Below are 49,431 nucleotides of genomic sequence, written 5' to 3'. Positions count from 1 at the left end.
CACACAACGCCAGTCCAACCACACAACGCCACTGGCGGGGATCAATCCACGATCCCCGCCAGTCGGCACGTCTACCGTTGACTCACCGGCCCACCCGGACGCGAGGACTTCATGACGCAAGGCAACGACCCACGACCGGCCAGACAGACTTCGGCCGGCAAGCCGGCCAGACAGACTTCGGCCGGCGACCCGGCCAAACAAACCAGAGTCATCGTCGAACTGATCGACCACACCAGCAGGATCGCCACTGCCAACGACCGAGGAGATCTGGTCGAGCGGCTGGCCAAGGCCAAGGACCGCATCACCGACGCGCAGATCCGGGTGGTGATCGCCGGTCAGCTCAAACAGGGCAAGAGCCAATTGTTGAACTCGCTTCTCAACGTTCCTGTCTCGCGGGTCGGTGACGACGAGAGCACGGTGCTGCCGACCGTGGTGACCTACGGCGAGACCGCCGCCGCCAAGCTCATCGTGGCGCGCGGCGAGGGCGAGGAACCCGAGGCCGTCGAGATCCCGATGGCCGACATCAAGAACGACCTGCGTCGCGCGCCGCAGGCCCATGGTCGTGAGGTGATCCGGGTGGAGGTGACCGCGGCCAGCCCGCTACTCAAGAACGGGCTCGCCTTCGTCGACACCCCGGGCGTCGGCGGGCACGGCCAACCTCACCTCTCCGCGACGCTGGGTCTGTTGCCCGACGCCGATGCGCTGTTGATGTGCAGCGACACCAGCCAGGAGTTCACCGAGCCCGAGATGACGTTCATGCGGCAGGCCTTCGAGATCTGCCCTGTCGCAACGATAATCGCGACCAAGACCGACCTGTATCCGCATTGGCGCCAGATCGTCGATGCCAACAAGGCGCATCTGCAGCGTGCGGGTGTCAACGTGCCGATGATCCCGGCCTCCTCACTGCTACGCAGCCACGCGATCGCGCTCAACGACAAGGAACTCAACGAAGAGTCGAACTTCCCGGCCATCGTAAAGTTCCTCAGCGAGCAGGTGCTGGCGCTGCAGAACGGCCGGATCCGCGACCACGTCGTCAACGAGATCTATTCGGCGGCCGAACATTTGACGCTCAAGGTCAAGGCCGAGCTGTCCGCACTCAACGACCCCGAGACGCGTGACCGGCTGAAGGAGGACCTCGAGCGGCGCAAGCAGGAGGCTCAGGATGCCTTGCAGCAGACCGCGCTGTGGCAGCAGGTGCTCAACGACGGGATCGCCGATCTGACCGCCGATGTCGACCACGATCTGCGCGGGCGGTTCCGCATCATCGGCCAGCACATCGAAAAGGTCATCGACACCTGCGACCCGACACATCACTGGGCCGAGATCGGCGCCGAACTCGAGAACGCGGTCGCCACGGCCGTGGGCGACAACTTCGTCTGGGCCTATCAACGCGCCGAGGCGCTGGCCGCCGAGGTCGCGCGCACGTTCATCGAGGCGGGTCTCGACGCCGTCAGCATGCCCCAGCTCGACCCCAGCCGGATGGGTGCCAGCCTCGGCGAGATGAAATCGCTGGGCAAGCTGGAGGCCAAGCCGGTCCGCGCGGGACGCAAGCTGACCATGGGCATGCAGGGCTCCTACGGTGGCGTCCTGATGTTCGGCATGATGACGTCGTTCGCGGGCCTGGGCATGTTCAACCCGATCTCGCTGGGGGCGGGTCTACTGATGGGGCGGACGGCGTACCGCGAGAACATGGAGAACCGGATGCTGCGGGTGCGCAACGAGGCCAAGACCAACACCCGCCGATTCCTCGACGACACCCAGTTCGCGGTGGGCAAGGAATCGCGCGACCGGCTCAAGGCCATCCAGCGGCAGCTGCGCGACCACTACCGCGGCATCGCCAACCAGACCTCCAGATCACTCAACGAGTCGTTGCAGGCGACCATCGCCGCCGCGCAGGTCCAGGAGGCCGAACGCAGTGGCCGGATCAAGGAACTCGAGCGCCAACTGAACATCCTCGACCAGGTCACCGAGCACGCCACCAAACTGATGCGCACCGAATCGGCGCCCGAACCCGTCGGGACCACGTAGCGGCGTCGGTGCATAAGCTGGACTCTTGGCCATCGCCGAACGCCGGAGGGCAGCCAGGAGCATTGGTGGGCAGCGCGAAATGAGCACGAGCGACCAGGTGCGCGCGATCCTGGGTGGAACCATCCAGGCGTACCAGGCCGATCCCGCGTATGGTCATCGCCCCGATGTGCACAACGAGCTGGAGCGCATCGGTGGTCGGCTCAACCAGCCGATCCGGATCGCCCTGGCCGGCACGCTCAAGGCGGGCAAGTCGACGTTGGTGAACGCGCTTGTGGGCGAGGACATTGCGCCGACGGACGCCACCGAGGCCACCCGGATCGTCACGTGGTTCCGGCACGGTCCCACACCGAAGGTGACCGCGAACCACCGCGGCGGCAGGCGGTCCAACGTGCCGATCGGGCGCGATCCCAACGAGGGCGGGCTGACGTTCGACTTCGCCACGCTCGACCCAGGAGACATCGTCGACCTGGACGTGGAGTGGCCGGCCGCCGAGCTGATCGACACCACGATCATCGACACCCCGGGTACGTCGTCGCTGTCGCGCGACGTCTCCGAGCGCACCCTGCGCCTGCTGGTCCCCGAGGACGGGGTGCCAAGGGTCGATGCGGTGGTCTTCCTGTTGCGGACGCTGAACGCCGCCGATATCGCGCTGCTCAAGCAGATCGGTGAGTTGGTCGGTGGTTCCGCGGGCGCGTTGGGCGTGATCGGGGTGGCTTCTCGCGCCGACGAGATCGGGGCGGGGCGCATCGATGCGATGCTGTCGGCCAAGGACGTCGCGACGCGGTTCACCGCCGAGATGGAGCGGACCGGGACGTGTCAGGCGGTGGTGCCGGTGTCCGGCCTGTTGGCGTTGACGGCACGGACGCTGCGGCAGAGCGAGTTCGTCGCGCTGGAGAAGTTGGCCGGGGTGGACGCCGCCGAGCTGACCAAGGCGATGCTGTCGGTGGACCGCTTCGTCCGCGACGACAGCCAGTTGCCGGTGGACGCCGCAACGCGGGCGGCGTTGCTGGACCGGTTCGGCATGTTCGGGATCCGGATCTCGATCGCGGTGCTGCGCGCCGGGGTCAGCGATTCGGTGGCGCTGGCCGATGAGTTGTTGGAACGCAGCGGATTGGTGGCGCTGCGGGAGGTGATCGATCAGCAGTTCGCGCAGCGGTCGGATCTGCTCAAGGCGCACACCGCGCTGCTGTCGCTGCGGCAGTTCGTGCAGGCCAACCCGATCTACGCGACGCCCTACATACTGGCCGACATCGACCCGCTGCTCGCCGACACGCACGCGTTCGAGGAGCTGCGGCTGTTGAGTCAGTTACGTTCGCGGCCGACAACATTGAACGACGACGAGATGGCCTCGCTGCGCCGGATCATTGGTGGTTCGGGCACCGACGCGGCCAGCAGGCTCGGGCTGCAGCCGGACAATCCGTACGACGGGCCGCGTGCGGCGTTCGCGGCCGCACAGCGCTGGCGTCGGCGCGCCGAGCATCCGTTGAACGACCCGTTCACCACCAGGGCATGCCGGGCGGCGGTCCGCAGCGCCGAGGCGTTGGTGGCCGCGTACGCCGCGCAGCACCGGGCCTAAGGGGTCGGCGGCGCCGTCACGGTCTCGGTCACCGTTTCGGTGCTGGTCTCGGTGCTGATGCTCGTGGTCGGCGGAGGGGTGGTCGTCGTGGTCGTCGTGGTGGTTGTGGTGGTCGGCTCCGTGGTGGTCGGCGCGGCCGGTGGTGCGGTGATGGTCTCGGTCACCGTCTGGGGTGACGGTGTTGTGGTGACCGGTGCGGCGGTCCGCGTCGTCGTCAACGGCGTCAACGACGTCGGTTCGGTGGTGGAGTCATTGCCGCTGATCAGGCTGGCCAGCCCCCACACGATGAGGGCGACGAGCAGGGCGCCGATGGCGCCGAACGCGACCAGCGCCGCGGGTTTGCGGTACCAGGGAATCGGCTCCTCGGGAGGCAACCCGGGCCCGCCGTCGCCGTAATTGAGGTACGCCGTCGGCTCGTTGTCGGGATGGTTCGGGTCGTCGGGGGGTCCGTATCGCGCCACGGCCACCGATAGTAGGCGCTCAGGGGTACGGATAGAGCGTGCGCGTCACATTCGTCCGGGGTCGGCGCGTCGTGCGGGTCGTGGTCGGATCCTCGTCCTCGTCGGCCTCGCTGGTGGGCGTCGTGTCGCTGCTGGTCGTCGCCTCGCTGGTGGTCGTCGTCTCGCTGCCCGACGTCGTCTCGGTGCCCGACGTCGTTCCCGAGGGCGTCGGGTCGTTGATCTCGGTCGTCTCCGGTGGACTGGTGGTGGTGATCGTGGGGGTCGCGGTGGTGGATGTCCGGGTCTCGGTTGCGGTGAATGTCGGCTCGTAGTTCAGCGGTGCCTGCGGCGGCTCGCTCGATCGGCCGGTGACGAACGAGACCGCCAGCACCAGGATTCCGATCGCGAGCAGGCCCAGCAGGCTCGCGCCGACGACTTCCGGCGTGCGGTTGTACCAGGGCTGCGGCGGCGGGTTCCCACCGCGGTCGTCGTCGCTGTCACCGCCGGGCACGGCCACTGATCGTAGGGCCGCACGCCCGCGCGCGCCTGCTCAGCGAAGCTGCGGCAGCACCTCGCGAGCGACGAACTCCAGGTGATCGAGGTCTGACATATCGAGAACCTGCAGGTATATGCGCTGCACTCCGGCCTGGAGGAATGGTCTGAGTTTGTCGGCGATCTCGGCGGGCGTGCCGACCGTCGGAGAGTTGCTCCGCAACTCGTCGACCTCGCGGTTGATCGCGGCCGCCCTGCGGGCGATTTCGCCGTCGTCGCGGCCGGCGCACAGCACGAACGCCGCGGAGTACGTCATCGAATCGGGGGATCGCCCGGCATCGGACACCGCCGCGGCGACGCGCTCGAACTGGGTCTTGACCGTGTCGAGCGGCACGAACGGGACGTTGAACTCGGTGGCGTACTTCGCGGCCAGTGCCGGCGTGCGCTTGGCGCCCTGGCCGCCGATGATCACCGGCGGATGCGGTGACTGCGCGGGTTTGGGCAGGCCGGGAGAGTCGGCGACCGTGTAGTGCCGGCCGGTGTAGTCGAACGTCTCGCCCCGTGGCGTCGTCCACAGACCGGTGATGATCTCGAGCTGTTCGGAGAGCCGGTCGAATCGTTCGCCGAGCGACGGGAACGGGATCGCGTACGCCTGGTGTTCGGCCTCGAACCAGCCCGCGCCGAGGCCGAATTCCACCCGGCCCCCACTCATCTCGTCGACCTGGGCGACCGATATCGCCAGTGGGCCCGGAAATCGGAAGGTCGCGGAGGTCACCATCGTCCCCAGGCGGATCGTCGACGTCTCGCGCGCGATACCCGCCAGCGTGACCCACGAGTCGGTCGGGCCCGGCAGGCCGTCGCCGCTCATCGCGAGGTAGTGATCGGACCGGAAGAAGGCGGAGAAGCCCAGATCTTCGGCGGCTCGCGCGACGGCGAGCTGGTCGGCGTACGACGCGCCCTGCTGCGGTTCGACGAAAACCCGGAAATCCACCGATGAGCTCACGGACGCCAGCTTAGGCACGATCGACGGGTCACAGCCCGCGGCGGTTTGCGCGCACCGCCTCGACGGTCGCCGGGTCGCCGTCGAAGTCCAGGCGCACTTCGTCGCGACCGGAGATGAACAGCAGCAGTTCCTGCGCTTCGCCGACGACGGTCAGCGGTTGCCCCTTTCCGACCGTGGCAAGCACCTTGCCCTGCGGTGTCTTCAGCGTCATCCGCGCGGGCGCCTTGGCCAACGTCATCTTCGCCATCAGCGGTAGCGAACGTGTCAGAGCGCTGACCGTGCTGTCATCCAGAGGCCTTGGCTCCCAACCGGATTGCGCGCGCCGGACGTCCTCGTGGTGAATGTACATCTCGCCCATGTTGGCCACCGGGTCGAGCAGTTTGAACGGCGAGTACAGCGGCGGGCCGGAGGCGACCTTGTCGAGCAGTTCCTGCCAGTCGGTCTGCGCGGTCTGCCGTTGCACCTTGTCGGTGTATCCGGCCAGTGCGGGGATCATGATCCCCGGGGTGGCGTCGAGCCTGCGCTCGCGTACCACCAGATGCGCGGCGAGGTCCCGGGTGGTCCAGTCCCCACACAAGGTGGGGGCGTCCGGTCCGACCTCGCGCATGGTCTCGACGAGTGCGGCGCGTTCCCGTTGTGCGGCGGTCATTTCTCCACCTTAGGGACGGGCGAGCGTCACACGCCCCACCTGACCATCTGCCGGCCGGGATGGGCTTCGTGCCACGCGGCGATCGCCGCATCCCAGTCTTCGCCGTCCAATTCGGTGATCGACGCGGGGAAGATGCCGTCCTCCTCCTTTCGGGTGTGCTCCCAGAGGTCCTCGACGGCGTCGCGGATGGCGCGCTGATCGGCCTCGCGGGTCGGGTCCACGGCGGCGAGGAGCGCGGCGAGTTCACGGTGCTCGCGGATGAGGGGCTCGATGTGCTCGGCGAACAGCTCGTCGCGCAGAAGCACCTTGAACAGGCCGTTCTCCTCCCCGCGCCAGTGGGTCTCCAGCTCCTGCGCCATCTCGGCCAACAGCCGTCGCGCGGTGTCGAGGTCGCCGCGGTCGATGCGCCGGACGGCTTCGCCGCCCAGGTTGAGGACATGGGCGTGCTCCGCGATGTAGTCGCGGATCAGCGGCAGGTCACGGCACCCGCAGTACTGACACATCGCGTCCGACGCTACGCCGCGGGAACAAATCCGCGAGGAGGCCCGTTGACCGATTCGACAGTTGAGTGAAACAGACTCAAGTTTGAGTTGACAGGGTAGGGTTCGTCGGCGCAGGCTTGAGTGCGGTGCACTCAGACCCCAACAAGCAGGACTATTCCAGGAGGAACCAACATGGCTCGTGCGGTCGGAATCGACCTCGGGACCACCAACTCCGTCGTCGCGGTACTGGAGGGTGGCGATCCCGTTGTCGTCGCGAACTCCGAGGGCTCCCGCACCACGCCGTCCGTCGTCGCGTTCGCGCGTAACGGAGAGGTGCTGGTCGGCCAGCCCGCCAAGAACCAGGCGGTGACCAACGTCGACCGGACCATCCGTTCGGTCAAGCGGCACATGGGCACCGATTGGTCCGTGGAGATCGACGACAAGAAGTACACGGCGCAGGAGATCAGCGCCCGAACGCTGCAGAAATTGAAGCGCGACGCGGAGAGCTACCTCGGTGAGGACATCACCGACGCCGTCATCACCGTGCCCGCCTACTTCAACGACGCCCAGCGGCAGGCCACCAAGGAAGCCGGGCAGATCGCCGGGCTCAACGTGCTGCGCATCGTCAACGAGCCCACTGCGGCGGCGCTGGCGTACGGCCTGGACAAGGGCGAGAAGGAACAGACGATCCTGGTCTTCGACCTCGGCGGCGGCACGTTCGACGTCTCGTTGCTCGAGATCGGTGAGGGCGTGGTCGAGGTGCGCGCCACCAGTGGCGACAACCACCTGGGCGGCGACGACTGGGACGACCGGATCGTGGAGTGGCTGGTCGACAAGTTCAAGGGCACCTCCGGCATCGACCTGACCAAGGACAAGATGGCGATGCAGCGGCTGCGTGAGGCCGCCGAGAAGGCCAAGATCGAGCTGAGCTCGAGCCAGAGCACCTCGATCAACCTGCCCTACATCACCGTCGACGCGGACAAGAACCCGCTGTTCCTCGACGAACAGCTGACCCGCGCGGAGTTCCAGCGCATCACTCAGGATCTGCTCGACCGCACCCGCCAGCCGTTCCAGCAGGTGGTCAAGGACGCCGGCATCTCGGTGTCCGACATCGACCACGTGGTGCTGGTCGGCGGCTCGACCCGCATGCCCGCGGTGTCGGATCTGGTCAAGGAGATGACCGGCGGCAAGGAGCCCAACAAGGGTGTCAACCCCGACGAGGTCGTCGCGGTCGGCGCCGCCCTGCAGGCCGGTGTGCTCAAGGGTGAGGTGAAGGACGTTCTGCTGCTTGACGTCACGCCGCTGTCCCTCGGTATCGAGACCAAGGGTGGCGTCATGACCAAGCTGATCGAGCGCAACACCACGATCCCGACCAAGCGGAGCGAGACCTTCACCACCGCCGACGACAACCAGCCGTCGGTGCAGATCCAGGTTTATCAGGGTGAGCGTGAGATCGCCGCGCACAACAAGCTGCTCGGCAGCTTCGAGCTGACCGGTATCCCGCCGGCTCCGCGCGGTGTGCCCCAGATCGAGGTCACCTTCGACATCGACGCCAACGGCATCGTGCACGTGACCGCGAAGGACAAGGGCACCGGCAAGGAGAACACGATCCGCATCCAGGAAGGCTCCGGCCTGTCCAAGGACGAGATCGACCGGATGATCAAGGACGCCGAGGCGCACGCCGAGGAGGACCGCAAGCGTCGCGAGGAGGCCGACGTCCGCAACCAGGCGGAGTCGCTGGTCTACCAGACCGAGAAGTTCGTCTCCGAACAGCGGAGCGGTGAAGGCGGCTCCAAGGTCCCCGAGGACACGCTGGCCAAGGTGGACGCCGCGATCGCCGATGCCAAGAAGGCGCTGGAAGGCACCGACATCGGTGAGATCAAGTCCGCCATGGAGAAGCTCGGCGTCGAGTCGCAGGCCCTCGGTCAGGCCATCTATGAGGCCACCCAGGCCGAGCAGGCGGCGAGCGGCGGTGCGGACGCCGGTGCGGCGGACGACAACGTCGTGGATGCCGAGGTCGTCGACGATGATTCGGACAAGGAGAACAAGTGACAGGAAACGATCCGCACGAGCCGGTGACCGTCACCGACAAACGGCGCATCGATCCGGTCACCGGTGAAGTGAGAGAAGCAGGTTCGGGTCCGGCGCCGGATTCGGCGCCGGACGAGCCCACAGCGACGGCGGCAGGGGAGGAGGCCGACAAGGCCTCCGAACTGCTCGCCGATCTGCAGCGGGTGCAGGCCGATTTCACGAACTACCGCAAGCGGGCGTTGCGCGATCAGCAGGTGGCGGCGGACCGAGCGAAGGCTTCGGTCATCGCAGAGCTGTTGCCGATCCTCGATGATCTCGACCGCGCGCGAAGTCACGGTGACCTCGAGAGCGGACCGCTCAAGGCGATGGCTGACAAGTTGGTCAACACCCTTGAGGGGCTGGGTCTTTCGGGATTCGGTGCCGAGGGCGACGACTTCGACCCCGAACTTCACGAGGCCGTGCAGCACGAGGGCGAGGGCACTCACCCCGTCATCGGCAACGTGATGCGACGCGGCTACAAGGTGGGCGACCAAGTCGTACGCCATGCCCTGGTCGGGGTGGTGGACACGGTTCCCGAGGACGGCGGCAACACCGCCTCGGGCGACGGTGCGCCGGAAGCCGAAGCCGAGTGATGAGGAGGTGGCGCGGAATCGCCGAGAGCGACGAATCCTGCGCCACCTTCGCCTCATCGGCGACGATGGATCCGACGCGAATCGTCGGCAAGCAGCAAAATCTGAAGTGAGAGTGCGATAAACCTACAGAAGCGGAAGGAGGTGACGCGGTATGGCCCAGCGTGAATGGGTCGAGAAGGACTTCTACAAGGAGCTCGGCGTCTCCTCTGACGCCAGCGATCAGGACATCAAACGGGCAGCCCGAAAGCTGCTCGCGGAAAACCATCCCGACCGCAACCCCGGGAACTCGGCCGCCGAGGAGCGGTACAAAGCCGTCTCCGAGGCCAAGGAGGTGCTCACCGATCCGGCCAAACGCAAGGAGTACGACGAGACCCGGCGCCTGTTCGCCAACGGCGGATTCGGCCGCGGCCGGTTCGGCGGGGGCGGGGGCTTCGGCGGTTTCGGTGGCGGCGACGGCGTCGAGTTCAACCTGAACGACCTGTTCGATGCGGCCGGACAGACCGGCGGCGCGAACATCGGCGACCTGTTCGGCGGGCTCTTCGGCCGCGGCGCACAACAGGCGCGACCCAGCAGGCCGCGCCGCGGCAACGACCTCGAGACCGAGGCCGAGCTGTCGTTCCTGGAAGCCACCAAGGGCGTGGCGATGCCGTTGCGGCTCACCAGTCCCGCGCCGTGCACGAACTGTCATGGCAGCGGCGCCCGTCCCGGAACGAGCCCCAAGGTCTGCCCGAACTGCAACGGGTCCGGTGTGATCAACCGCAACCAGGGCGCGTTCGGATTCTCCGAGCCGTGCACCGAATGCCGCGGCAGCGGGTCGATCATCGAGCACCCCTGCCAGGAGTGCAAGGGCACCGGCGTGACCACCCGCACCCGCACGATCAACGTGCGGATCCCCCCGGGCGTGGAGGACGGTCAACGGATCCGGCTGGCCGGCCAGGGCGAAGCGGGTCTGCGCGGCGCACCGTCGGGCGACCTGTACGTCACCGTTCACGTGCGGCCCGACAAGGTGTTCGGCCGCGACGGCGACGATCTGACCGTCACCGTACCCGTCAGCTTCCACGAATTGGCGCTGGGGACAACCCTTTCGGTGCCCACGCTCGAAGGCAAGGTCGGTGTGCGGGTACCCAAGGGCACCTCGGACGGACGCATCCTGCGCGTGCGCGGTCGCGGTGTGCCGAAACGCTCTGGCGGACACGGTGATCTGCTGGTGACGGTGAAGGTGGCGGTGCCGCCGAACCTGGAGGGCGAGGCGGCCGAGGCGTTGGAGGCCTATGCGAAGGCGGAGCGGGCCACTGGCTTTGATCCGCGGGCCGGATGGGCAGGTGCGTAATGGCGGCGAAACGGTCCAACGACGAGGCCCGCACGTTCCTGATCTCCGTCGCCGCGGAGCTCGCCGGCATGCATGCCCAGACGCTGCGCACATATGACCGGCTCGGGCTCGTGCGTCCGCAGCGCACCTCCGGCGGCGGTCGGCGTTACTCGCAGCACGACGTTGAGTTGCTCCGCGAGGTGCAACGGCTGAGCCAGGACGAGGGCGTCAACCTCGCAGGCATCAAGCGCATCATCGAACTGACCAACCAGGTCGAGGCGCTTCAGGCGCGGGTGCGGGAGCTGACCGAGGAAGTCGAGGCGCTGCGGGGTTCTCCGCGCCGCGACCTCGCAGTGATGCCGAAGAGCACCGCGGTGGTGGTCTGGCAGCCCGGAGCGGGTCGGCGGCGACGTCAGGCGGAGTAGAGCTTCTGTCAGCGAATCGTGATCGAGAACCGAGCGGTCTCCGGCTTGCCGGGGGCCGCTTTTCGGTATCCGCCTCTGCGTAGCGCATCCGTCGGCGCCGCCATCGGTTCGATACCGATCAGGTCGTCGTTCGGGGGCGCGAAGAGTTGCGCTGCGGGATAGCCGCTTTCGAATGTCACGTCGATGCGGCGGCCACCTCCGGCGAGGGTGAACACCGCGCCTTCGGGCACCTGGTCGAAACCGTCGTCGTAGGCGGTGACCATCAGGGTCTGCTCACCACCGGGCCAGGGCTCGTCAGCGCCGGTGGGTATGCCCTTGTCGTCCACCGGCAGATGGCGCATCGGCGGGGTGCTCAGCACCCACTCCTCCCGCGGCACACCGGGGATCTTCACGTACGGGTGATAGCCGAAGCACAGCGGTACGGACGTCGACGAGGTGGGTGTCACCGTGGTCTCGATGGCGAGCCTGCGGTCCTCGAGCACCACGTGCTGGGTGAGCAGGTGCGGGAAGGGAAACGCCGCGAGCAGTTGCGCGTCGGCGCCGTAGTCGAGCACCGCGGTCAGGCTGTTGTCGGCACGGTCGCTGACCTCCCAGCCGGGGTAGGCGGCGAGCACGCCGTGGATCGGCGCACCGTGCTCATCGGTCCGCACACCACCTGTGCCCGGAGCCAGGGTGACGACGGACCCGTCGACTTCATAGGTGTTGGCGCTCAACCGGTTCGCCCACGGATACAGGATCGGGATCCCCATGGTCTTGCCGTTGTTCACATACGCGGTCAAACCGCGGCGCTGACCGAGGAACTCGTCACCGGACTCCGCCAACGACGTGCCCACCATGCCTGCGGCGGGCACGAACGTCGCGGTCAGGTCCGACGACGGATCGCTCAGCGTGACGGCGTCGAAGTCGATCACAAGACGATCGTCGCACGCTGCGCACGTGGAGTCGGGCCCCTTACCGGTTTGTGAATCTGGCGACGCTCGGAGCGCCGAAACCGTCGCCAGATGCACAATTCAGCGGGCTCAGTCGTAGACGATCACCGCACGGCCGACGAAATCGCCGCGGCTCAGCGCGTCGATGTGGTCGTTGACGTCTTCGAAGCGGACCTGCGTGACGCTGTCCTTGATCTTGCCCGCCTCGGCGAGCGCGACGACCTCGGTCAGGTCGGTGTAATTGCCCCAGAACGACCCGAAGAACGTGTACTCCCTGCCGACCACCGGAAACAGCGGGATGTCGACGCGGTTGCCCACCAGGCCGACCGACGCGACCGCACCTTCGGTGGCCAGCAGCGCGAAGGCCAATCGGATGCTCTCCTCGGCACCGACACACTCGATCACCGCGTCGAACTCGCGCCTGCCGGTGGCCTGCTCGAGCGCATCACGCACCTGATCGTCGGTCCTACCCCTGGTGTTGACCGTGTGGTCGGCGCCGTTTTCGGTTGCCAGCGCCAGCTTTTCGTCGCTGCGGGCGAAGGCGACCACCGTCGCACCCGCCCCGAGCAGCTTGGCGTACTGGACGGCGTACGCGCCGAGGCCGCCGACACCCATCACCGCCACCGTCGTTCCGGGCCCGAGCACACCCGCCGCACGCAGCTTCTTCAGCCCGCGGTACGGCGTCAGGCCCGCATCGGTCAGCGGCGCCAGCGACACCGGTGACAGGTCGGCCCCGACGGGTATCACCTGTTGGTACGCCACCGGTACGTACTCCGCGTACCCGCCGTGCGGACCGAAGCCGACCCAGTGGCCCTGGTTGCAGATCTGTTCGTTGCCGCGGTGGCACTGGCGGCACGACCCGTCTCCGAGTGGGCCGAAAACCACCGCGCGAGTCCCCTCCGACAGGCCCGCAGACGCCGGCACGTCGGCACCGATCCGGTCGACGGTGCCCGCAACTTCGTGACCCGGCGTAACCGGAAGCGGCATCGGCAGACTGAAGTAGCCGTCGATGAGCTGAAAGTCGGTGCGGCACATGCCTGCGCCGCCGACTTTGATCAGCACCTGGTTCGGCTCGATGTCGGGTATGGGGATCTCCTCCAGCCGCAGCGGCTGCTTGTACCCGTGCATGCGTGCGGCTCGCATCGTCGCCATCTGAGCCCCCGATCGTTGATCTTGATCGGAGTGTACGGGTGCCGCGGCCGCCGCGCGACGTTTCAGGAGGCCAGGGGATCGTGCTGAATACGTTCGGGGGGCGCCCCTTTGGCGATCAGGGCGGCCTTGGTCGCCGTCACCATGGCGGGGCTGCCACATATGAGGATCTGCCGGTCGCCCCAGTTGCCGTAGCGGGTCACCACGTCGGCCAGCACGCCGGTCTGTCGCACGTGCAGGCCGCGGGGCGGCTGCACATCCGGGTAGTCAGCGGCCCACGGCGGGTCGACGTTGAACTCCGAGACCGGTGTGACCGAGAGCCACGGGTTCTGTGAGGCGATCTCCCACAGCGTGCGCAGGTCGTAGAGGTCGCACGGATACCGTCCGCCGAAGAACAGGTGCACCCGCGGATTGACCCCCCAGCGGGTGAGGTCCATGATCAGTGCCCGCAGCGGCGCTAGTCCGGTGCTGCCCGCCACCATCAACACGTCGCCGCCGTCGCGGTCCACGTGCAGCGCGCCGTGTGGGTTGGACAGCCGCCACCGGTCGCCGGGTGTCGTCTCGGCGACGATCGCGGTGCTCACCATCCCCCCGGGCACCGAGCGGATGTGGAACTCGATGCCGCCGCTGGGTTCGGTCGGGATCGACGGGCTCAAGTACCGCCACCGCCGCGGCCACTGCGGAACCTGGACCGTCACGTATTGGCCCGGGTGGTAGAACAGCGGCTGGTCCAGTTGCAGCCGCACGACGGAGACGTCGCGGGTGACGCGCAGGTGCTCGATGACCGTGCCGTCGCAGAACGGCGGGCCGTCCTCGGCGTCGGCGGCGCCGCGCATCACCCCGATCATCAACGCGACCGCGTCATGCGTGGCCTCGGCCAGTTGGTCGTTCCAACTCGAGGCGAAGTGATTGCGGAAGCCGGCATACAGAGCGGTCTGCATGCTGTCGTAATGCCGTTGTGTGACACCGTATTTGCGGTGGTCGCGGCCCAGCTGGGCGAGGAATGCCACTGGCTCCTGCGCCCGCTGGGCGGCGAGTTCGCCGAGAACCCAGCTGACGGCCTGCCCGAACCGCCGGCGTTGCTCGTCCATGTCCGGCGGGAACAGGTCGCGCACCGACATGTCGATCGCGAACCAGTGGGTGTAGAAGCGTCGGATCAGGTCGTCGCCAAGAGCGGGGTCGACCGCGTCGCGCAGCATGCGCAGCGCGTCACGGTCGTCGAGTCCCACGCGGCCCGAGTGTATGTCAGGCGCGTCGCGCCCTTCTTTGGCGAAGTGCCGCCAGCACGATCAGCGCCACGCCCAGGGCGGTCCAGCAGGACAGCACGATGACCGGCACCGCGCCGCCCGCCCCGTCGAAGAACGCCGCCGAGCGCAGCAGGGTGGCGTTGGCGCCCTGCGGCAGGAACTGCCCGAACTGCCCCCAGCCGCTCGGCAGTAGTTCCGGGGCGCTGTTCAGGCCGGACAGCGGATTGCCGACGAGAAGCGCCAAAACCGCGCCCAGCGCCAAGCCGACGCGGCCGAACAGCGATCCCAAGCCCAGCAGGGTCAGCCCCGTCGCCAGGATGCCCAGCGTCAGCGCACCGGTGACTCCCCAGAAGTTCGCGTCGATCGACCCCAACACCCAGCGCAACAGCGCGGCGATGGTCAGGCCGGCGACACCGGCGAAGACCACGGCGGTGGCGAACCGGGTCCACACTTCGCGCTTGAGCGCGAACATCAGCGCGATCGCGGGCAGGAGGCCGGCGAGGGTGATTGGCAGCGCCGACGCGGCCAGCCCGGCGCCGCGTGGGTCGTCGGCGGTCGGTGGCGCCAGGTCCTCGACGCGCAACTGGGCACCGGTCTTCTGCGCGATGCCGTTGCCGATCTGGGTCAACACCTGGGCGATCATCGGGCTGCCACCGGTCGCGATCATCAGCGTGGGGCCCTCAGGTCCGAGGGCGATGCCGCCGTAGACGTCGCGGGCGCGGATCGCTTCGCGCAGCGCGCCGGCGCTCGGGTAATAGGTGAACGAGAACGCGCCCGGGGCCTGCTGCTCCATCGTGGCGGCGACTTGCCCGCTCGCCGCCTGCGGGCCCGCCGCGCCGATCGGCACGTGGTGCGGAGCGGTGCGGGCCGCGGGCAGTGCGAAGGCCAACGCGACGATCGCGATGACGACGGTGAGCACCACGGCCACGCCGGTCGCCCGTATGGCGGCACGCGGCTCGTGCGCCGGTGATGTGTGGTGGATGGACCGCGCGGGGGTTTCGATGGTCATGTCGGCCGCCTTTTCATTCGTCGTTGAATTAATGCGTAGCGGCAGCGTAACTCCGCGGGCCACACTTTTCAACAGGCATTGAAATGATAATCTCGGGGCATGGCGTCACCAGCGAAAACGGCCCGTCGCCGAGGCCGCCGCGAAGGCGAGCCGGTGTCGCGCGACGCGGTGCTCGCCGCGGCGCGCAAGCGGTTCGCCGCCGAGGGATACGAGAAGACGACGCTGCGCGCCATCGCCCGCGACGCCCACGTCGACCCCTCGATGGTGCTCTACTTGTTCGGGTCCAAGGCCGAGCTGTTCCGGGCGTCGCTCAACGTGGTCGTCGACCCTGGGGCGCTGGTCTCCGCGCTCGCCGGGAACTCCCATGACGACCCCGACATCGGCACTCGCATGGTGCGGGCGTACCTGCGGATCTGGCAGTCACCCGAATCGGGTCCGACGATGGTCGCGATGTTGCAGTCGGCGACCTCGAACTCCGATGCTCACGAGGCGTTCCGCGGGTTCATGCAGGACTATGTGCTGAGCGCGGTGTCCCAGGAGCTCGGGGGCACAGAGCAGGCCCGGCTGCGCGCGCTGCTGGCCGCGAGCCAACTCGTGGGCACGGCGATACTGCGCTTCGTCATGAAGATCCCACCGTTGGCCACGCTGCCCGACGACGACCTGGTTCGGCTCCTGGCGCCGACGGTGACGCGGTACCTGACCGCCGGCGCCGCCGAGCTCGGCTTGCCGACGTTCGACGAGTCATAGCCCGTGAATGCCCTTGTACAGCACCATGAGACCGATGACGACGAGGATGCCCGCCGTGAGGACGGCGTGCTGGCTGTCCATCCAGTCCTTGAGCCGGCTCAGCGGTCGGTCGAGGCGATCACCGGAGACCGCATAGGCCAGGATCGGCAGCGCGACCGTCGATCCGGCCGCGATCACGAACCAGGCGACGGCCAGCCAGTCGTCGCGTGCGCTGCCGCCGGCGGTGCCGATCGCCAAACCGGCTGCGGCGCAGATGAACAAGACTTTCGGGTTGGCGACGGTCAAGGCCATCGCCGCACCCCCGGCCCGCAGCGGGGTCAGCGTGCTCAGGCTCTGCATCCATTTGGGTTTGTGGGCTGACTTCTTCCTGTTGAGCCACCGGTGCAGGCCGAACGCGATGAGTGCCGCACCGACCACGATCCGCAACCAGGACGCCCACCCCGGCGGGTGACCCTCGCGCCCGCCCATCAAGCTCGACACCTGCAGGAAGATGCTCGTCAGCAATGCCAGCCCGATGATCCAACCCGCCAGAAAGGCCAGCCCGGTCGGCCGCGGGCGCGCTGTGTGCAGCACGAGGACGGCGGGAATGATCGACAGCGGCGAGAGCGCGACCACCAAAGCCAAGGGAATCAGTTCAGTCAGCAACGATCCCGTGTCCACGAGGCCGAACATTATCGGAATGCCCGCTGTTGGTGCGGTTCTTACCGCCACATGCGGTGCGCGCGTCGCGGCACCTCGGGTCCGGTGTCAGTGCAGACGCCAGAGGACGACCGTCGCGAAGTGGAACGTCAGCGCCCAGAACAACATGGTGATCGCGACGGTCGCGAGGCCGCGCACATTGGTCCGTGCCGGGGGCACGTCCGGCGGCGGACGCAGCCAGTTTCCCAGCAGCGGGTTCACGTAGTAGGGCATGACGACGAAGCTGATGATCAAGCTGGACAACAGGTTTCCGACGAGCAGGTTCAACCACAACGGCAGACGCAGCGGGGACAGGGCGATGGTGAGCAGCATGACGGTCGGATACAGGCCGACCCACACCGCGATCGACGTCTTGAGGTCCGAGGGTGGTGGGGCCGGTCTGCCGTGCTCGTCGAAGGCGAACCAGCTGCCGAACGAATTGTCGACGGTGCGCAGTTCGAAGTCGGAGAACCTCTCGCCCTCGGCAAGGAGGTCGCGCCGCTCCTTGGAGCCCAGCCACCGGTCGAGGTGGGCGGCGGTGTCGTAGCGGTAGATGGCGGTCCACTCGTCCTGGACCCCCGGCACGGGGCGAAACAGCTCGCTACCGCGGAAGCCGGGAAAGGTGTTCTCGGCCAACCGAAGTCGCTCCTGCCACGCGAGAAAGTCGTCCACCTGATCGGCGCTGACGCGGTGGCTGACGACCGCGGTCACCAGCGCATCGTCCGGCTTGGCCCGACCGCCGACGACCTGCTGGGTGGCCGGGCCGTCAAGGTAGTCCCGGCCCGTGCTCAGCCGGTCCTGTCGGGTGGCGCTGTTGAGCCACGCCTGCAGGTGAGCGATCGAATCGAACCGATAGACCACCACCCATTCGGGCTGAACGGCGGTGGGAGGGTTGACCTCGGCGCCGAGGAAACCGGCATACCGGGAGGCCTCGCGGTTGAGGTCGTGCTGCCAGCGCTCGAACTCCCGCTCCTTACCGGCGCGGATCCGCTGCCCGATGATGACCGTGGCGACGGTGTCGTCGTCAGTCTTGGCGTCCATTTGGTGGACTCAGGAGACCGGCAGCGGTCGAGGTCCACGGGAGGCGTCGGCGATCATCACGGTCAGATCGATCGCGTGGGGTGGTACTGGCACGCCTTCCACTCGCCCCCCTCACGCCGGAAGTCGATGTCGAAGGTCTTGGCGGTGGGCTGGTTGGCGGCAGAGAACCGCACCGTGGCGACGGCCGACACCACGGGTTGGCCCGCGACCGTCACCGCGCTGACCGAGATCCGGGTGGGACCGTCGGCCGTGCGGCTGGCGTGCCACTCGTCCTCGAACCCCGCGGCCCGGCGCATGGGTGCGCAGACGTGCTCGGCGAACGATGCGAAATCCGCGCGGTTGTAGGAGCCGTTCATTCCGGCGAGCACCGCGCGGACCTGATCCTCATCGCTGGCCGCTGAAGCGGAGGCAGCCAACGCTGTCGAGGCGACCGCGCTCAGCGCGATGCCCGTGAGCACGGCGGAAAGTCGACGCATGGAACAAGCGTCGCTGATACAGATGTGAAAACTGTGACAGCTGTGCGGCGTGTTGTTCCGATGACGGCACAAGGGACGGTAATCAGGCCGGAAATTGATTAGACTTGAGCGGAACAGACTCAAGATTGACGACGTTGAACTATCCGACAAGCATTTTTGCCAAGCTCACGTACCCAGGAAAGGGAAGGTGTCGTGGACTCGTTCAACCCGACGACCAAGACTCAGGCGGCGCTGACCGCGGCGTTGCAGGCGGCCACGGCCGCGGGCAACCCGCAGATCACCCCCGCCCATCTGTTGATGGCTCTGCTGACTCAGAACGACGGCATCGCCGCACCCCTTCTCGAGGCCGTCGGCGTCGAACCGGCGACGATCCGCGCGGAGGCGCAACGACTCCTCGACCGGCTACCCAGCGCCAGCGGCGCGGCCTCGCAGCCGCAGCTCGCTCCGCAGGCTCTGGCCGCGATCACCGCCGCCCAGAACCTGGCGACGGAGATGGACGACGAGTACGTCTCGACCGAACACCTGATGGTCGGGCTGGCCACCGGTGACTCGGATACGGCCAAGCTGCTCAGCGGTCACGGGGCCTCCCCGCAGGCGCTGCGTGAGGCGTTCGTCAAGGTGCGCGGCAGCGCCCGGGTCACCAGCCCCGATCCCGAGGGCACCTATCAGGCGCTGGAGAAGTACTCCACCGATCTGACCGCGCGTGCCAAGGAGGGCAAGCTCGACCCGGTGATCGGCCGCGACACCGAGATCCGTCGCGTCGTGCAGGTGCTGAGCCGTCGCACCAAGAACAACCCGGTGCTCATCGGTGAGCCCGGCGTCGGCAAGACCGCGATCGTGGAGGGCCTGGCCCAGCGCATCGTGGCCGGCGACGTGCCGGAGAGCCTGCGCGACAAGACCGTCGTCAGCCTGGACCTGGGCTCGATGGTCGCCGGCTCGAAGTACCGCGGCGAGTTCGAGGAGCGGCTCAAGGCCGTGCTCGACGACATCAAGAACTCGGCGGGTCAGATCATCACGTTCATCGACGAGCTGCACACCATTGTCGGCGCGGGTGCCACCGGTGAGGGCTCGATGGACGCCGGCAACATGATCAAGCCGATGCTCGCCCGCGGCGAGCTGCGCCTGGTCGGGGCGACCACGCTCGACGAGTACCGCAAGTACATCGAGAAGGACGCCGCACTGGAGCGCCGGTTCCAGCAGGTGTACGTCGGTGAGCCGTCGGTCGAGGACACCGTGGGCATCCTGCGCGGGCTCAAGGACCGCTACGAGGTGCACCACGGTGTGCGGATCACCGACTCCGCGCTGGTGGCGGCGGCGACGCTGTCCGACCGCTATATCACTTCGCGGTTCCTGCCGGACAAGGCGATCGACCTGGTCGACGAGGCCGCGTCGCGGCTGCGCATGGAGATCGACTCGCGTCCCGTCGAGGTCGACGAGGTCGAGCGGTTGGTGCGCCGGCTCGAGATCGAGGAGATGGCGCTGTCCAAGGAGGAGGACGCCGCCTCCAAGGAACGCCTCGAAAAGCTGCGCGCTGAACTTGCCGACCACAAAGAAAAGTTGGCGGAGCTCACGACCCGCTGGCAGAACGAGAAGAACGCCATCGACATCGTGCGCGAGCTCAAGGAGCAGCTCGAGTCGTTGCGAGGGGAAGCCGATCGCGCCGAACGCGACGGCGACCTGGAGCGCGCCGCCGAACTGCGGTACGGCCGCATCCCCGAGGTGGAGAAGAAGCTCGACGCGGCGCTCCCGCACGCCGAGGCGCGTGAGGACGTGATGCTCAAGGAGGAGGTCGGACCCGACGACATCGCCGACGTGGTGTCGGCGTGGACCGGCATCCCGGCGGGCCGGATGCTCGAGGGCGAGACGGCCAAGCTGCTGCGCATGGAAGACGAGCTGGGCAAGCGCGTCGTCGGGCAAAGGAAAGCGGTGACGGCGGTTTCTGATGCGGTGCGCAGAAGCCGTGCCGGGGTCGCCGACCCGAACCGGCCGACGGGTTCGTTCATGTTCCTGGGCCCGACCGGTGTCGGTAAGACCGAGCTGGCCAAGGCGCTGGCGGAGTTCCTGTTCGACGACGAGCGGGCGATGGTCCGCATCGACATGAGCGAGTACGCCGAGAAGCATTCGGTGGCCCGCTTGGTCGGCGCGCCTCCGGGTTACGTCGGCTACGACCAGGGTGGTCAGCTGACCGAGGCGGTGCGGCGTCGCCCGTACACGGTGATCCTGTTCGACGAGATCGAGAAGGCTCACCCGGACGTGTTCGACGTGCTGTTGCAGGTGCTCGATGAGGGCAGGCTGACCGACGGCCAGGGCCGTACGGTCGACTTCCGCAACACGATCCTGATCCTGACGTCGAACCTGGGTGCCGGTGGGACCGAGGAGCAGGTGATGGCCGCCGTGCGCGGGGCGTTCAAGCCGGAGTTCATCAACCGGCTCGACGACGTGATCGTCTTCGACGGGCTGAACCCCGAGGAGCTGGTGCACATCGTCGACATCCAGCTGGCACAGCTGGCCAAGCGGTTGGAGCAGCGCAGGCTCACCCTCGAGGTGTCGCTGCCCGCCAAGAAGTGGTTGGCCGAGCGGGGCTTCGACCCGCAGTATGGCGCCCGTCCACTGCGCAGGCTGATCCAGCAGGCCATCGGCGACCAGCTGGCCAAGATGCTGCTGGCCGGCGACGTGCACGACGGCGACATCGTGCCGGTCAACGTCAGCCCCGACGGCGACTCCCTGGTCCTGGGCTGACGCCCTCGTTCGCCCGCGAAATTGCATTCCGGCAGCGAAATGTCGAATAGACACCTGCTGGAATGCAATTTCGCGCGATCGATATCGCAAGATGCCGGGTTGTGACCAGCACGAGTTCTGGATTCGGCGCTACCTGCAAGTAGGCTAGAGCGCAATGGTCCCGCTTTGGTTCACGCTGTCCGCGCTCTGCTTCGTCGGTGCGGCCGTGTTGCTGTACGTCGACATCGACCGTCGACGGGGCTTGGGGCGCCGGCGCAAGTCCTGGGCGAAGTCGCACGGCTTCGACTACGAACACGAATCGGCCGACATCGTCCAACGCTGGAAGCGCGGCGTGATGTCGACCGTCGGCGATGTCACGGCCAAGAACGTCGTCCTCGGACAGATCCGCGGCGAGGCGGTGTTCATCTTCGACCTCGAAGACGTCGCGACGGTGATCGCCCTGCACCGCAAGGTCGGCACCAACGTCGTCGTCGACCTGCGGCTCAAGGGCATCAAAGAGCCTCGGGAGAACGACATCTGGCTGCTCGGCGCGATCGGCCCGCGCATGGTCTACTCCACCAACCTCGATGCCGCGCGACGCGCGTGCGACCGGCGGATGGTGACCTTCGCCCACACCGCGCCCGACTGCGCCGAGATCATGTGGAACGAGGAGCATTGGACGCTGGTTTCCATGCCGGTGACCAGCACGCGGGCCCAGTGGGACGAGGGGCTACGCACCGTGCGTCAGTTCAACGATCTCCTGCGTGTCCTGCCGCCGACCCCGCAGGCCATGGCGAGTCAGGGCAGCCAGGCCGCGCTGGCCCGGCGAAGCGGGTCGCCGAGCCGCCCGCTCACCCCCGCCGCCGGCCGCGGTGAGCCGGCACCGGGCATCGACGCACCGCCCCGGCCCGAGGCGCGCTATCCCCAGCAGCCGCCCCCACGGCCCGACGCGCGGCGTCAACCGCCGTCGCGCAACGGCCGGCAGTCACCGCACTACCAGCGGTAAGTGCCGCCCGGAGCTTGTGCCCGGGGAAGTAGCCTGAAAGCCATGTCTCGCCCCGTCGCCCTGATCACCGGACCGACGTCCGGCATCGGCGCCGGCTTCGCGCGCAGGTTCGCCCGCGACGGTCACGATCTCGTGCTCGTCGCGCGCGACGCCGGCAGGCTCGAGCGCCTGGCCGCCGAACTGCGCGATGAAGGCGGTGCGGCCGTCGAAGTGCTCACCGCCGATCTCGCCGAGGCCGCCGACCGCGCGAAGGTGGCCGACCGGCTCGCCGCGGGTGTTCAGGTGCTGGTCAACAACGCCGGTTTCGGAACCTCGGGGGAGTTCTGGAGCGCGGAGTACGCCCTGCTGCAGTCGCAGCTCGACGTCAACGTCACCGCCGTCATGCAGCTGACGCACGCGGCGCTGCCCCCGATGCTGGACGCCGGCCGCGGCACGGTGATCAACGTCGCCAGCGTCGCCGGTCTCCTACCCGGCCGCGGGTCGACGTATTCGGCGTCCAAGGCGTGGGTGGTCGCGTTCTCCGAGGGCCTCGCCAACGGCCTGGGCGGCACCGGAGTCGGGGTGCACGCCGTGTGTCCGGGCTTCGTCCGCACCGAGTTTCACCAGCGGGCGGGCATCGACATGGACGGCACACCGTCATGGTTCTGGCTCGAGGTCGACGATGTGGTTCGCGAGACGATGGCGCATGTCGGGGAAGGCGCGAAGAACGAGAAGGTCGTGATCATCCCAGGTGTGCAGTACAAGGTGCTCACCACCGCAGGGCGGATGGTGCCCCGAAACCTGGTGCGCGCCATGACCAAAGTCGTGGGCAGGGGCCGTGGCCGGACTTAGGGCACTGCGTACGTGCGTGCGCTGATCGCGGTGCTGACCGCGATCGTCGTCGTCGCGGCATCGGCATGCTCCAAAGACGATGCGTCGGTTCATCCTTACGGCGCGCAGACCGCCACCATCGGCGAATCGCTTGCCACACTGGGCTGGAACATGTCGGTGTCGAACCTGCGCTTCGACGGTGACTATGTGTTGTTCGACGTCGACGCCTCACCCGCGCAGGCCGACGGGCCGCACGCCAAACCCGAAGACATCCGGTTCGGCCTGTACGGGGCGCTCGCGCACCCGATCGAGGCCAACGGCATCGGAAGCTGTCGGGACGCGACCGACCTTGAGTTGCAACCACTCTCGGCACCCGCCGCCGACCGCCTCACCGGCACGGTGTGCATAGGGCCCGCACGCGACCAGGTGCAGGTGCGCGGCGTGTACGCCTACTCACCGCGCGACCGGACACCGGGCACCACCGTCGCCCATCCCGCGGCCTTCCCCGTCGGCCTGCCCGCGGTCAGGGACAACGACACCGGATTGTCGCTGCGCACCACGAGCCTGGATGCCTTCCGCGCCGACGGCGCCATGCTCGCCCCGGCGGCGCTGGGTGACCCGAACGCGTTCACCGGAAACGGCTACATGCTCGTCGGTCTCGAGATCAGCGGTGTGGCAGAGCAATACCGGGAGGTCTCGCAACAGCGCGGCGGACCGGCGATGGTGCTGGTCGCGCCGACGCTGCCCGCGCCGGGGCTGAGCCACGCATGCGACGTCTACGGCGCCTCGGTGTTGGTGCTTCCCGACGCCTCCCGCGACGCCGTGCAGGTCCGTGCATCGCTGTGCACGCAGGGCGAGATCAACAACGCGCTGCTGTACGCCACCGTTTCGCTCGTCGGTACCCACGCCGCGCTCTGGACGAAGGATGACTGACGCAGGGGAACCGGAAGCCGCCGGCCCCACCGAATGGGGCGAGGTGCCCGGCGTCGGCCCCTGGCAGGGAGCGCCGCCCGCCGACCCGTGCTACGACCCGACCCTGCTCCGCGATGGAGACAGCCGCAATGTCGTCGACGCGTACCGCTACTGGACTCGCGAAGCGATCATCGCCGACATCGACACGCGCAGGCACGCCCTGCACATCGCGATCGAGAACTTCGGCAACGACGCCAACATCGGCGCGGTCGTGCGCACCGCGAACGCGTTCGCCGTGGACACCGTGCACATCGTCGGCAGGCGACGGTGGAACCGTCGGGGCGCGATGGTGACCGACCGCTACCAACGGCTGCGCCACCACGACACCACCGCCGCGCTGCTCGCCCACGCGGCGGACGCCGGCCTGACGGTCGTCGCCGTCGACAACGTCCCGGGGTCGGTGCGCATCGAAACCACCCCTCTGCCGCGGGACTGCCTGCTGGTCTTCGGCCAGGAAGGGCCGGGCATCACCCCCGAGGCGAGGGCCGGCGCCGCCATGACCGTGTCCATCGCCCAATTCGGCTCGACGCGAAGCATCAACGCCGGCGTCGCGGCGGGTATCGCGATGCACATCTGGATCACCCAACACGGGGACCTTTCGGCGGCCTGGTAAGGCAGGATCGACACCATGGATCAGCTCTGGGCCAACCGCGCAGCCAGCGCTGAGGCCGCAATCGCCAAGCGACACATCAGACGGTTGTGGGGCCTGCCGGGTACCCAGCTCGGCGTCGTCGCCTGGCCCGCGACCCGGCAGCACCGGCTGTTCGGAACGTGGCACTACTGGTGGCAGGCGCACCTGCTCGACAACCTCGTCGACGCCCAACTGCGCGACCCGCAACCCCAGCGGCAGAAGGCGATCGCCCGCCAGATCCGCGCACATCGGTTGCGCAACAACTTCTCGTGGGTCAACGACTACTACGACGACATGGCGTGGCTGGCGCTGGCCCTGGAACGCGCCGCCGCGTTCGCATCGGTCGACCGGCCCAAAGCGCTGAAGAAACTCTGCGAGCAGTTCATGAACGCGTGGGTGCCCGAAGACGGTGGCGGCATCCCCTGGCGCAAACAAGACCAGTTCTTCAACGCGCCCGCCAACGGCCCGGCGGCGGTCTTCCTGGCTCGCTATGACCGGTTGCGCCGAGCGCAGCAGATGTCGGACTGGCTCGACGAGACCCTGATCGACCCGGACACCCACCTCGTGTTCGACGGCATCAAGGGCGGCTCGCTCGTGCGCGCGCAGTACACCTACTGCCAAGGCGTGGTGCTGGGGCTGGAAACCGAACTGGCGGCGCGCACCGACGACCCCGAGCACGCCGCCCGGGTGCACCGGTTGGTCGCCGCGGTCGCCGAACACATGGCGGTCGACGGCGTCATCAAGGGCGCCGGCGGCGGTGACGGCGGCCTGTTCAACGGCATCCTTGCCCGCTATCTCGCGCTCGTCGCGACCACGCTGCCGCAGAACTCCGAGCACGACGCCGCGGCGCGGGACACCGCCCGCTCGCTGGTGCTCACCTCCGCCGAGGCGGCGTGGCAGAACCGCCAGGTGGTCGACGGGCTGCCGCTGTTCAGCGCATTCTGGGACCGCACCGCCGAAATGCCCACCGCCGCCGGGGAGCAGGCGCAGTTCGTCGAGGGTGCCGTCAACGCCTCCGAGGTGCCCGAGCGCGATCTGTCCGTGCAACTGGCGGGCTGGATGCTGATGGAAGCCGCCCACGCGGTGGCCGAGGAGTGAGCTTCGAAGCCGCCCCGCGCATCGCCCGTGTGCTGCCCGCCCGGTTCAGCGCCGGCGCCAAAGCGGCCAAGACCGGGGAGAACGCCGCGGCGGGCCTGCTGCTACTCTTCACCGTCGCGGCGCTTCTGTGGGCGAATTCCCCTTGGGCGCACAGCTATTGGGCGCTGCTCGACACGCATGTCGGATTCACCTTTGCCGAGCACCGCTTCGAACTGACCGTCAAGCATCTGATCAACGACGGTCTGATGGCGTTCTTCTTCTTCATCGTCGGCCTCGAGGTCAAGCACGAGTTCGCCATCGGCGAGCTCACCGACAGGGCCAGAGCGGCGGTACCCGTGGTGGCGGCGTTCGCCGGCCTGACGGTTCCCGCCGCGATCTTCTTGTTGTTCAACCCCTCCGGGGAGGACGCACAGGCGTGGGGTGTGGTGATCTCCACCGACACCGCGTTTTTGATCGGCGCTTTGGCGATCATCAGACCGAAGTTCCCCGCCCGGCTGCGGATCTTCCTGCTCACGCTGGCCGTCGTCGACGACGTCGGCGCGCTGTGCGTGATCGCCCTGTTCTACTCCGAGCGCATCGACGTTGTGCCGCTGGTGATTTCGATGGTGCTGATTGCGGCGATCGCGGTGGTGCGGTTCATGCCCGCGGGCCGGGGCCCCGCCTACGCCGCGCTCGGCTTCTCACTGTGGGTGAGCCTGTACATGGCCGGGGTGCATCCGACGCTGGCGGGCGTTGCGGTGGCTCTGCTGATTCCGGTGTTCTCGCCCGAGCGCAGCCAGGTCGAGGAGGTCGTCGCGCGTATCCGGGCGTTCCGCCAGTCGCCGAACTCCCACTATGCCCGCGAGGTGACTCGCGGTCTGCGCGATTCGATCTCGATCAACGAGCGGCTTCAGACCAGCGTGGGCCCCTATGTGTCCTTCCTGGTGCTGCCGCTGTTCGCGTTGGTCAATGCCGGTGTCCAACTCGACGCCCAGAGCGTCTCGGCGGCGTTGCGCTCCCCGCTGACATGGGGGGTGGTGGCCGGTCTGGTGGTCGGCAAGTTCATCGGTATCACCGCCGCGACGTGGATCATGCAACGCAGCGGTGTCGGCGCACTGGCGCCCGGGCTCAGCCTGCGCCGGATCGCCGGGGGTGCCGCACTGTCGGGAATCGGCTTCACCATCTCGCTTTTCATCGTCGACATCGCGATCGACGATCCGGTCCGCCGAGAGCAGGCCATCATCGGCGTGCTTCTCGCGTCGGTGATCGCCTTCCTCCTCGGCTGGTTGATCTTTAGGGTCACCGACCGGCTCAGCCCGCCGGACCCGGTTGGCCTCAAACTCTTGCGCCCGGTCGATCCGGACCGCGATCACATCGCCGGCGATCCCGACGCCCCGCTGACGTTGGTGGAGTACGGCGACTTCGAGTGTCCGTTCTGCAGCCGGGCGACCGGGGCCATCGAGGAGGTGCGCGAGCGCTTCGGCGGCGAGCTGCGCTACGTGTGGCGCCACCTACCGCTCGAGCGCGTCCATCCCCGCGCCTTCGACGCCGCGCGGGCCAGCGAGGCCGCCGCGCTCCAGGGCAGGTTCTGGGAGATGGCCCACGAACTGTTCGCCCACCAGGACGATTTGGAGTGGTCGGACATGTACCGCTACGCCGTGGCGGCGGGTTGCGACATCGAGCGGTTCGACCAGGACGTACGGGTGCACTCGTCGAAGGTCTTTCACCACGTCCAGGACGATGCGCAGGACGCGGAGTTGATGGACCTGAACTCGACGCCGAGCTTCTTCGTCAACGGCAAGCGGCACACGGGTCCGTGGGATGCGGCCAGCCTGATCCGCGCGCTGGAGAACAGCCGAGCCCGCTAGCCCGGCTGCTCTCCCGAGGAGGAGTCGAGCGGGGGCGCGGCGATCCCGGCGCGTTTCGCCGCGCGGCGCCGCTTGTACCACTCGATGAACATCGGCAGCACCGAGATCACGACGATCGCGATGACGATCGGCTCGAGCAGCTTCTGGACGGTCTCGAACCGGCCGAGCCAGTATCCGAGCAGGGTCAGGCCCACCCCCCACACGACGGCGCCGACCACGTTGAACAGTGTGAACACCGGATAGCTCATTCGGGCCGCGCCGGCCGTCAGCGGGGCGAGGGTGCGGACGATCGGCACGAAGCGTGCGATGACGATCGCGAACGGTCCCCGCTGCTCGAAGAACACGTGCGCCTCTTCGAGGTACTTCTGCTTGAGGATCCGAGCATCGGGCCGAAACATAGCGGTGCCGATGTTGCGCCCGATCCAGTACCCGACCTGACCGCCCAGGACCGCGGCGATGGGGATGAACAGCAGCAACTGCCAGAGCTGGAAGTTGATGACCTCGCCGCCGCCCTCGGCCAGCGCGGCCGTGCCCGCGGCCAGCATGCCCGCCACGAACAGCAGCGAGTCGCCCGGCAGGACCGGAAACAACACCCCGGACTCGACGAAGACGACGACCAGCAGTCCGACTAGCGCCCACGTGCCGAAGTAGCCCAACAGGGTCATCGGGTCGAGGAAGTCCGGCATCAATGCCAGGTGGTCGGTCGCCGCGAGGGCCGAGGTGGTCACAAGGCCCCAAGATACCGGGCTGTCTCGTCAGCCCGGGAAACGACGATGGCGGGCGTACCCGCGGTCCCACCGATACGCTCAACAGAATGCCCACTCACAAGGCGGTTCTCGTCGAATCCGTTGGCGGTCCTCTCACCCTGGCCGACGTGGAGACCACCTCCCCGCCGCCGTTGCACGTGCGCATCGCCGTCGCCGCGTGCGGCGTATGCGGTACCGACCAGGGCTTCCTGAACGACGGCTTTCCCGGCCTGAACTGGCCGATCACGTTGGGTCACGAGATCGCCGGAAGAATCGCCGAGGTCGGCGAGGGTGTCGAGGACTTCACGGTCGGCGATCGGGTGGCCGTGGGATGGTTCGGCGGCAACTGCAACCGGTGTGTGCCGTGCCGCAAGGGCCAGTTCATGCAGTGCGCGCGCATGCAGGTGCCGAGCTGGCACTATCCGGGCGGCTACGCCGAATCGGTGACGACGCCGGTCACCGCGCTGGCCCGCATCCCCGAGGGGTTGTCGTTCGCCGAGGCCGCCCCGATGGGCTGCGCCGGCGTCACCACCTTCAACGGCCTGCGGCAGACGAAAGCCAAGTCCGGTGACCTCGTCGCCGTGCTCGGCGTCGGCGGCCTCGGTCACCTCGGTGTGCAGTTCGCCAGGGCGATGGGTTTCGAGACCGTGGCGATCGCCCGCGGGGCGGACAAGGAGGCCGACGCCCGCGAACTCGGCGCTCATCACTACATCGACTCCAAGGCCGTCGACGTCGCCGCGGCGCTCACGGACCTCGGCGGTGCGGCCGTGGTGCTGGCGACGGCGGCGAATTCACAGGCGATGGCCGACACCGTGGGTGGGCTGGCGCCCCAGGGCGAGCTCGTCATCATCGGCGTCACCGTCGACCCGTTGCCGATCGCCCCGGTCCAGCTCATCACCGACGGACTGAGCGTGAGCGGCCATCCGTCGGGCACCTCACGCGATGTCGAGGAGACGATGCACTTCGCGGTGCAGAGCGGGGTGCGCGCCCGGATCGAGGAGCGTCCGCTGGCCGAGGCCGCCGAGGCCTATGCCGCGATGGAGCAGGGCCGGGCCCGCTACCGCATGGTCTTGACCATGTGAACAGGCCGCCGCGGTGGGATAATCGCCGAAACGGCGAGAGGACGGCCCATGCCCATCGCAACGCCCGAGGTGTACGCGCAGATGCTCGACCGGGCCAAGGAGCACGGTTACGCGTTTCCGGCCATCAACTGCACGTCGTCGGAATCCGTCAACGCCGCCATCAAGGGTTTCGCCGACGCCGGTAGTGACGGGATCATCCAATTCTCCACCGGCGGAGCCGAATTCGCGTCAGGCCTCGGGGTCAAGGACATGGTCACCGGTGCAGTCGCCCTCGCCGAGTTCGCTCACATCATCGCCGCCAGGTACCCGATCACGGTGGCGTTGCACACCGACCACTGTCCGAAGGACAAGCTCGACACCTACGTGCGACCGTTGCTCGCCCTCTCGCAGCAACGGGTCTCCGAGGGTAAGCCTCCGTTGTTCCAATCGCACATGTGGGACGGCTCGGCGGTACCGCTCGACGAAAACCTCGTCATCGCACGCGAACTGCTCAAGGACGCCGCCGCGGCGAGAATCGTGCTGGAAATCGAGATCGGCGTGGTCGGCGGCGAGGAGGACGGCGTCGCCAACGAGATCAACGACAAGCTCTACACCACCGCCGAGGATTTCGAGAAGACCGTCGAGGCGCTCGGCGCGGGCGAACACGGCAGGTACCTGCTGGCCGCCACGTTCGGCAATGTGCACGGGGTGTACAAGCCGGGCAACGTCAAACTGCGGCCCGAAATCCTCGATCAGGGGCAGAAGGTCGCTGCGGCAAAACTCGGATTACCCTCGGATGCAAAGCCTTTCGACTTCGTCTTCCACGGCGGCTCGGGCTCGCTGAAATCCGAGATCGAGGACGCGTTGCGCTACGGCGTCGTGAAGATGAACGTCGACACCGACACCCAGTACGCCTTCACCCGGCCGGTGGCCGCGCACATGTTCACCAACTACGACGGCGTGCTCAAGGTCGATGGTGAAGTGGGGGACAAGAAGGCCTATGACCCGCGCAGCTACCTGAAGAAGGCGGAGGCCTCGATGAGTGAACGCGTCGTCGAGGCGTGCCGCGATCTGCACAGCGCGGGCCGTTCGGTCACCGCGGGCCAGTAGTCACTGGGGCGCCTGGCAGATCTTCCACTGCTCGTCGCGGAACTCCAGATCGAAGCTGCGGGTCGACCGGGTCTGGGGGGCGTAGGCCATGAACGCGGTGACGTTCGCCTCGGCGTGGTCGCCGTTGATCACCACCTGGTCGATGCTGGCGACCACCGGATACTGCTTGGCGGCGGCGACCCGTTCGTGGATCTCCGCCCAGGTCTTGTCGTCGTATCGGACGTAGCTGTCGCGCTTGGCGCCGCAGGTGATGCTGCGCAGTTTGGCCAGATCGCCGTTCTGGATCGCGGTGTCGAACTCCTCGATGGTGTTGCGGACCATCTCCTCCTGAGACACCCGGGGCCCCGAGTCCCGGGTCAACAACACGGTGCCCAGCACCGCGATGGCCACCAGCGCGGCGATGACCAGCACCACGGCCACCACCCAACCCCAGCTGCGGCGCTGCCGCGGCGGCCCGGGAGCGTCGCCACGCGGCGGAATGACCTGCGGGGCAACGGGTTTGTGCTGTCCGGCGGCGCCGGGAGAGGAGAACACCTCGGTGGCCGGTTCGGCGGGGGTGTCGATCCGCTGCGTCGTGCCCGCATCGAACCCGGACGGCGCGGTGAATCGACGCTCGCCCTGGTCGGCGCCCGGGGCCGACTCGGCGTGCGGTTGGGCGGTCGACATCACCTCGGTCGCTGGCTCGTGATCGCCGTGCGGTTCGATCACCTCGGTGGCCGGTTCGGCCCCCTCCGGGGTCTCTTCCGTTGCTGAAGCATCGTCGCTTGTGGCCGCTTCGGGGTTCTCGGAGGCGGGAACGTCTGAGGCGTCCGACCCTTCCGGACCGTCTTCCGGCTGGTCAGGCCCTGATGGATTCGACATGCCTGCTGCGGTCCTCCCTTACGACGCTACGGCCGAAGCTTAGCTACCGCCGCCCAGTGCGCGCTCAGACCCGTGCGGTGACGGCGGCGGTGGCGCACACGGCACAATGGGGGCCATGACAGGCATGGGTGATCTCCTGGGGCCGGATCCGGTACTGCTGCCCGGCGACAGCGACGCCGAAGCCGAACTCGCCGCGGGGGAGAAGCCCGCGATCGTGGCGGCCGCGCATCCCTCGGCCTCGGTCGCGTGGGCGACGCTGGCCGAGGATGCGCTCGCCGACGACAGGGCGATCACCGCCTACGCCTATGCGCGGACCGGCTATCACCGCGGGCTGGATCAGTTGCGCCGCAACGGCTGGAAGGGCTTCGGGCCCGTCCCCTTCCGTCACGAGCCCAACCGCGGATTCCTGCGCTGTGTCGCGGCCCTGGCGCGGGCGGCCGACGCTATCGGGGAGACCGACGAGAACCAGCGCTGCCTGGACCTGCTCGACGACTGCGATCCGTCGGCGCGGGCCGAACTCGGGCTGGCCTGACTACTCCGCTTCGCAGTTGCAGTCCCCGGCGCCGTCGCCCGGTTCCACCTGAACCGTTGCGTGATCCAGACCGCGTTCGGTCAGCACGGCGCGCGCATCGTCGAGCACCAGCGCCGAATCCCGGTTGCTGGTCAGGTGCGCGGTGACCATGTCCTTGCCGGGCACCAGCGTCCACACGTGCAGATCGTGCACGTCGGTCACGCCCTCGACCGCGCACAGCGCGGTCCGCAACTCCTCGACGTCGATGTGAGCGGGTGACGATTCCGACAGGATCCGCAGGGCCGCCCGCGCCAGTGAGAACGCCCTCGGCAACACCCACAGCGCGACGAACACCGCGACGATGCCGGCGGCGTAGGGCCAGCCCGTCGTGACCGTGACGATGCCCGCGATCAACACGCCGATGCTGCCGACCGTGTCGGCGACGACCTCCATGTAGGCGCCCTTGACGGCCAGGCTCGTCTCGGAGTGCGAACGCAGCAGCAGCACGACGACGGCGTTGGCCACCAGCCCCGCCAGCGCCACGACGATCAACGGGACACCGGGCACCTCGGGCGCGTCCCCGATCCGCTCGATCGCCTCGATCAGGATGAATGCCGCGACGCCGAGCAGCAGCACCGCGTTGGCCACGGCGGTGAACACCTCGGCGCGGTGCCAGCCGTATGTGCGGGCCGGGGAGGTGCTGCCCTTGCGGGCGAGCAGCACCGCGGTCAGGCCCATGAACATCGCGACCAGATCGGTCAGCATGTGGCCGGCATCCGCCAACAAGGCGATGGAGTTGATCAGCAGCGCCGTGACGAGCTCGATCACGAAAAAGGCGGTCAGGATCGCCGCCGCGATCACCATCCGGCTGACTCGGGTGTCGCCTCTGCTGTGATCGTGACCGGCACCCATGGCAGCAATATATGCGCAAATCCGCATATGTTGCAAGGACGTGGCCGTTGCGGGCCCGCCAGGGCGGATCAGAACCAGGCCGACCAGAACCGGGTCAGATCACTGCCCAACCACACCAGCGGGCGCGGCACGCCCGTGAAGTCGAAGAACCACAGCACCAGCTGCCAGAACCACGTGTTGAGTCCCGGGGTGAAGAGCAGTAGCAGCAGGACCAGCAGGCCCCACTGTTTGGCCGGGGCCACCGCTCGTTGGGTCTGCGGGCTCAGGTGCGGTTCGAGCGCGCCGTACCCGTCCAACCCGGGGACCGGGAGCATGTTCAGCACGAACGCCGTCACCTGGAGAAATCCCAGGAACGCCATACCCGACCAGAACACGCCGTGTGCGGGGTCGTAGAGCGCGCTCGTCAGCACCAGCAGCAGGGCCGCGAACACCAGGTTGGTGGACGGTCCGGCAAGGCTGACCAAGGTGCGCTGACGCTTGGTCATCCAGCCGGTGTGGACATACACCGCCCCGCCGGGCAGGCCGATACCGCCGATCGCGATGATCGCGACCGGCAGCCCGATCGACAACAGCGGGTTGGAGTACTTCAGCGGGTTGAGCGTGAGATAGCCGCGTGCCGCGACGTCGCGGTCACCGAACCGCCATGCGGTGTAGGCGTGGGCGAACTCGTGCACGCACAGCGACACCAACCAGCCCGCGATCACGAACGTGAACACCCCGACATAGGCCAGCGGTCGCGAGATCTCCGTCGCGCACACCCATGCCACCACGCCGCCGGCCACGGTGGCCGCCACGATCGCGAGGAAGACGGGGCTGGGCCGCACCGACTGATGCAGCGGTCGAACGCTCACGGGTCGAAGCTACCGGCTGTGAGACAGTCGAGCATGCGACCGCCAAGGCTGCCTGCGCCCAAACCCTTCTCCCCGGTTTTCGGGGGTTTGTATGCCGCGGCCTTCGGACTGGGCGGCCAGCAGCTCGTGCACCAGCTGGTACAGCGTTACGGCCCCGTGGTGGAACTGCCCGTTCTGGGTTTCGGAAAGGTGGTCGCCGTCGCCGATGCGACGCTGGCCAAGCAGGTGTTCACCGAGCAGCCCGACGTCCTGCTGGGCGGCGAAGGGGTGGGTCCGGCTGCGGCGATCTACGGTCCACGATCCATGTTCGTCCAGGAAGAGCCCGAGCATTTGCGCAGGCGTCGGTTGCTCACCCCGCCGCTACACGGCCAGATGCTCACCAGCTACGTGCCGATCATCGAATCGGCGACGCGGTCGGCGATGGCAACCTGGCCTGTCGGGCGCTCGATGCGCATGCTCGATGCCGCCCGTGAGCTCACCCTGGACGTGATCGTGCAGGTCGTCTTCGGGATCGGTGACCCGGAATCGGTGACTCGGTTCGGTAAGCCGTTCGAGGAATTGCTCGACTTGGCGCTGTCCGAGGAGACACCTGTGCGATATGCGCTGCGGCGCGTGGGAGCACTGCGCCGGTGGGGCAAGCTGTCCGAGGTCAACCGCAGGATCGACGAGTTGGTGCTGCCGTTGATCGCCGAACGCCGTTCCGATCCTTCCTCGGCCGAGCGCACTGACATCCTCAGCATGCTCGCCAACGCTCGGACAGACGACGGTGACCGCCTGTCGGAGGCCGAGATTCGAGCCGATCTCATCACCCTGGTGCTCGCAGGTCACGAAACCACCGCGACGACGTTGGCGTGGCTGGTCGACCTGCTGCTGCACCACCCCGACACGTTGGCGAGGGTGCGTGCCGAAAGCCGGTCCGGCGACACCCGGTACACCGAAGCCGCCATCTCCGAAACCTTGCGGCTGTGGCCGGCCGCGCCGATCACCGGCCGGATGACCACCGGGCGCTACCGGCTTGGTGACTACATCCTGGATCCGGGGACTCGCATCGTGCTGCTGCTCGACGTCATCAACCGAGATCCCGTCACCTATCCCGCACCGGCCGAGTTCCGGCCCGAGCGCTTCCTTGACAGCCGGCCGCATCCCTACGCCTGGGTCCCGTTCGGCGGGGGCCTCAAACGCTGTATCGGCGCCAGCTTCTCGATGTGCGAGCTGACCACGACACTGCACACCATCCTCCGTGAGGGCGATCTCGAACCGGTCAACACGCGGCGGGAGACCGCGCCGCTGCGGGCCGCGCCGGTCGTGGTTCCGCGCGACGGCACGATGGTGCGGTTCACACCCGCAGCCAGCCTTCGGTGTGCCGGTAGAACGTCGAGCGCTTCACCGGACGGGGGGCCGTGACGCCGTCGCGGACCACGATGGCGCCGGTGGTGCCGAGTTGGGCCGCTCGTCCGCTCACCCACCGTTGCGGCCGCATGTGACGCGACAGCACGCTGGCGCGCAGACCCGGCATCGTCGGTGTCGGCTCGATGCGCACCCCGGTCGCCGCTCCGTCGAAGAGCACCTCGTCGTCGACCACCGCCTCACCGATCAATTCGACGGGCGGCGAACCCTTCTCGAGCCCGCTCTCACCGAGCCAGAACGCGGCGCCGACCAGCGCCGTTCCCCGGTCGTCGCGGATGAGCGGCACCCGGGTGGCGCGCCCGCGTAGTGCTCGACGCGCGTGCCATGGCCGCCGCACATGGGCGACCTCGACACCGAGCCGATCGGTGCGCAGCAGCCGGGTCAGCACCGTGGCCACATCGGCCTCGGAGCCGACGACGACCAGGCGACGGCAGGGGATGTCCGGTGTCTCGGCGACCGGGAGCCCGCGCAGCGCGGACGGTATCCGACGTCGGCCGAACCGCAACACCACAACGTCAGCGGTGCTCAAGTTCGGCTCCTCGCAAGTCGCTGGGATAGGGTGTCTCACCGGCTGCAACAAGGTTTTGGGTGCAAGAGTAGCCGGAATTGCGAGGACCAAGTCATGCCGGCAATCGTGCTCATCGGCGCGCAATGGGGCGACGAGGGCAAGGGTAAGGCCACCGACCTGCTCGGTGGACGCGTCCAGTGGGTGGTGCGGTATCAGGGCGGCAACAACGCCGGCCACACCGTCGTGCTGCCGACGGGTGAGAACTTCGCCCTCCACCTGATTCCGTCGGGGATTCTCACCCCCGGGGTGACCAACGTCATCGGCAACGGCGTGGTGGTCGATCCGGGGGTGCTGCTCACCGAGCTGCAGGGGCTCGTCGATCGCGGCGTGGACACCGAGCGGCTGCTGATCTCCGCGGATGCGCACCTGCTGATGCCCTATCACGTCGCGATCGACAAGGTCGTCGAGCGGTATGCGGGCAGCAAGAAGATCGGCACCACCGGCCGCGGTATCGGACCCTGCTACCAGGACAAGATCGCCCGGATCGGCATCCGCATGGCCGACGTTCTCGACCCGGTGTTGTTGGCCGAGAAGATCGAGGCCGCACTGGAATTCAAGAACCAGGTGCTGGTCAAGATCTACAACCGCAAGGCGCTCGACGCCGCCGAGGTGGTCGACAGCCTGCTCGACCAGGCCGAGGGTTTCAAACACCGCATCGCCGATGCCCGGTACCTGCTCAACACGGCGCTGGAGAAGGGTGAGACGGTCCTGTTGGAGGGCTCCCAGGGAACTCTGCTCGACGTGGACCACGGCACGTATCCCTATGTGACATCGTCGAATCCGACGGCGGGTGGCGCCGCGGTGGGGTCGGGGATCGGGCCGACGCGGATCACCACGGTGCTCGGAATCCTCAAGGCCTACACGACGCGCGTCGGCTCGGGTCCGTTTCCCACCGAGCTGTTCGACGACAAGGGCGAGTACCTGTCCAAGACCGGCGGCGAGTTCGGCGTGACGACCGGCAGGCGACGCAGGTGCGGTTGGTTCGACGCCGTCATCGCCCGCTATGCCACCAGGGTCAACGGCATCACCGACTACTTCCTCACCAAACTCGACGTGCTGTCCAGCCTCGAGACCGTGCCGGTGTGTGTCGGATACCGGGTGCACGGCCGGCGTCTAGACGACATGCCGATGACCCAGTCCGAGATCGCGCTTGCCGAGCCGATCTACGAAGAGCTGCCCGGCTGGTGGGAGGACATCTCCGGGGCGCGCGAGTTCGACGACCTGCCCGCCAAGGCGCGAGATTACGTGCTGCGGGTGGAAGAGCTTGCCGGAGCCCATGTTTCGTGCATCGGCGTCGGTCCCGGCCGAGACCAGACGATTGTGCGCCGCGATATCCTGGCGCAGCCGTGATGTGGGGGCACCGCCCGCTTGCGGGGGACGCTTGCGCAAAGAACCGACCGCTATGAGCGATCCGCACCTCGAAGATCCCGACTACGACAAGCACGGCGGATTCCCGAACTATCAACGTGCCGAACCCGGCCCGGGATTCGGCCGCTTCCTGGCGGCGATGCGTCGCGCCCAAGATCTCGCGGTGTCGGCCGACCCCGACAGCGACACCTGGGAGCGAGCCGCCGACCAGGCCGAGGCCCTGGTGGCACTGCTCGACCCCTTCCGCGCCGCCGAGGGCGTCGGCCCGGCCAACCGGGTGCCGTCGCTGCCTGGTGCGGGCAGCCTGCTCATGCCCCCGTATCGGGAGGTCGAGCTCGACCCGGCCGGGGTCACGCTCAAGGTCCGGTTCAGCCGATACCACGTCGGAGGCAACTCCGCGGTGCACGGCGGCGTGCTGCCGCTGTTGTTCGACTCGGTGTTCGGCATGGTGATCCACGCCGTCGGGCGCCCGATCAGCCGCACCGGCTTCCTGCACGTCGACTACCGCAAGGTGACCCCGATCGACACCGACTTGACCGCCCGCGGCTGGCTGCGGGAAGCGCAGGGCCGCAAGGCGTTCGTCAACGCCGAGCTGCGCGACCCCGACGACAACCTGCTCGCCGAGGCGAACGGGTTGATGATCCAGCTGCTGGCCGGGCAGCCGTGAACTGACGCGCCGGAACTGCTGACGAGCCGTAACCAGCGAGAATCGGCGATCCGCCCGCACCTTCGAGCACCCGATGTCACGATCACGGACGTGACAAGCGACCGAACCAGTCAGCGGCCTCGAAGCCTGACCGCGCCCCGCTCGGCCGCCCTGGCCGGTGTCGCGTTCGCGCTGCTGTTCGCAACGGCGCTCGTGCTGATCCGCATCGCCCTACCCGAGGATGGCGAGCCGGGTTCGCAGTGGGCGCGCGAGCACAGCGTCAACATGCGGATCGCGGCGATCCTCATGCCGTTCGCGGGGATCGCGTTCCTCTGGTTCATGGGTGTGCTGCGGGACGGTATGGGCCGGTACGAGGACAAGTTCTTCGCGACCGTCTTCCTCGGAAGCGGCCTGCTGTTCTTGGCGATGATGTTCGCCGCCGTCGCCGTGGGTGTGGGACTCGAACGCAGCGGCGCAGCAGCGCATCCCGATGTCGCCGCGTTCGGACAGATGACGCTGCTGACCATCTCGAAGACCTACGCGCTGCGGATGGCGGCGGTGTTCATGATCTCGCTGGCCACGATCTGGGTGAAGACGCGACTGATGCCGCGGTGGTTGGGCATCGCCACCTACGTGGTGGCGATCGCGGTACTGCTGGCCGCCGACCTCAGCATGTGGTCGGTGCTGATCTTCCCGGCGTGGGTTGCGGTGGTCAGCGTGCAACTGCTCGCGCACCGACCCGGCCCCGGCTAGTCGACAAGACGCAAAGCCTGTGCCGGACAAAGCTTGACGGCCTCGCGGGCGTGGTCGAGCTCATCGTCGGGCACCTCGTCCACCAGCACCACGACGATGCCGTCGTCGTCCTGGTCGAAGACGGCGTCGGCCGACATCACGCAGTTGCCGGCCTGGATGCAGACGTCGCGGTCGGCGTGCACCTTCACATTCGTCACCTCCAATCCACTGACAGCGACTTGAGACCGTAGATGAAGTGGAACGACCGGAACTGCACATCGGCGAAATCCTCGGCCAGCCGCAGGGCCGGGAAACGTTGCAGCAGAGCGGGAAACGCGATGCGCATCTCCATCCGCGCCAGCGGAGCCCCGAGGCAGTGGTGCACGCCGTGACCGAACGCGAGATGCCCGGCGGCGCCGCGGCCGATGTCGAGCACGTCCGGGGCGTCGATGAACCCGGGATCGCGGTTACCCGACGGCAGCGACGCGAACACCAGCTGCCCGGCGGGGATCGCCACACCCGCGATCTCGACGTCGGTGGTGGTGATGCGCGGTATCGCGGTGTGCACGATGGACAACCACCGCAGCAGCTCCTCGACCGCGGGTCCGACGGCGTCGGGATCGTCGCGGACGACGGCGAGCTGCTCGGGATGGCGTAGCAGGGCCAACGTGCCCAGACCGAGCATGTTCGAGGTGGTCTCATGGCCGGCCAGAAGCAGCAGCCCGGCGATGCCGACCAGTTCGTCGTCGGTGAGCTCGGTGCCGTGTTCGCGCACCAGCATGCCGAGGATGTCCTCGCCGGGCCGTCGCCGGGCGCGTTCGACCAGCGACCGCATGTACGCCCGCCCCGCCCGCTGCAGCTCCAGCCGCTCGGTGAACGGCAGCGACAGGTCGAGCTGGCGCGCGCTGCGGTGCTGGAAGTCGTCGCGGTCCTCATAGGGCACCCCGAGCAGCTCGCAGATGACCAGCGACGGGATCGGCAGTGCGAAGTGCTCGACGAGATCGACGGGGGCACCGGCGTTTTCCATCATGTCCAGGTGGTTCTGGACGATCTCGACGATGCGGGGCTCGAGCCGTTTGATCCGGCGGATCGTGAACTCCGGGGTGAGCATGCGGCGCAGCCGCTGGTGCTCCGGCGGGTCCAGGCCGAGCAGGTTGCCGGCGCGGGCGCTCGCGAGCTCCTCCTCCGACAGCGTCGGCGCGCCGGGGACGACGAATCCCGGGGGACGGCCGTTGGAGAATCTCTCGTGATCGGACAGCACCAGCTTCACGTCGTCGTGGCGGGTGATGAGGTACACCGTCATACCGAAGGAATTGACCACCGTGCGGACGCCGGTGGTGTCGCGGATCTCGGCCAGCGCGGGGGTCGGGTCCAACGCGTCGCGACGCATGTGCAGAGGCGGCAGCTCCGGTGCTTGCGTCATGACCCGACGCTACCCGCGGAGCGCGAACTCCTCGAGATCGACGCTTTGGTCGCTTCTACTCGCGCTGATCGACCGAAACGTCCCTCTCGGCGTCGCGGCCCTGGAGTGCCGGCCACCAGATCCGCGGTCCGATGAGCGTGAACAGCGCCGGGATGATCACGGTGCGCACGATGAACGTGTCGAGCAGGATGCCGAGGCCGACGATGATGCCGATCTGGGTGAGCACGATCAGCGGCAGCACACCGAGCACGCAGAACACCGAGGCCAATACGATGCCCGCGCTGGTGATCACCGCTCCGGTCGCGGACACGGCGCGCACGATCCCGCCGCGCGTGCCGTGTTCGGGCGTCTCCTCACGCGCGCGGGTGACCAGGAAGATGGTGTAGTCCACCCCGAGCGCGACGAGGAACAGGAACGCGAACAGCGGTGTGGTGCTGTCGAGTGCGGGAAAGCCGAACACGTGCACGCTGGCCCAGCCGCCGAGGCCCAGCGCGGCCAACGCGCTCAACACCGTGACCGCCACCAGGATCAGCGGTGCCAGCGCGGCGCGCAGCAACACGTACAGCACCGCGAGCACCACGACGAGGATGGCCGGTACCACGACCGCCCGGTCGCGCGATGCGGCGGCGCTGGCGTCGCGGGCGGTGGCGTCGGAACCGCCGACCAACGCCTCCGGATCGGCGGATCGCACCGAATCGCGCAGCGCGTCAACGGTTTCGAAGGCCTCATCGGAGGCGGGTTCGGCGTCGAGGACCACCGACCACTGCGTCAGGCCCGAGGGGGTCTGCCCCGCGGGGTCGGCCGACACCACGCCCGGCGTCTCGGTGATCGCACGCTGCACGTCGGCGGCGCGGTCGGTGGACGCGATGACGCGGGTGGGGTCGGTCAGGCCGCTCGGGAAGTGGTCGGCCAACCGCGAGTATCCGCTGACCGACTCGGCCTGCACCCGGAACTGTTCGGTCTGCGACAGCCCGATCGGGGTGGCGACCAACCCGATGCACAGCACCGCCAGACCGCCGATCGAGATCGTCGCGACGGAACCGGGCCTGCCGGCCACCGCCTCGGCGATGCGGTGCCAGATGCCGCTGTCGGTGAGCGCCCGGTCGCCGATCTTGGGGATGAACGGCCAGAACAAGCGCTTGCCGAACAGGCCGAGCAGCGGCGGCAACACCAGCAGCACGAACACCGCGGCCACGATCAGGCCCGCTGCGGCCTGCACGCCGAGGCTGCGAACGCTCGGCGACGACGCGAACACCAGCGTGAGCAGCGCCAGCACCACCGTCGCATTGCTGGCGATGATCGCCGGCGCGGCCCGTCGCACCGCGGTGTCCAGTGCGTCGTGATGGTTCTCGGTGCGGCCCAGTTCTTCCCGGTACCGCGAGATGAGCAGCAGCGCGTAGTTGGTACCGGCGCCGAACACGAGCACGCTGGTGATGCCTGAGGTGGAACCGTCCGGGCTCATGCCGGCCGCCTGGGCCACGGCGGTGCCGAGCACGGCGGCCACCCGGTCGGCGAATCCGATCACCGCCAGCGGCACCAGCCACAGCACTGGCGAGCGGTACGTGATGATCAGCAGCAGTGCGACCACCGTTGCGGTGACCGCGAGCAGCGTGAAGTTTGCGCCGGAGAACGAGTTCGCGATGTCGGCGCCGAACGCCGGACCGCCGGTGACCTCGCTGCGCAGGTCGGCGGGCAACCCCTCGGCGGCCTCCGCGCGCACCTTCTCGACCGCGTCGGTCAGGTCGAACCCGGAGAGGTCGGCGTCCATCGGCACCACGGCCAGACCGGCTGCGCCGTCCTCGGAGAGCTGGGCCGCCGGCCATTTCTGTTTGACCGCGTCGACGTCGGCGGGGCTCAGCGGCGCGCCGTCGGTACGGGTGATCACGACGATCGCGGGAACGCGGTCACCACCGGGGAACTCGGCGCGCAGGGCGTCGACGCGCGCGGACTCGGCGGAGTCGGGCACGGGTACCGGTGAGCGTGCGCTCGAGTCGTCGCTGCCGACAAGGCCCATCAGGGCGCCCGACACGAGCACCACGAGCACCGCGAGGATCCAGGAGATGCGGCGGGACATGCCTACGAATATTTCAAAAACTTAACTAACAATCAAACCATCCCGGCCGACCGGGCCTATGCTTTCGGCGTGTCAGAGGACCGTGACGCGCTGGAGGCGACGATCGCCGCCGACGTGCGCGCGATGAACGCCGAATCCGATGAGATCGGCAGGCTCTTCGCGAGCCGACATGATGTCGCGGCCAACGACTTTCGTGCACTGCTCCATGTGATGGTCGCCGAGACAGAGGGTGTGCCGCTGACGGCGGGGGACCTGCGCAGGCGGATGGGCATGTCGGCCGCGGCCATCACCTACCTGGTCGAGCGGATGATCGCCTCCGGGCACTTCCGTCGGGAGTCGGATCCTCGGGATCGCCGGAAGGTGATCCTGCGTGTGGCAGATCACGGAGTGGACGTCGCCCGAGGGTTTTTCACCCCGCTCAGTGAACGCACCCGCGCCGCGTTGGCGGGTTTGTCAGATGACGAGCTGGCCGCCGCCCATCGCACGTTCACCGCGCTCATCGACGCCATGCGCGAGTTCCGCGGCCAGCTGGAGCAGTCCGCCATCCCGAATTGAGGCATGCCCGCCCGACGGCGGTGGCCGGTCCGCGACGACGTCTGGCAGGCTGGAGCCCCGATGACTGATACCCCGCAGACTGCGGTCGATCCCGGCGATCCGGTGACCGACCCCGAACCGGTCGCCGGCACCCCCGGCGCCGCATCGGTGATGCTGCTCGGTTCGGGCGAACTGAGCCGGGAGCTGGCGCTGGCGTTCCAGCGGTTGGGCGCCGAGGTCATCGCCGTCGACCGCTACGCCGACGCGCCGGCGCACGGTGTGGCCGACCGCCCGGTCGTCGCGAAGATGAACGACGCGGAGGAACTGACCGCGCTCATCGAGAAGGAGAATCCGCGCTTTGTGGTGGCCGAGGGCGGTGTCATCGCCGCCGACGCGTTGATCGCGGTCGCCGAGCGCGGCGTCGCCGAGGTGTTCCCGACACCGCGCAGTACGCGGCTGTCGCTGGATCGGGAGGGCCTGCGCCGCTTGGCCGCCGACGAGCTGGGCCTGCCCACCGCACCGTTCTGGTTCGCCGGATCGACCGAGGAGCTCGGAGCCGTCGCCCAGCACGCCGGTTTTCCGTTGGTGGTCAAGCCGATCGCTTCGGCCGCGGGTGAGGGCGAGTCGGTGCTGGTGCGCGCCGAGGACGTCGAGCCCGCGTGGCAGCGCGCGGTCGCCGCGGGCCGGATACCGCACAACCGCGTGATGGTCGAGTCGGTGGTCGAGGTCGATTTCGAGGTCACGCTGCTGACGATTCGCACCGTCGGGCCGACCGGACCCGCGGTGCACTTCTGTGAGCCGATCGGGCACCGCCAGCCCGACGGCGATGTGCTCGAGTCATGGCAGCCGCAGCGGTTGACGCCGACCGCGCTGGATTCCGCGAAATCGATCGCCGCGCGCATCGTGAACTCGCTCGGCGGTCGCGGCGTGTTCGGCGTCGAACTGTTGGTGCGTGGCGACGAGGTGTACTTCGACCATGTGCGCCCGCGAACGCATGACAGCGGCCTGGTCACGCTGCGCTCGCAGCGGCTTTCGGAGTTCGAGTTGCACGCCCGCGCGATCCTGGGACTGCCCGTCGACACGATCATGATCTCGCCCGCCGCCGCGGAGATCGTCTACGCCGGCGCGGAGGCCAGGCCCGCGAGCGGGCAGGATCCGCAGGCGGTGCTCGCCGAGGCGCTCGCCGTGGCCGAGAGCGACGTCGCCCTGTTCAACCGTCCCGACGAGACAGAGGACAGGCGTCGGCTCGCGGTGGCGTTGGCGACCGCACCCGATCCGATCGTGGCCCGTGACCGCGCACGCCGCGTCACCGCCGCGCTGCGCAGGCTCTGGTAGCGGTGGCCGAATCCCAATCCGGAGCCACACCCGGGGACCGGCCCACAGCGGCGCCGTTTCTGATCGGGCTCACAATCTTTGTGCTCGTCGTGATCGTAATCGGGTTGCTGAACCTGTTCGGCGGTGAGCAGGAGCCCGTCGACCAGCAGGTGGCCCGGGCCGCGGTCGGGCAGAACGACGCACTGCAACGGCAGAGCTACTCCGACTACCGCGGCTACACCTGCCCGGAGCAAGCCGGCACCGAGGCGCAAGTTCTTGCCGCACAGCGGGATTCCGTTGCTCAGCGCGGTGAGCGGTTCGTCGATGACGTCTCCGAGGTCGCGGTCGCCGGTGACCGCGCCACCGCCAAGGTGACCTACCACTTCGACAAGACGCCCGACGACAAGAAGACCGTCGAGGTGGCGTTCGTGCGCGACGGCGACGCCTGGAAGGTCTGTTCCCCCGGTCCCAGGTAGCTGTGGGACACTCAACGACCGTGAGTTACGCCGGAGACATCACGCCCGAAGAGGCTTGGAAGCTGCTGACCGGCACCCCCAACGCGGTGCTGGTGGATTGCCGCACCGACGCCGAGTGGCGTTTCGTCGGCGTACCCGATCTGTCGTCGCTGCAGCGCGAGGTCGTGTTCATCGAGTGGAACCGCGTCGACGGTACGCACAACGACGCGTTCGTCTCCGACCTCCGGCGCGAGATCGGCGGCGCCGGTTCCGACGTGGGGCCGGTGGTCTTTCTGTGTCGCTCCGGCAACCGGTCGATCGGCGCGGCCGAGGCCGCCACTGAGGCCGGGATCGGGCCGTCCTACAACGTGCTCGACGGCTTCGAGGGCCACCTCGACGAGAACGGGCACCGCGGCGGCACCGGGTGGAAGGCTGTCGGACTTCCCTGGAAGCAGTCATGAGTCCGGGTCCCGACGAAACCGTCCCGTCCGTCCGCATACCCGCCGAATTGCCGGAGGGCGTCAGCCAGGCGACCATCGGCGTGCGCGGCGGGTTGTTGCGATCGGAATTCGAGGAGACCGCCGAGGGGCTGTTCCTCACCTCCGGCTATGTGTACGCGTCGGCCGCCGACGCCGAGAAGGCGTTCACCGGTGAGATCGACCGCTATGTGTATTCGCGCTACGGCAATCCGACCATCTCGATGTTCGAGGAGCGGCTGCGGCTGATCGAGGGTGCGCCCGCCTGCTTCGCCACCGCCACGGGCATGGCGGCGGTGTTCACATCGCTGGGGGCGCTGCTGGGCGCCGGTGATCGGCTGGTCGCCGCGCGCAGTCTGTTCGGCTCGTGCTTCGTGGTGTGCAACGAGATCCTGCCGCGGTGGGGTGTGGAGACGGTGTTCGTCGACGGCGACGACCTCTCACAGTGGGAAGAGGCCCTCTCGGTTCCCACGCAGGCGGTGTTCTTCGAAACCCCGTCCAATCCGATGCAGTCGCTGGTGGACATCGCCGCGGTCTCTGAACTCGCGCACGCCGCTGGCGCAAAAGTGGTGCTGGACAACGTGTTCGCGACGCCGATCCTGCAGCAGGGCTTCCCGCTTGGCGCGGACGTCGTCGTCTACTCGGGGACCAAACACCTCGACGGACAGGGCCGTGTGCTCGGCGGTGCGATCCTCGGCGACAAGCAGTACATCGACGAGCCGGTGCAGAAGTTGATGCGCCACACCGGGCCCGCACTGAGCCCGTTCAACGCGTGGACACTGCTCAAAGGACTGGAGACGCTCGCGGTGCGGGTGGACCACCAGAACACGTCGGCGCAGCGGATCGCCGAGTTCCTTCAGGACCACCCCGCGGTGAGCTGGGTGCGCTATCCCTTCCTCGAGTCGCACCCGCAGTACGACCTGGCCAAGCGCCAGATGACCGGCGGCGGAACGGTTGTCACGTTCGAGGTCGCAGGCGGCACCAAGGAGCGCGCGTTCGAGGTGCTCGACAAGCTGCGCATCGTCGACATCTCCAACAACCTCGGCGATGCCAAGTCGTTGGTCACCCACCCGGCGACCACCACCCACCGCGCGATGGGCCCGGAGGGCCGCGCCGCGATCGGATTGGGTGACGGCGTGGTGCGAATCTCGGTGGGCCTGGAGGGAACCGACGACCTGCTCAACGATCTCGACCAGGCGTTGCGCTAGGTGTCCAAGCGCAGCGACGCGAAGAAGGCCCGCCGCCGCAAGCGGCAGGCCGCCCGCAACGAGCGCTGGATCCCCGACACGGTGATGGACGCGCTGACCGAACAGACCGCGACGGCGGCGGTGCTCGAGGCCTTCGACGAGCGAATCACCGAGCGCGGCTGGGTGTTCGACGACGAGCTCTCCGACGAGGAGTCCGCGCTGTGGTTCTACCCACCGTCGCAGGCCGAGGTGGCCGACGAAGATCTGGTGTCCGTCACCACCGTCGTGCTCACCGCTGATGACGCCGCGGACGTCGCGCACGTGGTGTTCGTCGGCACGGCCGACGACTACCAGTTCAACTTCGACGAGCTGTTCGAGTGCCTCGACGTCGTCGAGGCCTACCGGCTGGGCGACCCGGCGCCGACGTTCCCCGTCTAGCGCTCAGTCCTCGACGACGCCCTGCGCGGCGCGCGCCCGGTCCTCGTACTTCTTGCGTGCGCTCGTGTCGAAATCGAGGAACACCCGGTCCAGCCCCAGCTTGTTGTTGAGCCAGCGACGTCCGCGCGGGCCGAGCATCTGCGCGGCCTGGGCGGTGAAGCGCAACGGAGTCGGCACGGACACATGGGTTTTCGGCTTGTTCAAGGTCTTGACGATCGCCGCGGCGATATCCTCGGGCTCCACCGGCTTGATCGCCCCGCCGCTCTTGGTGCCGGAGATCAGCTCGGTGTTGGTGAACGGCGGCATGATCACCGACACGTCGACGTTGTGCGGTGCGACCTCGTCGGCCAGCGCGGCCGTCAACCCGACCACGCCGAACTTCGCGCCGACGTAGACGACCTGACCCGGCACCGGGATCAGCCCCGACAGCGAGGCGATGTTGATGATGTGTCCGCTGCGCCGCGCGATCATGTCCGGCAGCACCAGCTGGCACCCGGCGATCACGCCGTACAGGTTGACCTCGAGGGTCGAGCGGATCGACTGTTCGGTCTCGTCGACGAACGGGCCGATCGGCATGACTCCGGCGTTGTTGATCAGCACGTCGATGCGTCCGCCGCCGTCGGTGCGGGCCTTGTCCAGGAAGGTGGAGAACGACTCGCGGTCGGTGACGTCGAGCGGGTAGCCCGACACCGGACCGAGCTTGGTCAGCTGTGCGACGGCCGACTCCTGCAGCGCCACGTCACGGTCGCCGATGACGACGCGGGCACCGCGGGCCAGCAGCGCCTTCGCGGTCGCGTAGCCGATGCCGCGGGCAGCACCGGTGATCGCGATGGTCTTGCCCCTGATGTTGTCCATGCGGCCAAACTTTACACGTGTCAAGTTTGGCGGGGAAGTGGGCGTTTTTCGGATCAGGGTGAGCAGATGTACAGCACCGGAATGCGTGCGACCGGTTCGCGTTGGACAGTTAGGTGATACCCGTGTCGACCCAGCTGAAGTTCGTCGCAGTCCGCCAGGACGACCCCTTGGTGGAGCCGCTGCTGGCCGAGTTGACCGTCGAGTATTCCCGGCGCTACGGCCCGCCCGAAGACACCGTGAGCAGGTGGTTGCGTGGGCATCCGGCCGACGAGTTCGCCCCGCCGGACGGAGACCTGGTGGTCGGGCTGCTCGACGACCGGCCCGTCACCGGCGGTGCGTTCTGCCGGTTCGACGACACCACCGCAGAACTCAAGCGGATCTGGACCGACAGCCGTCACCGGCAACAGGGTCTGGCCAAGGCGCTGCTCGCCGAACTCGAGGCCCGGATCGCCGCCAGGGGATATCGACGGGTCTACCTGACGACCGGTGACCGCCAACCCGAAGCGGAGGCGCTCTATGAATCTGCGGGCTATGAACGGTTGGCCGATCCGCTGCCGGCCGAGGGCGACGTCTTTCCGGTGGCGTTCGTGAAGGTGCTCCGGTGAGCGAGCACGTCCACCTCGCGGTCGCGCTCGACGGTTACGGGTGGCATCCGGAGGCGTGGCGGCACACCCCCGATCGGGCGCCGGTCACCAGCGCACGGCACTGGGCCGACGCTGTGCGCACCGCCGAACGCGGACTTCTCGACTTCGTGACCTTCGACGACGCCTTGACCCCGCAGCGGCGCCGTCGTCCCGACATCGAGCGGCGGTGGCTGGCGGGCCGTCCGGACGCCGTCATGATCGCCGCCCGGGTCGCGCCGGTGACGCGGGACGTCGGGCTCGTGCCCGTCGCCACCGTCACCCACACCGAACCGTTCCACGTGTCCAAAGCCATTGCGACGCTTGACTTCATCTCCCACGGCCGGGCGGGCTGGCAGGTCCGCGTCAGCGGCACGGACCATGAGGCGCAGCTGTTCGGCCGTCGCGACGTGCACGGCACCGACCTGTTCGGTGAGGCCGCCGACGCCGTTGAGGTCGCCCGCCGACTCTGGGACAGTTGGGAAGACGACGCGGTGATCCGCGACGTGGCGTCGGGCCGGTACATCGACCGGAGCAAGTTGCACTACATCGACTTCGTCGGCGAGCACTTTTCGGTCAAGGGGCCGTCCATCACCCCGCGCCCGCCGCAGGGCCAGCCCGTCGTCGCCGCCCTCGCACACACGCCGCAGGTATACGAATTCGCCGCGCACAGCGCCGATCTGGTGTTCGTCACGCCGCGAGACGACGACCACCTGTCCGTTCTGCTCGACCAGGTCGCGGTGGCCGGCGGGGCCGGCCTGAAGGTGTACGCCGACGTCTACGCCTCGTTCGGCGGGGTCATCGATGCCCGCTCGGACGCGGTGATCTTTGACGGAACACCGACCGAGCTGGTCGACCTGATCCTGCGTTGGCACGATCGCGGGCTCGACGGTGTGCGGCTGCGTCCCGCGGTCCACGCCCTCGATCTGCCGATCATCATCGACGAGGTGGTGCCGATACTGCAGGGCAAGGGCGTGTTTCGCACCGCGTACCGCGACGGTGAGACGCTGCGGTCCAGGCTCGGTCTCCCGGTCGCGGTCAACCGTTATGCGAAAGAGCGGCAGCCATGACGATTCCACTGTCGGTCCTCGACCTGTCGCCGATCAGCGAAGGTGCCGATGCCGCAACGGCCTTGCGCAACACCATCGACCTCGCGCAGCAGGCCGAGCAGTGGGGGTACAAGCGTTACTGGCTGGCCGAACACCACTTCGTCGCCGTCGCGAGCTCACAGCCCGCGGTCCTCATCGGGCAGATCGCCGCGGTCACCGAACGCATCCGGGTGGGCGCCGCCGCGGTACAACTCGCCTACACCACCGCGGTGGCGGTGACCGAGTCCTTCGGCACGCTCGAGGCGCTGCATCCCGGCCGCATCGACCTCGGGGTCGGGCGGTCCGGTCAGCGCCGACGCGACGCACTGAAAGATGCTGCGCCACAGGTGCCCACGAGCGCTCCGGGGTGGCACGAGCGGGACGGCGTCGTCATCCCGCCGGGCTTCGATGTCGCCGCGCTGATGCGCAATCCGCGGCTGCGGGCCCGGATGTCGGTACTTCAACAGCCCGAGGCCGTCGCGCCCGACTTCGACCGCCAGGTCGATGACATCTTGAACCTGGTGCGCGGCGGGTATTGCGTCGACGGCGTCACCGCTCGAGCGGTGCCCGGTGAGGGCACCGGCCTGACGCCGTGGGTCTTCGGCAGCAGCGCAGGGCAGAGCGCGCGGGTGGCCGGGGAGCGGGGGTTGCCGTTCGTGGCCAGCTACCACATCACCCCCGCCACCGCGCTGGACGCCGTCGACGCCTACCGCGCCGCGTTTCGACCGTCGCCATCGCTCGCCGACCCGTACGTGGTGGTTTCGGCGGA

51 protein-coding genes are annotated in these 49,431 nt (G+C 68.2%); 30 read left to right on the top strand and 21 right to left on the bottom strand.

Annotated elements, in window-relative coordinates:
- Positions 1–111 precede the first annotated feature (111 nt).
- Positions 112–2,028 carry a dynamin family protein gene (locus AU072_RS18450; RefSeq protein ID WP_082681048.1) on the top strand — a complete coding sequence of 639 codons (1,917 nt, stop codon included), beginning with the start codon at positions 112–114 and terminating at the stop codon, positions 2,026–2,028.
- Between the two features lie 79 nt (positions 2,029–2,107).
- On the top strand, positions 2,108–3,604 hold the full coding sequence (locus AU072_RS18445) for a dynamin family protein (RefSeq protein ID WP_064415139.1): 1,497 nt from the start codon (positions 2,108–2,110) through the stop codon (positions 3,602–3,604).
- Here the strand turns inward: AU072_RS18445 and AU072_RS18440 are convergent.
- The 5 genes from AU072_RS18440 to AU072_RS18420 are packed head-to-tail and all read right to left on the bottom strand — an operon-like array spanning position 3,601 to position 6,691.
- Positions 3,601–4,065 carry a hypothetical protein gene (locus AU072_RS18440; protein WP_064415138.1) on the bottom strand — a complete coding sequence of 155 codons (465 nt, stop codon included), beginning with the start codon at positions 4,063–4,065 and terminating at the stop codon, positions 3,601–3,603. The genes AU072_RS18445 and AU072_RS18440 overlap by 4 nt on opposite strands.
- A 19-nt stretch (positions 4,066–4,084) precedes the next feature.
- The gene (locus AU072_RS18435) at positions 4,085–4,555 is read right to left on the bottom strand and encodes a hypothetical protein (RefSeq protein WP_235629982.1); all 471 of its coding nucleotides are present in this window, start codon (positions 4,553–4,555) and stop codon (positions 4,085–4,087) included.
- 39 nt (positions 4,556–4,594) lie between these two features.
- On the bottom strand, positions 4,595–5,539 hold the full coding sequence (locus AU072_RS18430) for an LLM class F420-dependent oxidoreductase (protein WP_064415136.1): 945 nt from the start codon (positions 5,537–5,539) through the stop codon (positions 4,595–4,597).
- Between the two features lie 28 nt (positions 5,540–5,567).
- The gene (locus AU072_RS18425; protein WP_064415135.1) at positions 5,568–6,188 is read right to left on the bottom strand and encodes a TIGR03085 family metal-binding protein; all 621 of its coding nucleotides are present in this window, start codon (positions 6,186–6,188) and stop codon (positions 5,568–5,570) included.
- A gap of 26 nt (positions 6,189–6,214) precedes the next feature.
- On the bottom strand, positions 6,215–6,691 hold the full coding sequence (locus AU072_RS18420) for a hemerythrin domain-containing protein (protein ID WP_064415134.1): 477 nt from the start codon (positions 6,689–6,691) through the stop codon (positions 6,215–6,217).
- Positions 6,692–6,862: 171 nt separating this feature from the next.
- On the opposite strand from AU072_RS18420, the gene dnaK reads away from it, so the two are divergent.
- The 4 genes from dnaK to AU072_RS18400 all read left to right on the top strand — a co-directional run bounded on the left by dnaK (position 6,863) and on the right by AU072_RS18400 (position 11,067).
- The gene (gene dnaK, locus AU072_RS18415; RefSeq protein ID WP_064415133.1) at positions 6,863–8,722 is read left to right on the top strand and encodes a molecular chaperone DnaK; all 1,860 of its coding nucleotides are present in this window, start codon (positions 6,863–6,865) and stop codon (positions 8,720–8,722) included.
- Complete coding sequence (gene grpE, locus AU072_RS18410; RefSeq protein WP_064415132.1) at positions 8,719–9,333, top strand: nucleotide exchange factor GrpE; 615 nt, start codon at positions 8,719–8,721, stop codon at positions 9,331–9,333. Before dnaK ends, grpE begins: the two co-directional genes overlap by 4 nt.
- Before the next feature lie 151 nt (positions 9,334–9,484).
- On the top strand, positions 9,485–10,663 hold the full coding sequence (dnaJ, locus tag AU072_RS18405) for a molecular chaperone DnaJ (RefSeq protein ID WP_064348310.1): 1,179 nt from the start codon (positions 9,485–9,487) through the stop codon (positions 10,661–10,663).
- Positions 10,663–11,067, top strand: a complete 405-nt coding sequence (locus AU072_RS18400; RefSeq protein WP_064415131.1) for a heat shock protein transcriptional repressor HspR — start codon at positions 10,663–10,665, stop codon at positions 11,065–11,067. Before dnaJ ends, AU072_RS18400 begins: the two co-directional genes overlap by 1 nt.
- A gap of 8 nt (positions 11,068–11,075) precedes the next feature.
- On the opposite strand, the gene AU072_RS18395 is transcribed toward AU072_RS18400, so the two are convergent.
- The 4 genes from AU072_RS18395 to AU072_RS18380 all read right to left on the bottom strand — a co-directional run bounded on the left by AU072_RS18395 (position 11,076) and on the right by AU072_RS18380 (position 15,401).
- Complete coding sequence (locus AU072_RS18395) at positions 11,076–11,978, bottom strand: aldose 1-epimerase (protein WP_064415130.1); 903 nt, start codon at positions 11,976–11,978, stop codon at positions 11,076–11,078.
- 108 nt (positions 11,979–12,086) lie between these two features.
- Positions 12,087–13,148 (bottom strand): NAD(P)-dependent alcohol dehydrogenase, encoded by a 1,062-nt coding sequence (locus AU072_RS18390; RefSeq protein ID WP_235629981.1) that lies wholly within the window; start codon positions 13,146–13,148, stop codon positions 12,087–12,089.
- A gap of 62 nt (positions 13,149–13,210) precedes the next feature.
- A complete protein-coding gene (locus tag AU072_RS18385) occupies positions 13,211–14,374 on the bottom strand; it encodes an FAD-binding oxidoreductase (protein WP_064415129.1) in 1,164 nt (387 codons plus the stop codon).
- A 16-nt stretch (positions 14,375–14,390) separates the two neighbouring features.
- Positions 14,391–15,401 carry a hypothetical protein gene (locus AU072_RS18380; protein WP_064415128.1) on the bottom strand — a complete coding sequence of 337 codons (1,011 nt, stop codon included), beginning with the start codon at positions 15,399–15,401 and terminating at the stop codon, positions 14,391–14,393.
- Between the two features lie 99 nt (positions 15,402–15,500).
- On the opposite strand from AU072_RS18380, the gene AU072_RS18375 reads away from it, so the two are divergent.
- Entirely contained in the window at positions 15,501–16,148 is a 648-nt protein-coding gene (locus AU072_RS18375) for a TetR/AcrR family transcriptional regulator (RefSeq protein ID WP_174523832.1), read from the top strand.
- On the opposite strand, the gene AU072_RS18370 is transcribed toward AU072_RS18375, so the two are convergent.
- The 3 genes from AU072_RS18370 to AU072_RS18360 all read right to left on the bottom strand — a co-directional run bounded on the left by AU072_RS18370 (position 16,143) and on the right by AU072_RS18360 (position 18,343).
- Positions 16,143–16,793: a GAP family protein gene (locus tag AU072_RS18370; RefSeq protein WP_407937613.1), complete on the bottom strand. Its 651-nt coding sequence runs from the start codon at positions 16,791–16,793 to the stop codon at positions 16,143–16,145. The genes AU072_RS18375 and AU072_RS18370 overlap by 6 nt on opposite strands.
- A gap of 102 nt (positions 16,794–16,895) precedes the next feature.
- Entirely contained in the window at positions 16,896–17,867 is a 972-nt protein-coding gene (locus AU072_RS18365) for an antibiotic biosynthesis monooxygenase (protein ID WP_064415126.1), read from the bottom strand.
- Between the two features lie 62 nt (positions 17,868–17,929).
- Positions 17,930–18,343 carry an Rv0361 family membrane protein gene (locus AU072_RS18360; protein ID WP_064415125.1) on the bottom strand — a complete coding sequence of 138 codons (414 nt, stop codon included), beginning with the start codon at positions 18,341–18,343 and terminating at the stop codon, positions 17,930–17,932.
- A gap of 192 nt (positions 18,344–18,535) precedes the next feature.
- Between AU072_RS18360 and clpB the strand changes: the two genes are divergently transcribed.
- From clpB to nhaA, 7 genes are all read left to right on the top strand, one after another.
- On the top strand, positions 18,536–21,082 hold the full coding sequence (gene clpB, locus AU072_RS18355; RefSeq protein WP_064415124.1) for an ATP-dependent chaperone ClpB: 2,547 nt from the start codon (positions 18,536–18,538) through the stop codon (positions 21,080–21,082).
- Between the two features lie 154 nt (positions 21,083–21,236).
- Positions 21,237–22,067 (top strand): trehalose monomycolate transport factor TtfA, encoded by an 831-nt coding sequence (gene ttfA / locus AU072_RS18350; protein WP_064415123.1) that lies wholly within the window; start codon positions 21,237–21,239, stop codon positions 22,065–22,067.
- Positions 22,068–22,109: 42 nt separating this feature from the next.
- Positions 22,110–22,898, top strand: a complete 789-nt coding sequence (locus AU072_RS18345) for an SDR family NAD(P)-dependent oxidoreductase (RefSeq protein WP_064415122.1) — start codon at positions 22,110–22,112, stop codon at positions 22,896–22,898.
- Between the two features lie 12 nt (positions 22,899–22,910).
- A complete protein-coding gene (locus tag AU072_RS18340; RefSeq protein ID WP_064415121.1) occupies positions 22,911–23,810 on the top strand; it encodes a hypothetical protein in 900 nt (299 codons plus the stop codon).
- Positions 23,803–24,462 (top strand): TrmH family RNA methyltransferase, encoded by a 660-nt coding sequence (locus AU072_RS18335; RefSeq protein WP_064415120.1) that lies wholly within the window; start codon positions 23,803–23,805, stop codon positions 24,460–24,462. Before AU072_RS18340 ends, AU072_RS18335 begins: the two co-directional genes overlap by 8 nt.
- A gap of 15 nt (positions 24,463–24,477) precedes the next feature.
- A complete protein-coding gene (locus tag AU072_RS18330; RefSeq protein WP_064415119.1) occupies positions 24,478–25,578 on the top strand; it encodes a glycoside hydrolase family 76 protein in 1,101 nt (366 codons plus the stop codon).
- Complete coding sequence (nhaA, locus tag AU072_RS18325) at positions 25,575–27,425, top strand: Na+/H+ antiporter NhaA (RefSeq protein WP_064415118.1); 1,851 nt, start codon at positions 25,575–25,577, stop codon at positions 27,423–27,425. The genes AU072_RS18330 and nhaA overlap by 4 nt, the downstream gene beginning before the upstream one ends.
- Here nhaA and AU072_RS18320 read toward each other — a convergent pair.
- On the bottom strand, positions 27,422–28,111 hold the full coding sequence (locus AU072_RS18320) for a VTT domain-containing protein (RefSeq protein WP_064415143.1): 690 nt from the start codon (positions 28,109–28,111) through the stop codon (positions 27,422–27,424). The genes nhaA and AU072_RS18320 overlap by 4 nt on opposite strands.
- Positions 28,112–28,239: 128 nt before the next feature.
- Here AU072_RS18320 and AU072_RS18315 point away from each other — a divergent pair, with 128 nt between their 5' ends.
- Together AU072_RS18315 and fbaA are read left to right on the top strand one after the other, a co-directional pair.
- Positions 28,240–29,253, top strand: coding sequence for an alcohol dehydrogenase catalytic domain-containing protein (locus AU072_RS18315; protein WP_064415117.1), 1,014 nt, complete (start codon positions 28,240–28,242; stop codon positions 29,251–29,253).
- A 48-nt stretch (positions 29,254–29,301) separates the two neighbouring features.
- Positions 29,302–30,342, top strand: a complete 1,041-nt coding sequence (gene fbaA / locus AU072_RS18310) for a class II fructose-bisphosphate aldolase (RefSeq protein ID WP_064415116.1) — start codon at positions 29,302–29,304, stop codon at positions 30,340–30,342.
- On the opposite strand, the gene AU072_RS18305 is transcribed toward fbaA, so the two are convergent.
- Complete coding sequence (locus AU072_RS18305) at positions 30,343–31,203, bottom strand: Rv0361 family membrane protein (protein WP_064415115.1); 861 nt, start codon at positions 31,201–31,203, stop codon at positions 30,343–30,345.
- Positions 31,204–31,318: 115 nt separating this feature from the next.
- Between AU072_RS18305 and AU072_RS18300 the strand changes: the two genes are divergently transcribed.
- The gene (locus AU072_RS18300; protein WP_064348291.1) at positions 31,319–31,735 is read left to right on the top strand and encodes a DUF3151 domain-containing protein; all 417 of its coding nucleotides are present in this window, start codon (positions 31,319–31,321) and stop codon (positions 31,733–31,735) included.
- On the opposite strand, the gene AU072_RS18295 is transcribed toward AU072_RS18300, so the two are convergent.
- A complete protein-coding gene (locus AU072_RS18295) occupies positions 31,736–32,626 on the bottom strand; it encodes a cation diffusion facilitator family transporter (RefSeq protein WP_064415114.1) in 891 nt (296 codons plus the stop codon). It abuts the gene before it with no gap.
- Positions 32,627–32,694: 68 nt separating this feature from the next.
- Entirely contained in the window at positions 32,695–33,477 is a 783-nt protein-coding gene (locus tag AU072_RS18290; protein ID WP_064415113.1) for a site-2 protease family protein, read from the bottom strand.
- A 33-nt stretch (positions 33,478–33,510) separates the two neighbouring features.
- Here AU072_RS18290 and AU072_RS18285 point away from each other — a divergent pair, with 33 nt between their 5' ends.
- Positions 33,511–34,881 carry a cytochrome P450 gene (locus tag AU072_RS18285; protein ID WP_064415112.1) on the top strand — a complete coding sequence of 457 codons (1,371 nt, stop codon included), beginning with the start codon at positions 33,511–33,513 and terminating at the stop codon, positions 34,879–34,881.
- Here AU072_RS18285 and AU072_RS18280 read toward each other — a convergent pair.
- On the bottom strand, positions 34,814–35,413 hold the full coding sequence (locus AU072_RS18280; RefSeq protein ID WP_064415111.1) for a hypothetical protein: 600 nt from the start codon (positions 35,411–35,413) through the stop codon (positions 34,814–34,816). The two genes, AU072_RS18285 and AU072_RS18280, sit on opposite strands and share 68 nt — an antisense overlap.
- A 93-nt stretch (positions 35,414–35,506) precedes the next feature.
- Between AU072_RS18280 and AU072_RS18275 the strand changes: the two genes are divergently transcribed.
- From AU072_RS18275 to AU072_RS18265, 3 genes are all read left to right on the top strand, one after another.
- Positions 35,507–36,802 (top strand): adenylosuccinate synthase, encoded by a 1,296-nt coding sequence (locus AU072_RS18275; RefSeq protein WP_064415110.1) that lies wholly within the window; start codon positions 35,507–35,509, stop codon positions 36,800–36,802.
- A gap of 52 nt (positions 36,803–36,854) precedes the next feature.
- A complete protein-coding gene (locus AU072_RS18270) occupies positions 36,855–37,487 on the top strand; it encodes a PaaI family thioesterase (RefSeq protein WP_064415109.1) in 633 nt (210 codons plus the stop codon).
- A 90-nt stretch (positions 37,488–37,577) separates the two neighbouring features.
- The gene (locus AU072_RS18265; RefSeq protein ID WP_407937612.1) at positions 37,578–38,219 is read left to right on the top strand and encodes a hypothetical protein; all 642 of its coding nucleotides are present in this window, start codon (positions 37,578–37,580) and stop codon (positions 38,217–38,219) included.
- Here AU072_RS18265 and AU072_RS18260 read toward each other — a convergent pair.
- The 3 genes from AU072_RS18260 to AU072_RS18250 are packed head-to-tail and all read right to left on the bottom strand — an operon-like array spanning position 38,216 to position 41,695.
- Positions 38,216–38,407 (bottom strand): ferredoxin, encoded by a 192-nt coding sequence (locus AU072_RS18260; protein ID WP_064348334.1) that lies wholly within the window; start codon positions 38,405–38,407, stop codon positions 38,216–38,218. The genes AU072_RS18265 and AU072_RS18260 overlap by 4 nt on opposite strands.
- A gap of 5 nt (positions 38,408–38,412) precedes the next feature.
- A complete protein-coding gene (locus AU072_RS18255) occupies positions 38,413–39,621 on the bottom strand; it encodes a cytochrome P450 (RefSeq protein WP_064415108.1) in 1,209 nt (402 codons plus the stop codon).
- A gap of 55 nt (positions 39,622–39,676) precedes the next feature.
- On the bottom strand, positions 39,677–41,695 hold the full coding sequence (locus AU072_RS18250) for an MMPL family transporter (RefSeq protein ID WP_064415107.1): 2,019 nt from the start codon (positions 41,693–41,695) through the stop codon (positions 39,677–39,679).
- Positions 41,696–41,764: 69 nt separating this feature from the next.
- On the opposite strand from AU072_RS18250, the gene AU072_RS18245 reads away from it, so the two are divergent.
- Genes AU072_RS18245 through AU072_RS18220 form a run of 6 tightly spaced genes read left to right on the top strand, consistent with a single transcriptional unit; the run spans position 41,765 to position 46,099 of the window.
- The gene (locus AU072_RS18245) at positions 41,765–42,250 is read left to right on the top strand and encodes a MarR family winged helix-turn-helix transcriptional regulator (RefSeq protein WP_235629980.1); all 486 of its coding nucleotides are present in this window, start codon (positions 41,765–41,767) and stop codon (positions 42,248–42,250) included.
- Between the two features lie 60 nt (positions 42,251–42,310).
- Positions 42,311–43,564, top strand: a complete 1,254-nt coding sequence (gene purT / locus AU072_RS18240) for a formate-dependent phosphoribosylglycinamide formyltransferase (protein WP_064415106.1) — start codon at positions 42,311–42,313, stop codon at positions 43,562–43,564.
- A gap of 2 nt (positions 43,565–43,566) precedes the next feature.
- On the top strand, positions 43,567–44,019 hold the full coding sequence (locus AU072_RS18235; protein WP_407937611.1) for an Rv0361 family membrane protein: 453 nt from the start codon (positions 43,567–43,569) through the stop codon (positions 44,017–44,019).
- Positions 44,020–44,039: 20 nt separating this feature from the next.
- Entirely contained in the window at positions 44,040–44,459 is a 420-nt protein-coding gene (locus AU072_RS18230; protein WP_064415104.1) for a rhodanese-like domain-containing protein, read from the top strand.
- Entirely contained in the window at positions 44,456–45,682 is a 1,227-nt protein-coding gene (locus AU072_RS18225) for an O-succinylhomoserine sulfhydrylase (RefSeq protein ID WP_064415103.1), read from the top strand. Before AU072_RS18230 ends, AU072_RS18225 begins: the two co-directional genes overlap by 4 nt.
- Positions 45,683–46,099 (top strand): hypothetical protein, encoded by a 417-nt coding sequence (locus AU072_RS18220; RefSeq protein ID WP_064348278.1) that lies wholly within the window; start codon positions 45,683–45,685, stop codon positions 46,097–46,099.
- Positions 46,100–46,102: 3 nt separating this feature from the next.
- Here the strand turns inward: AU072_RS18220 and AU072_RS18215 are convergent, their stop codons facing one another.
- Positions 46,103–46,954 carry an SDR family oxidoreductase gene (locus AU072_RS18215; protein ID WP_064415102.1) on the bottom strand — a complete coding sequence of 284 codons (852 nt, stop codon included), beginning with the start codon at positions 46,952–46,954 and terminating at the stop codon, positions 46,103–46,105.
- A gap of 116 nt (positions 46,955–47,070) precedes the next feature.
- On the opposite strand from AU072_RS18215, the gene AU072_RS18210 reads away from it, so the two are divergent.
- The 3 genes from AU072_RS18210 to AU072_RS18200 all read left to right on the top strand — a co-directional run.
- Positions 47,071–47,559, top strand: a complete 489-nt coding sequence (locus AU072_RS18210) for a GNAT family N-acetyltransferase (protein ID WP_064415140.1) — start codon at positions 47,071–47,073, stop codon at positions 47,557–47,559.
- Entirely contained in the window at positions 47,556–48,644 is a 1,089-nt protein-coding gene (locus AU072_RS18205; protein ID WP_064415101.1) for an LLM class flavin-dependent oxidoreductase, read from the top strand. The genes AU072_RS18210 and AU072_RS18205 overlap by 4 nt, the downstream gene beginning before the upstream one ends.
- A partial coding sequence (locus AU072_RS18200) for an LLM class flavin-dependent oxidoreductase (protein WP_064415100.1) occupies positions 48,641–49,431 on the top strand: 791 nt, incomplete at its 3' end. The genes AU072_RS18205 and AU072_RS18200, both read left to right, overlap by 4 nt.

The organism is Mycolicibacterium novocastrense (assembly GCF_001499835.1).
GTDB classification, from domain to species: Bacteria; Actinomycetota; Actinomycetes; order Mycobacteriales; family Mycobacteriaceae; genus Mycobacterium; species Mycobacterium novocastrense.
The sequence above is the reverse complement of the archived record's forward strand: the minus strand, read 5'-3'. Positions and strand labels throughout refer to the sequence as shown.

Bases quoted from the DNA above. Each gene is read 5' to 3' on its own strand.
- AU072_RS18450 (WP_082681048.1), top strand. From the start codon at position 112: ATGACGCAAGGCAACGACCCACGACCGGCCAGACAGACTTCGGCCGGC.
- AU072_RS18445 (WP_064415139.1), top strand. From the start codon at position 2,108: ATGAGCACGAGCGACCAGGTGCGCGCGATCCTGGGTGGAACCATCCAG.
- AU072_RS18425 (WP_064415135.1), bottom strand. From the start codon at position 6,188: ATGACCGCCGCACAACGGGAACGCGCCGCACTCGTCGAGACCATGCGC.
- AU072_RS18420 (WP_064415134.1), bottom strand. From the start codon at position 6,691: ATGTGTCAGTACTGCGGGTGCCGTGACCTGCCGCTGATCCGCGACTAC.
- dnaK (WP_064415133.1), top strand. From the start codon at position 6,863: ATGGCTCGTGCGGTCGGAATCGACCTCGGGACCACCAACTCCGTCGTC.
- dnaJ (WP_064348310.1), top strand. From the start codon at position 9,485: ATGGCCCAGCGTGAATGGGTCGAGAAGGACTTCTACAAGGAGCTCGGC.
- AU072_RS18400 (WP_064415131.1), top strand. From the start codon at position 10,663: ATGGCGGCGAAACGGTCCAACGACGAGGCCCGCACGTTCCTGATCTCC.
- AU072_RS18390 (WP_235629981.1), bottom strand. From the start codon at position 13,148: ATGGCGACGATGCGAGCCGCACGCATGCACGGGTACAAGCAGCCGCTG.
- AU072_RS18380 (WP_064415128.1), bottom strand. From the start codon at position 15,401: ATGACCATCGAAACCCCCGCGCGGTCCATCCACCACACATCACCGGCG.
- AU072_RS18375 (WP_174523832.1), top strand. From the start codon at position 15,501: ATGGCGTCACCAGCGAAAACGGCCCGTCGCCGAGGCCGCCGCGAAGGC.
- AU072_RS18365 (WP_064415126.1), bottom strand. From the start codon at position 17,867: ATGGACGCCAAGACTGACGACGACACCGTCGCCACGGTCATCATCGGG.
- AU072_RS18360 (WP_064415125.1), bottom strand. From the start codon at position 18,343: ATGCGTCGACTTTCCGCCGTGCTCACGGGCATCGCGCTGAGCGCGGTC.
- ttfA (WP_064415123.1), top strand. From the start codon at position 21,237: ATGGTCCCGCTTTGGTTCACGCTGTCCGCGCTCTGCTTCGTCGGTGCG.
- AU072_RS18345 (WP_064415122.1), top strand. From the start codon at position 22,110: ATGTCTCGCCCCGTCGCCCTGATCACCGGACCGACGTCCGGCATCGGC.
- AU072_RS18335 (WP_064415120.1), top strand. From the start codon at position 23,803: ATGACTGACGCAGGGGAACCGGAAGCCGCCGGCCCCACCGAATGGGGC.
- AU072_RS18330 (WP_064415119.1), top strand. From the start codon at position 24,478: ATGGATCAGCTCTGGGCCAACCGCGCAGCCAGCGCTGAGGCCGCAATC.
- AU072_RS18320 (WP_064415143.1), bottom strand. From the start codon at position 28,111: ATGCCGGACTTCCTCGACCCGATGACCCTGTTGGGCTACTTCGGCACG.
- AU072_RS18315 (WP_064415117.1), top strand. From the start codon at position 28,240: ATGCCCACTCACAAGGCGGTTCTCGTCGAATCCGTTGGCGGTCCTCTC.
- fbaA (WP_064415116.1), top strand. From the start codon at position 29,302: ATGCCCATCGCAACGCCCGAGGTGTACGCGCAGATGCTCGACCGGGCC.
- AU072_RS18305 (WP_064415115.1), bottom strand. From the start codon at position 31,203: ATGTCGAATCCATCAGGGCCTGACCAGCCGGAAGACGGTCCGGAAGGG.
- AU072_RS18300 (WP_064348291.1), top strand. From the start codon at position 31,319: ATGACAGGCATGGGTGATCTCCTGGGGCCGGATCCGGTACTGCTGCCC.
- AU072_RS18295 (WP_064415114.1), bottom strand. From the start codon at position 32,626: ATGGGTGCCGGTCACGATCACAGCAGAGGCGACACCCGAGTCAGCCGG.
- AU072_RS18285 (WP_064415112.1), top strand. From the start codon at position 33,511: ATGCGACCGCCAAGGCTGCCTGCGCCCAAACCCTTCTCCCCGGTTTTC.
- AU072_RS18275 (WP_064415110.1), top strand. From the start codon at position 35,507: ATGCCGGCAATCGTGCTCATCGGCGCGCAATGGGGCGACGAGGGCAAG.
- AU072_RS18270 (WP_064415109.1), top strand. From the start codon at position 36,855: ATGAGCGATCCGCACCTCGAAGATCCCGACTACGACAAGCACGGCGGA.
- AU072_RS18255 (WP_064415108.1), bottom strand. From the start codon at position 39,621: ATGACGCAAGCACCGGAGCTGCCGCCTCTGCACATGCGTCGCGACGCG.
- AU072_RS18250 (WP_064415107.1), bottom strand. From the start codon at position 41,695: ATGTCCCGCCGCATCTCCTGGATCCTCGCGGTGCTCGTGGTGCTCGTG.
- purT (WP_064415106.1), top strand. From the start codon at position 42,311: ATGACTGATACCCCGCAGACTGCGGTCGATCCCGGCGATCCGGTGACC.
- AU072_RS18225 (WP_064415103.1), top strand. From the start codon at position 44,456: ATGAGTCCGGGTCCCGACGAAACCGTCCCGTCCGTCCGCATACCCGCC.
- AU072_RS18215 (WP_064415102.1), bottom strand. From the start codon at position 46,954: ATGGACAACATCAGGGGCAAGACCATCGCGATCACCGGTGCTGCCCGC.